Origin of the sequence: Limosilactobacillus reuteri (assembly GCF_034259105.1) — a bacterium.
In the GTDB taxonomy this organism is placed as follows: Bacteria; Bacillota; Bacilli; order Lactobacillales; family Lactobacillaceae; genus Limosilactobacillus; species Limosilactobacillus reuteri_G.
In genome coordinates this window covers 1,472,672-1,530,342 of record NZ_CP139478.1, presented here as the reverse complement: position 1 = coordinate 1,530,342, position 57,671 = coordinate 1,472,672, and the positions used below count along the sequence as shown (strand labels likewise).

General features: G+C 37.8%; 56 protein-coding genes, 1 tRNA gene and 4 pseudogenes (2 of these 61 running past the window's edge). 42 read left to right on the top strand and 19 right to left on the bottom strand.

The features are described 5' to 3' along the window. On the top strand, nucleotides 1–295 hold the final stretch of the coding sequence (locus SH603_RS08590; protein ID WP_321533833.1) for a plasmid pRiA4b ORF-3 family protein. 1,322 nt of this gene lie to the left of the window's left edge; only the last 295 of its 1,617 coding nucleotides appear in the window; its start codon lies beyond the left edge, outside the window; its stop codon occupies nucleotides 293–295. Nucleotides 296–372: 77 nt separating this feature from the next. Continuing rightward, on the top strand, nucleotides 373–1,347 hold the full coding sequence (locus tag SH603_RS11380; RefSeq protein ID WP_419182119.1) for a GNAT family N-acetyltransferase: 975 nt from the start codon (nucleotides 373–375) through the stop codon (nucleotides 1,345–1,347). A 142-nt stretch (nucleotides 1,348–1,489) separates the two neighbouring features. On the opposite strand, the gene SH603_RS08575 is transcribed toward SH603_RS11380, so the two are convergent. Together SH603_RS08575 and SH603_RS08570 are read right to left on the bottom strand one after the other, a co-directional pair. Next, a complete protein-coding gene (locus SH603_RS08575; RefSeq protein WP_321533832.1) occupies nucleotides 1,490–2,608 on the bottom strand; it encodes an ATP-binding protein in 1,119 nt (372 codons plus the stop codon). 116 nt (nucleotides 2,609–2,724) lie between these two features. Further along, nucleotides 2,725–3,855, bottom strand: a complete 1,131-nt coding sequence (locus SH603_RS08570) for an IS30 family transposase (protein ID WP_321533831.1) — start codon at nucleotides 3,853–3,855, stop codon at nucleotides 2,725–2,727. Between the two features lie 148 nt (nucleotides 3,856–4,003). Between SH603_RS08570 and SH603_RS08565 the strand changes: the two genes are divergently transcribed. After that, a complete protein-coding gene (locus SH603_RS08565) occupies nucleotides 4,004–4,327 on the top strand; it encodes a multidrug transporter (RefSeq protein ID WP_169473817.1) in 324 nt (107 codons plus the stop codon). A gap of 326 nt (nucleotides 4,328–4,653) precedes the next feature. Beyond that, nucleotides 4,654–4,890 carry a hypothetical protein gene (locus tag SH603_RS08560; RefSeq protein WP_225437793.1) on the top strand — a complete coding sequence of 79 codons (237 nt, stop codon included), beginning with the start codon at nucleotides 4,654–4,656 and terminating at the stop codon, nucleotides 4,888–4,890. Between the two features lie 338 nt (nucleotides 4,891–5,228). On the opposite strand, the gene SH603_RS08555 is transcribed toward SH603_RS08560, so the two are convergent. Together SH603_RS08555 and SH603_RS08550 are read right to left on the bottom strand one after the other, a co-directional pair. Next, nucleotides 5,229–6,071, bottom strand: a complete 843-nt coding sequence (locus SH603_RS08555; protein ID WP_321533830.1) for an Rpn family recombination-promoting nuclease/putative transposase — start codon at nucleotides 6,069–6,071, stop codon at nucleotides 5,229–5,231. 77 nt (nucleotides 6,072–6,148) lie between these two features. Further along, a complete protein-coding gene (locus tag SH603_RS08550; protein WP_169471291.1) occupies nucleotides 6,149–7,330 on the bottom strand; it encodes an ammonium transporter in 1,182 nt (393 codons plus the stop codon). Between the two features lie 225 nt (nucleotides 7,331–7,555). Between SH603_RS08550 and SH603_RS08545 the strand changes: the two genes are divergently transcribed. The 5 genes from SH603_RS08545 to SH603_RS08525 all read left to right on the top strand — a co-directional run bounded on the left by SH603_RS08545 (nucleotide 7,556) and on the right by SH603_RS08525 (nucleotide 11,121). Beyond that, nucleotides 7,556–8,887: a dihydrolipoyl dehydrogenase family protein gene (locus SH603_RS08545; RefSeq protein ID WP_169473600.1), complete on the top strand. Its 1,332-nt coding sequence runs from the start codon at nucleotides 7,556–7,558 to the stop codon at nucleotides 8,885–8,887. Nucleotides 8,888–9,040: 153 nt separating this feature from the next. Continuing rightward, on the top strand, nucleotides 9,041–9,250 hold the full coding sequence (locus tag SH603_RS08540; protein WP_225436850.1) for a hypothetical protein: 210 nt from the start codon (nucleotides 9,041–9,043) through the stop codon (nucleotides 9,248–9,250). Between the two features lie 6 nt (nucleotides 9,251–9,256). Then, nucleotides 9,257–9,442, top strand: coding sequence for a phenylalanine--tRNA ligase beta subunit-related protein (locus tag SH603_RS08535; protein WP_321534229.1), 186 nt, complete (start codon nucleotides 9,257–9,259; stop codon nucleotides 9,440–9,442). A 402-nt stretch (nucleotides 9,443–9,844) separates the two neighbouring features. After that, the gene (locus tag SH603_RS08530) at nucleotides 9,845–10,393 is read left to right on the top strand and encodes a hydrophobic protein (protein WP_321533829.1); all 549 of its coding nucleotides are present in this window, start codon (nucleotides 9,845–9,847) and stop codon (nucleotides 10,391–10,393) included. Between the two features lie 74 nt (nucleotides 10,394–10,467). After that, nucleotides 10,468–11,121, top strand: coding sequence for a nitroreductase (locus tag SH603_RS08525; RefSeq protein ID WP_169471361.1), 654 nt, complete (start codon nucleotides 10,468–10,470; stop codon nucleotides 11,119–11,121). 124 nt (nucleotides 11,122–11,245) lie between these two features. Here the strand turns inward: SH603_RS08525 and SH603_RS08520 are convergent. Then, a pseudogene (locus tag SH603_RS08520) lies at nucleotides 11,246–11,749 on the bottom strand (LLM class flavin-dependent oxidoreductase); the annotation flags it as partial. A gap of 172 nt (nucleotides 11,750–11,921) precedes the next feature. Here SH603_RS08520 and SH603_RS08515 point away from each other — a divergent pair. Both SH603_RS08515 and SH603_RS08510 read left to right on the top strand, forming a co-directional pair. Next, nucleotides 11,922–12,521, top strand: coding sequence for a helix-turn-helix domain-containing protein (locus SH603_RS08515; RefSeq protein WP_010011392.1), 600 nt, complete (start codon nucleotides 11,922–11,924; stop codon nucleotides 12,519–12,521). Next, entirely contained in the window at nucleotides 12,458–13,366 is a 909-nt protein-coding gene (locus SH603_RS08510) for an IS3 family transposase (RefSeq protein ID WP_321534221.1), read from the top strand. The genes SH603_RS08515 and SH603_RS08510 overlap by 64 nt, the downstream gene beginning before the upstream one ends. 39 nt (nucleotides 13,367–13,405) lie before the next feature. Here SH603_RS08510 and SH603_RS08505 read toward each other — a convergent pair. Beyond that, a pseudogene (locus SH603_RS08505) lies at nucleotides 13,406–13,990 on the bottom strand (LLM class flavin-dependent oxidoreductase); the annotation flags it as partial. Between the two features lie 249 nt (nucleotides 13,991–14,239). Between SH603_RS08505 and SH603_RS08500 the strand changes: the two are divergent. Continuing rightward, a complete protein-coding gene (locus tag SH603_RS08500) occupies nucleotides 14,240–15,163 on the top strand; it encodes a peptidoglycan recognition family protein (protein WP_169471359.1) in 924 nt (307 codons plus the stop codon). A gap of 7 nt (nucleotides 15,164–15,170) precedes the next feature. Here the strand turns inward: SH603_RS08500 and SH603_RS08495 are convergent, their stop codons facing one another. Both SH603_RS08495 and SH603_RS08490 read right to left on the bottom strand, forming a co-directional pair. Continuing rightward, nucleotides 15,171–15,617 carry a DUF3021 domain-containing protein gene (locus tag SH603_RS08495; RefSeq protein ID WP_065533214.1) on the bottom strand — a complete coding sequence of 149 codons (447 nt, stop codon included), beginning with the start codon at nucleotides 15,615–15,617 and terminating at the stop codon, nucleotides 15,171–15,173. Beyond that, nucleotides 15,614–16,048, bottom strand: coding sequence for a LytTR family DNA-binding domain-containing protein (locus SH603_RS08490; RefSeq protein ID WP_042746131.1), 435 nt, complete (start codon nucleotides 16,046–16,048; stop codon nucleotides 15,614–15,616). Before SH603_RS08490 ends, SH603_RS08495 begins: the two co-directional genes overlap by 4 nt. A gap of 217 nt (nucleotides 16,049–16,265) precedes the next feature. On the opposite strand from SH603_RS08490, the gene SH603_RS08485 reads away from it, so the two are divergent. Further along, nucleotides 16,266–17,231, top strand: a complete 966-nt coding sequence (locus SH603_RS08485; protein WP_321533828.1) for an IS30 family transposase — start codon at nucleotides 16,266–16,268, stop codon at nucleotides 17,229–17,231. A 104-nt stretch (nucleotides 17,232–17,335) separates the two neighbouring features. Beyond that, nucleotides 17,336–17,896: a hydrophobic protein gene (locus SH603_RS08480; RefSeq protein WP_169470985.1), complete on the top strand. Its 561-nt coding sequence runs from the start codon at nucleotides 17,336–17,338 to the stop codon at nucleotides 17,894–17,896. A gap of 175 nt (nucleotides 17,897–18,071) precedes the next feature. Here the strand turns inward: SH603_RS08480 and SH603_RS08475 are convergent, their stop codons facing one another. After that, a complete protein-coding gene (locus tag SH603_RS08475; RefSeq protein ID WP_321533827.1) occupies nucleotides 18,072–18,671 on the bottom strand; it encodes a hypothetical protein in 600 nt (199 codons plus the stop codon). Between the two features lie 12 nt (nucleotides 18,672–18,683). Beyond that, nucleotides 18,684–19,391 (bottom strand): Bax inhibitor-1 family protein, encoded by a 708-nt coding sequence (locus SH603_RS08470; protein WP_169477941.1) that lies wholly within the window; start codon nucleotides 19,389–19,391, stop codon nucleotides 18,684–18,686. 136 nt (nucleotides 19,392–19,527) lie between these two features. On the opposite strand from SH603_RS08470, the gene SH603_RS08465 reads away from it, so the two are divergent. The 5 genes from SH603_RS08465 (at nucleotide 19,528) to SH603_RS08445 (ending at nucleotide 24,281) form a co-directional block, all read left to right on the top strand. Continuing rightward, complete coding sequence (locus SH603_RS08465; protein ID WP_321533826.1) at nucleotides 19,528–19,983, top strand: GNAT family N-acetyltransferase; 456 nt, start codon at nucleotides 19,528–19,530, stop codon at nucleotides 19,981–19,983. Continuing rightward, a complete protein-coding gene (locus tag SH603_RS08460; protein WP_035159832.1) occupies nucleotides 19,973–21,004 on the top strand; it encodes a DUF3114 domain-containing protein in 1,032 nt (343 codons plus the stop codon). Before SH603_RS08465 ends, SH603_RS08460 begins: the two co-directional genes overlap by 11 nt. Before the next feature lie 136 nt (nucleotides 21,005–21,140). Next, entirely contained in the window at nucleotides 21,141–22,670 is a 1,530-nt protein-coding gene (locus SH603_RS08455) for a glutamate--cysteine ligase (protein ID WP_169473406.1), read from the top strand. Between the two features lie 107 nt (nucleotides 22,671–22,777). Beyond that, complete coding sequence (locus SH603_RS08450) at nucleotides 22,778–23,701, top strand: lactate/malate family dehydrogenase (RefSeq protein ID WP_169477940.1); 924 nt, start codon at nucleotides 22,778–22,780, stop codon at nucleotides 23,699–23,701. A 4-nt stretch (nucleotides 23,702–23,705) separates the two neighbouring features. Next, complete coding sequence (locus SH603_RS08445) at nucleotides 23,706–24,281, top strand: TIGR00730 family Rossman fold protein (protein WP_113897382.1); 576 nt, start codon at nucleotides 23,706–23,708, stop codon at nucleotides 24,279–24,281. A 36-nt stretch (nucleotides 24,282–24,317) separates the two neighbouring features. Here SH603_RS08445 and SH603_RS08440 read toward each other — a convergent pair whose 3' ends face one another. After that, nucleotides 24,318–24,680 carry a DUF4828 domain-containing protein gene (locus tag SH603_RS08440; protein WP_003670659.1) on the bottom strand — a complete coding sequence of 121 codons (363 nt, stop codon included), beginning with the start codon at nucleotides 24,678–24,680 and terminating at the stop codon, nucleotides 24,318–24,320. Between the two features lie 160 nt (nucleotides 24,681–24,840). On the opposite strand from SH603_RS08440, the gene SH603_RS08435 reads away from it, so the two are divergent. From SH603_RS08435 to wecB, 4 genes are all read left to right on the top strand, one after another. Then, nucleotides 24,841–25,860 (top strand): Gfo/Idh/MocA family protein, encoded by a 1,020-nt coding sequence (locus SH603_RS08435; protein WP_153701078.1) that lies wholly within the window; start codon nucleotides 24,841–24,843, stop codon nucleotides 25,858–25,860. Between the two features lie 11 nt (nucleotides 25,861–25,871). Beyond that, nucleotides 25,872–27,173: a DEAD/DEAH box helicase gene (locus SH603_RS08430; RefSeq protein WP_169470991.1), complete on the top strand. Its 1,302-nt coding sequence runs from the start codon at nucleotides 25,872–25,874 to the stop codon at nucleotides 27,171–27,173. Nucleotides 27,174–27,232: 59 nt separating this feature from the next. Further along, a tRNA-Arg gene (locus SH603_RS08425) sits at nucleotides 27,233–27,305 on the top strand. A gap of 79 nt (nucleotides 27,306–27,384) precedes the next feature. Further along, nucleotides 27,385–28,506: a non-hydrolyzing UDP-N-acetylglucosamine 2-epimerase gene (gene wecB / locus SH603_RS08420; RefSeq protein WP_321533825.1), complete on the top strand. Its 1,122-nt coding sequence runs from the start codon at nucleotides 27,385–27,387 to the stop codon at nucleotides 28,504–28,506. 39 nt (nucleotides 28,507–28,545) lie between these two features. Here the strand turns inward: wecB and SH603_RS08415 are convergent, their stop codons facing one another. Both SH603_RS08415 and SH603_RS08410 read right to left on the bottom strand, forming a co-directional pair. Beyond that, nucleotides 28,546–28,983 (bottom strand): GtrA family protein, encoded by a 438-nt coding sequence (locus SH603_RS08415; protein ID WP_169473564.1) that lies wholly within the window; start codon nucleotides 28,981–28,983, stop codon nucleotides 28,546–28,548. Next, nucleotides 28,976–29,434 carry a flavodoxin gene (locus SH603_RS08410; protein WP_169470861.1) on the bottom strand — a complete coding sequence of 153 codons (459 nt, stop codon included), beginning with the start codon at nucleotides 29,432–29,434 and terminating at the stop codon, nucleotides 28,976–28,978. Before SH603_RS08410 ends, SH603_RS08415 begins: the two co-directional genes overlap by 8 nt. Before the next feature lie 113 nt (nucleotides 29,435–29,547). Here SH603_RS08410 and map point away from each other — a divergent pair, with 113 nt between their 5' ends. Further along, on the top strand, nucleotides 29,548–30,405 hold the full coding sequence (gene map / locus SH603_RS08405) for a type I methionyl aminopeptidase (RefSeq protein WP_169473562.1): 858 nt from the start codon (nucleotides 29,548–29,550) through the stop codon (nucleotides 30,403–30,405). 70 nt (nucleotides 30,406–30,475) lie between these two features. Here the strand turns inward: map and SH603_RS08400 are convergent. The 3 genes and pseudogenes from SH603_RS08400 to SH603_RS08390 all read right to left on the bottom strand — a co-directional run bounded on the left by SH603_RS08400 (nucleotide 30,476) and on the right by SH603_RS08390 (nucleotide 34,294). After that, nucleotides 30,476–31,596 (bottom strand): annotated as a pseudogene (locus SH603_RS08400) (aminotransferase). Between the two features lie 14 nt (nucleotides 31,597–31,610). After that, entirely contained in the window at nucleotides 31,611–33,032 is a 1,422-nt protein-coding gene (locus SH603_RS08395; RefSeq protein ID WP_086879073.1) for a basic amino acid/polyamine antiporter, read from the bottom strand. Nucleotides 33,033–33,328: 296 nt separating this feature from the next. Further along, nucleotides 33,329–34,294 carry an IS30 family transposase gene (locus SH603_RS08390; protein WP_321533824.1) on the bottom strand — a complete coding sequence of 322 codons (966 nt, stop codon included), beginning with the start codon at nucleotides 34,292–34,294 and terminating at the stop codon, nucleotides 33,329–33,331. Between the two features lie 144 nt (nucleotides 34,295–34,438). Here SH603_RS08390 and yjeM point away from each other — a divergent pair, with 144 nt between their 5' ends. Then, a complete protein-coding gene (yjeM, locus tag SH603_RS08385; RefSeq protein ID WP_321533823.1) occupies nucleotides 34,439–35,944 on the top strand; it encodes a glutamate/gamma-aminobutyrate family transporter YjeM in 1,506 nt (501 codons plus the stop codon). Nucleotides 35,945–36,061: 117 nt separating this feature from the next. Next, nucleotides 36,062–36,952: a YihY/virulence factor BrkB family protein gene (locus SH603_RS08380; RefSeq protein ID WP_122481473.1), complete on the top strand. Its 891-nt coding sequence runs from the start codon at nucleotides 36,062–36,064 to the stop codon at nucleotides 36,950–36,952. A gap of 51 nt (nucleotides 36,953–37,003) precedes the next feature. Here SH603_RS08380 and SH603_RS08375 read toward each other — a convergent pair whose 3' ends face one another. Then, on the bottom strand, nucleotides 37,004–37,231 hold the full coding sequence (locus SH603_RS08375) for a DUF2922 domain-containing protein (RefSeq protein WP_003670642.1): 228 nt from the start codon (nucleotides 37,229–37,231) through the stop codon (nucleotides 37,004–37,006). A 21-nt stretch (nucleotides 37,232–37,252) separates the two neighbouring features. Further along, complete coding sequence (locus tag SH603_RS08370) at nucleotides 37,253–37,468, bottom strand: hypothetical protein (protein WP_003668673.1); 216 nt, start codon at nucleotides 37,466–37,468, stop codon at nucleotides 37,253–37,255. 101 nt (nucleotides 37,469–37,569) lie between these two features. Here SH603_RS08370 and recX point away from each other — a divergent pair, with 101 nt between their 5' ends. From recX to SH603_RS08335, 7 genes are all read left to right on the top strand, one after another. Continuing rightward, entirely contained in the window at nucleotides 37,570–38,361 is a 792-nt protein-coding gene (gene recX, locus SH603_RS08365; RefSeq protein WP_321533822.1) for a recombination regulator RecX, read from the top strand. A 77-nt stretch (nucleotides 38,362–38,438) separates the two neighbouring features. Beyond that, nucleotides 38,439–39,206: a DUF4422 domain-containing protein gene (locus SH603_RS08360; protein ID WP_169473110.1), complete on the top strand. Its 768-nt coding sequence runs from the start codon at nucleotides 38,439–38,441 to the stop codon at nucleotides 39,204–39,206. Nucleotides 39,207–39,223: 17 nt separating this feature from the next. Beyond that, entirely contained in the window at nucleotides 39,224–40,153 is a 930-nt protein-coding gene (locus SH603_RS08355) for a glycosyltransferase family 2 protein (protein WP_065533199.1), read from the top strand. Between the two features lie 11 nt (nucleotides 40,154–40,164). Next, entirely contained in the window at nucleotides 40,165–40,812 is a 648-nt protein-coding gene (locus SH603_RS08350) for a sugar transferase (RefSeq protein ID WP_169473109.1), read from the top strand. A gap of 222 nt (nucleotides 40,813–41,034) precedes the next feature. Next, nucleotides 41,035–43,776 carry a M23 family metallopeptidase gene (locus SH603_RS08345; RefSeq protein ID WP_169473108.1) on the top strand — a complete coding sequence of 914 codons (2,742 nt, stop codon included), beginning with the start codon at nucleotides 41,035–41,037 and terminating at the stop codon, nucleotides 43,774–43,776. Nucleotides 43,777–43,842: 66 nt separating this feature from the next. Continuing rightward, the gene (locus SH603_RS08340) at nucleotides 43,843–46,398 is read left to right on the top strand and encodes a C39 family peptidase (RefSeq protein ID WP_321533821.1); all 2,556 of its coding nucleotides are present in this window, start codon (nucleotides 43,843–43,845) and stop codon (nucleotides 46,396–46,398) included. An 87-nt stretch (nucleotides 46,399–46,485) separates the two neighbouring features. Further along, complete coding sequence (locus SH603_RS08335; RefSeq protein ID WP_078009363.1) at nucleotides 46,486–47,040, top strand: CDP-diacylglycerol diphosphatase; 555 nt, start codon at nucleotides 46,486–46,488, stop codon at nucleotides 47,038–47,040. Nucleotides 47,041–47,159: 119 nt separating this feature from the next. On the opposite strand, the gene SH603_RS08330 is transcribed toward SH603_RS08335, so the two are convergent. Next, complete coding sequence (locus SH603_RS08330) at nucleotides 47,160–48,290, bottom strand: IS30 family transposase (protein ID WP_013923736.1); 1,131 nt, start codon at nucleotides 48,288–48,290, stop codon at nucleotides 47,160–47,162. A gap of 137 nt (nucleotides 48,291–48,427) precedes the next feature. Here SH603_RS08330 and SH603_RS08325 point away from each other — a divergent pair, with 137 nt between their 5' ends. The 9 genes and pseudogenes from SH603_RS08325 to SH603_RS08280 form a co-directional block, all read left to right on the top strand. Further along, on the top strand, nucleotides 48,428–50,095 hold the full coding sequence (locus SH603_RS08325) for a KxYKxGKxW signal peptide domain-containing protein (RefSeq protein WP_169473011.1): 1,668 nt from the start codon (nucleotides 48,428–48,430) through the stop codon (nucleotides 50,093–50,095). Next, nucleotides 50,064–50,789, top strand: a complete 726-nt coding sequence (locus tag SH603_RS08320) for a hypothetical protein (RefSeq protein WP_169473010.1) — start codon at nucleotides 50,064–50,066, stop codon at nucleotides 50,787–50,789. Before SH603_RS08325 ends, SH603_RS08320 begins: the two co-directional genes overlap by 32 nt. A gap of 66 nt (nucleotides 50,790–50,855) precedes the next feature. Further along, complete coding sequence (locus SH603_RS08315) at nucleotides 50,856–51,347, top strand: hypothetical protein (RefSeq protein WP_169473009.1); 492 nt, start codon at nucleotides 50,856–50,858, stop codon at nucleotides 51,345–51,347. 132 nt (nucleotides 51,348–51,479) lie between these two features. After that, nucleotides 51,480–53,157: pseudogene (locus SH603_RS11375) on the top strand (glycoside hydrolase family 53 protein). 96 nt (nucleotides 53,158–53,253) lie between these two features. Continuing rightward, nucleotides 53,254–53,559 carry a hypothetical protein gene (locus SH603_RS08300; RefSeq protein ID WP_169471431.1) on the top strand — a complete coding sequence of 102 codons (306 nt, stop codon included), beginning with the start codon at nucleotides 53,254–53,256 and terminating at the stop codon, nucleotides 53,557–53,559. A 189-nt stretch (nucleotides 53,560–53,748) separates the two neighbouring features. Then, on the top strand, nucleotides 53,749–54,864 hold the full coding sequence (gene glf, locus SH603_RS08295) for a UDP-galactopyranose mutase (RefSeq protein WP_321533818.1): 1,116 nt from the start codon (nucleotides 53,749–53,751) through the stop codon (nucleotides 54,862–54,864). A gap of 9 nt (nucleotides 54,865–54,873) precedes the next feature. Further along, complete coding sequence (locus SH603_RS08290) at nucleotides 54,874–56,310, top strand: flippase (RefSeq protein ID WP_063164425.1); 1,437 nt, start codon at nucleotides 54,874–54,876, stop codon at nucleotides 56,308–56,310. Between the two features lie 14 nt (nucleotides 56,311–56,324). Then, nucleotides 56,325–57,284 carry a glycosyltransferase family 2 protein gene (locus SH603_RS08285; RefSeq protein WP_169473005.1) on the top strand — a complete coding sequence of 320 codons (960 nt, stop codon included), beginning with the start codon at nucleotides 56,325–56,327 and terminating at the stop codon, nucleotides 57,282–57,284. A 17-nt stretch (nucleotides 57,285–57,301) separates the two neighbouring features. Continuing rightward, on the top strand, nucleotides 57,302–57,671 hold the 5' portion of the coding sequence (locus SH603_RS08280) for a glycosyltransferase family 2 protein (protein WP_169473004.1). It continues 620 nt past the right edge of the window; only the first 370 of its 990 coding nucleotides appear in the window; its start codon is at nucleotides 57,302–57,304; its stop codon lies off the right edge, out of view.

Below are 57,671 nucleotides of genomic sequence, written 5' to 3'. Positions count from 1 at the left end.
CTCATTATTAAATGAAAAAGATAAGTTAACTATTCATTATGACTATGGGGACGGCTGGGAGTTTAAACTTCATGTCCAAAAAATTCAACCAGTTACTAATGAGGAGCTACCACATGTTCAAAAAGCCCGTGGTTACGGTATTATTGAAGATATTGGTGGTGTCGGTGGTTTAGAGCAGTATTATGATGATTACCAAAAAGGGCAAGTCGAGCCTGACCTTTTTGCCTGGCTAGGTGGAGAAGCAATTGACCTTGATACTGTGGATATTACCGAATTAAACCAGTTAATTAAATAATTTGCCTCACCATCTTTGAACTTCATGTAACGTTCAAAGATGGTGATTTACTAACGGAAAAGGGTAGGTGATTAGGGATGCGGAAAGTAATACTATTTATCGCACTGAGTCTTGACGGGTATATTGCTGATAACAACGGTGGAGTTGATTGGATTCAAGGTCATAGTGACGATAGCAATAACCCAGATACATATTCAGAATTTATCAAGGATATTGATACAGTTTTGATGGGGTGGAACACATATCATCAGGTGAAAACAGAATTGTCCCCTGATGAATGGGTATATGAAGATTTGCAATCATACGTTTTTACTCATCGCCAAGAAACTTCAACCGATAATATTCATTTCACAGCAGAGCAACCTGCTAAATTAGTTAAGCAACTGAAGCAGCAATCAGGTAAAGATATTTGGATTTGTGGTGGAGCTAGTTTAGTTCAACAACTTGCACAACAAAATTTGATTGATGAATATTACCTGACCATCGTCCCTACATTGCTTGGCCAGGGCATACGCTTATTTAACACTTTGCCCAATCCAATTAATCTGCAATTGATTGGGACAAAAAGTTATAATGGATTTATTGAGCTAAGATATCAGCAAAAGGCAGAAATAACTACCAGAAAATTTAAGGCGAGTGATCTTGATCAAGTCATGGAAATTTGGCTGAATTGTAATATTGAAGCACATCCATTTGTTAAGCAACAATATTGGCGTGAGCATTTTCAAGAAGTTCGAAAGGCGTTATTGCAATCTAATGTATTGGTTGCAGAAAGTGGTGATCAGTTAGTTGGATTTGTTGGCTTGCAAGAAAACTACTTAGCAGGAATCTTTATCAAAAAAGAATTTCGAAATCAAGGAATTGGTAGTCAATTATTAACGGTAATTCAGCAGAATTACGCTTCGTTTACACTCCATGTGTATGTAAAAAATGAGTCAGCTTACCATTTTTATCAACAACATGGACTGAAAGTTATTAAGAAACAAATAGATGAAACGGGAAATGAAGAATACCTAATGCGATGGAATAAAAGTAACACCCAGCTAAAATAGCTGAGTGCCTTACAATTCTATATTTATATTTTAATCACCCCACACCATCTTTGAACGGGAATTGTAGGTAATAATTTTTCGAAGTATTTAAAAAGTCATCATCTTGGACTCTATGTTGAGTTCCAAGATAGTGGCTTTTTCCTTAAATCGATGGATTATAGCGAATCGAATCTGGATTTTGTGTATCGGCTAGGTACTCTTTGAATAGTGGTAACTTGAACTTTACTCTTCCATTATCTGCGGGGATAATCAAGTCTTGTTGAATCATTCGTCGGCGGTACTGGTTAACGTAATTTTGCTGCTGCTTGGCTGACTTTTGATAATTCATCAAGTCAGCAATCTGGGTTGTTGTCATATTATTGGCTGTTCCAACGAGATATTCCCGGTCGTGGTTGGAAAGATTATCAAAAATGATGTCATAGCTTTGCGTAAATAAGTCTTGAATATATAGGGATTTAATTGCATTAAATGTTTGTTGATTAGCAGGCTGTTGGCTAATCATAGTGGCATTCCAAAGTTTATAGCCAAGTAATTGAAAGCCAAAGGAATAGCCATCGGTTAGTTGAGCAATTTGATGGGTGACAACGGAGTCAAACTTGAGATGCTTTTGATATTCCATTTCAATCTCATTGATATTTAACATGGTTGTTTGAATATGTCGAGCTCGTTTTAAAAAGGTTAATGTTTGATCGTGCTCAATATCATAAATCATTTTAGGCAAACCATCAGCAACTAAATAAAAATTAAGATTATGTCGCTTTAAATTCTGGAGAAGTTGGATAAATTCACGGGTATTTTCTTTATGATTAAATTTATCAATAAAAATAACGACGCGTTTATTAAGCTTTGTCAACATTGTCATGAAATTCTCAATATCTTGAGTAGTGTAATCCTCGTTAGTTTTGTTAAAACTAAGTCCAAAGCCCCTTACTGAAATTGAAGCAATCTTATCAGTAAGGGTGTGCATTTTGAAAATATTTTTAAGATTGTGTCCAAAGTTTTGAACCATTCGTTGATTATTATCAATCTTCACTACATAGGTGTTAGGCAATTTCACTACTTGTTGCTCAATTTGAGTCAGGAGAGCAGTTTTGCCAGACCCGCGTAACCCCGTAATGAAAATTACTCGATTAGGATCATCGTAGGCAATCGCTTGGGCAACTGATGTGGGACTTTCAAAATCACTTTGATAGTTGGGAAGGATAATTTGAGGTAGGGTCCCAAAGCTTGGGTCAAATGGATTTTTTAGCTTATTAATCATTTTAGTTCACCTCATTTTTACATTCTTTTACATTTCGAAGCAATTTTTTGCTCCTAAGTTGATCTTTCTGGATATAATTAAAGTCCTAAATTTCAAGAATAAGTTAGCCACTGGACTCAAATAAATAATACTGACCAATTGATTATTGGTTGATGGAGCTGTGATATCTCTTGGTAGAAGGCCTTACGATAGATATTCATTGACGAATGTCCATTAAACATAGCTCGTGGATAGTGATTCATCCAATCATTAGTCGCTATGATCTGAGCACTACTATAGTTATTTATAGCTTCACCTTTGGTAATCTCCTTGCGGAGAAACCGGTTATTGATCTCATTGGATCCACGTTCCCAAGGGGAATACGGATCAGCATAGAAAACATGATCGTGAACTTGTGTTAACTCACTAAATTCTGAACCGTTGTCAGAGGTTATTGTCTTAAAGATGCGATAGTAAGCATCTGTGCCCATTTTCTGGCGTAAATTTATAAAGAACTGATTTACTGCATGCGCAGTTTTACCAGCAATTTTACTCGTGATATTAACTCGTGAAAGGCGATCAGTCATTACTAGTACAACACTGTCATTACCGTTTTTCTGTCCCTGAACTGTATCTAGTTCCCAATGGCCAATTTCGGACCGTTGGTCCGCAGTTTGAGGTCGTTGAGCAATATTAGGCCCTAAGCACCTTTTAGCTTGCGGATGAGTTCGATGATGCTTACGTTTAGGTTTTTCAAAGAGGTCTAAATTGGACGTACGAAGCACACCCTCATTAATCCATTGATATAAAGTTACAACCGACTTTGGGATCAGGGTGCCATCATTCATTAAATCTCGAGCCTTATAAATAACCGCTTGTGGGGAGTAATGGTGGTCGTCAAACTCACCAAGCATTAGCTGATCAGCTAATCGTAAAAATTGCTTTGAAGAATAATATAAGCGACGACGACCAGAATGGCGGTGATGTTCAAGATATGTGGCCTGACCAGCTTCATAACTATAGATGTAGTAAGAATATTCGTAAATCTTACCATTAGATTTTTGACGACGAAGTTGGCGGACCGTACCACGGTTGAGCTCGTTATTAATTGTTTGATGATTAACTCCTAATTGGCGACCAATTGCGCGATTGGAAAGTCCTTGCGACTTTAAAGTCGCAATCATCACACGTTCTTCTTTAGTAAGATGAGCATTCTTTTTATGAGTAGTCAATAAACTAGTAGACATGGTATCATTTAAGTGCGTCATTTGACGGACATCCTTTCATATAGGTTTGGTTCACTTAATATGATACCTGATGTCACGCCGAATGGCGTTTTTTATTTACCACCAACTGGGTGGCTAACTTCATTCTATAATCCACCATATAATTAAAGTAAAAACGAGGTAAGGGAAAATGAATAATATCTCTAAAAGTGACTGGCAATTATTCAACAAGTTGCTTCCAGAATGGCAAAAAAGATATATGAATCGACTTAACCAAGAATACAAAAGAATATTAAATGGTGATGGTTCGCCATCAAATAAATTTTGGAAGTTGGAAAAACGAATAAAAGCAGATCGAAAATCGCCGGGGGTTATTGTTGAAGTATCGAAGAGAGCCATGTTTCAAACTTTACTGCAGTTAATATCAGAGAAAGTAATTACAGATGAAGATTTAAATGGTTTTAGCGAAGAATTAAGAGATGATATTAATACTGTTATTAAACGATTTGGTTAATCTAAAATTTCGAGAATCTTGATGGGTAATAACAGTAAATAGCTAAAATGGAGCTTACTTACATAGAAATAGGTAAAGAATAGAGACTAATCTCCCCGCAATGGAATAAATTTTGATAAAAAGCCAAGTAATTACTAAATTCTTTAGAGAAGGTGGCTGTTGCTCGGCTTTTTAAATTATGAATATCCTATAACTAATCTTTTAAAAATTAATTAACCGCATTAATCTTTTGTAAATGCAGTATCTTGTCCGTATGTAGATTTTATATAATAAAAGCAGAAAATAATTGATACAAATAGAAAGTCCAGATATAAGGGAGGTTAGTTATGAACAGGAAGCAACATCAGAAACCATTTTACCGCCGTCCATGGCTATGGATAGTAGTTGCCCTATTACTAGTTGGTGGGGGATGGTTTATTAGTAACCATAATCAGGCACAGAAAACTCAAAGAGATTCAGTCGTTAAAACAACCAAAGAATTGGATAAGAAGAAAAAGTCGACAAAAGAATCTAAGGACAAAGGGAAAGATAGTTCTGCTGCTAAATCTTCCAATAATAATTAGTCGGCAGCCTCAATAAGCGAGTAACAGTCTCAGTAACCGAATAATGAGAAGGGTTATTCAAATAATAGTCAGACAGTATCTTCAATAATTCAGCAGCCTAATAATAAAATGATAACCCCACCAAGGGAATCAGAGCCATGGGATGATTCCGATAACTATGAACCAAATTCAATTATTGGTGGTAAGTCAACAATGTGCCGTTACTTGCCAGGACAATATCCAGATCCTGGAATTGCCCCTGAAAGGATTCATTAGCTGATGCCTGGGCAGCTGGATATCAGATACATCAATAAAATAAGAGTGCTATACAAAAGGTTCATTTGTATACACTCTTTTTATTATTCGAGAAATTTATCATATTCATCATCAGTTAAATTATATTTTTCCATAACTTTTTGTTTAACGATCTCTGGTTTAATATTGAGTTCGTAGAGAGAGTCAATTAACTTTTTTATGTCCTCTTTGCGAACTTCCATTTTAGCTTCCCTTTTAGCGTCCATTAAATTTAATTCGTACTTCATAAAGCCATTTCTCCTTTCTGGATCTTGTTTGACTTTATTAATTTCGTCTTGAATCTGTGCAATAAATCTATTCTTATTGTCGCCTTGATTGCACATTAAAGCAAGGAAGTTCTTAATCGGTTCATCATTTTTATCAAATTTTTTAGCAAGAGCATTGAAGATAACGACTGTCCGATTATCACCAAATTTTAGATTATGGTCTCTAGTACAAGTAAGATTAAATTCATATCGTGCCCATCCCTGCTTAAAATAATCAAAATTACAAAACATAATAATATAAGTAGGGTAATTATTGAGTACTGAGTAATTATCTCCAGGTCTTAATAGCTCATGATCAACCTGTTCTTGGTAATAACGTAACCGTGCTGGTATGTTATTTTGATTATTAACTTGCATTTCAATGACAATGATATTATTTTTATCATCACGAACATAAACGTCAAAGCGAACACGATGGGCACTAACAATATTAATATCTTTTTGGGTGTCTAACTGGATAATCTGTTTTGCTTTAATGTTTGGCAGGGCTCTATTAATTAACTCTAAACAAATTTCTTTATTTTGCATTACTAGTCCAAACATTGGATCACTAGTAATTGTCATCTTTTGCCATTTGTCATAGATTAAGGCAATTTGTTCTTCTCGTGATAGATTATTCATAAATTTACTCCTTATGTATTTTTACTTCTAAAGGAATATATACGTAAATAATCTAATTTTGCAGCAAAAATTTAAGTTCACTTACTTTGAATCGCCGCCAGTTTTTCATTATCAATCGAAACCGGTAAAACAATTGAGAGCAGTTTTATTAAGACAATATCCATCACACCGATAAAGATAATTGTCAATAAGGTAACGAAGATTTGAACAAGCAAAAGGTGCAAACCACCACCAAATAAAAGCCCATTAGGTACTAGATGACTGATTTGATGGCTAGCAAAAATACCAGTTGCAATACTTCCCCAGATACCACTAACCCCATGACAACCGAATGCATCAACAACATCATCAATTGGCAGGTGTGGTTTGATCTTAGTAATAAAGTATTGGCTAACGATTGCACCGACTATTCCAATAATCATTGAACCACCTAGTGTAACGTAGCCTGCTCCAGGAGTGATTGCTACTAAACCAGTAATTGCACCATTACAGACTCCAGCTAGGGTAACATGATTAAACTGATAACGATCTAATAACATCCATGTTACCATTGCACTTGAACATGAGATGGTCGTTGTTAACATGGCTTGCACGGCCGTATCATTAACGGCGAGGGCCGAACCAGCGTTAAAGCCGTACCAACCAATCCATAAAAGGGCTGTTCCAATTAATACCCACGATAAATTATTGCGTTGAGAATGAACATCTTTCCGTCGACCAACCCAGGCTGAAAGGATTAAGGCCGTTATTCCCGCATTTACATGAACAACTAATCCACCAGCAAAGTCAACTGCCCCTAATTTTGCCAATAGTCCATGTGGTGCCCAAACCATATGGACAAGGGGGTAGTAAACAAAGATAGACCAGCAAATGGTAAACATTACTAAAAAATTAAAGCGTCCGTGGCCGACGACCGATCCACAAAAGATTGCCGGGGTAATAATTGCAAACATCATCATAAACATTGCATAATCGCCAATTGGAATACCGGTTTTAGTGATAGCATCGATTGGCACATGAATCATTAATATATTATTTAAATTTCCGACTATTCCCCAATGGTTGCCAGAAAATGAAAGAGAATAGCCTACTGTAATCCAGAGAATCACGGCTAAGCCACACATCATAAAAACAGTTAGCAACATGTTATTAGCATGGCGCCGATTGACTAGACCACCATAGAAAAAAGCCAGTCCTGGTGTCATCAATAAAACGAGAATACTGGCGATCATGATAAATAATGTATTAACTTTTAACATGTAAACCACCTCCTAATAATTAAAGGCTAATCTATCATTCTTGAATGGATCATACAATAGGTTAGACAAAATACTGTTAAATCATTAGTTGAATTCGCTTTCATGATAAAAAAGGATAAGTATTAATTGAGTTTTGATTAATATTTTTATACGACGAAACAAAACGTTTGTACTATTTTCACTACTTAAGTTACACTTGATTCAATAATGTAAGAATCTGGAGGGATGAACATGAAAAAGTATGATGATATTCTGATCGGATCAGGACCAGCTGCCTATAAAATGGCTAATCTTTTGGCTAAAACCGACCGTAAAGTATTGGCAATCGAGGGCTTCGAATATGGGGGCACTTGTCCTAATTATGGATGCGAGCCAAAAATTTTTCTGGAGGGAGCAGTCCGGACTGTCCTCCAATCTCAGCAACTTCTTGGCCGGGGCATTAGTCAACCAGCAAAATTAGATTGGGAAGCATTAATGCAGACTAAGCTTAAGCGATTTGATCCATGGCCAGGCGAAACTCGCGATATTATTAAGAAAAGTCACGATGTTGAAGATGGTTACGCAAGTTTCGTTGATAACCATACTATTACTGTAAACGGTCACCAATACCAGGCCGATCATATTATCATTGCGACGGGGCAAACACCAAATATTCTGGATATTTCGGGTAAAGAGTATCTTCATACCAGTTATGACCTTCTCTCGTTAAAAGAACTTCCACAACGGATTACGATAATCGGTGCTGGCTTTGTGGGATTAGAGTTAGCAACCCTTGTAGCAGCTGCTGGCGCTGAAGTAACAATCGTTGTTCATTCTGACCGCGTCCTTCGTGAATTTACCAAGGCGGAAGATGAAGCGCTAGTTAATGCGATGAAGCAACGGGGAATAAAATTTAGCTTTAATACTGATACGCAAAAAGTAAGTCAAGGTAAAGACGGCTTGCTCGTTACAACTGATCATGGTGAAGTACAGGCTGACTATGTGCTTGATGCAACCGGGCGTCATCCAAATATCGAAAAATTAGCGCTTGAAAATACTGATATTGAATATGATCGTCATGGTATTAATGTCGATGGTCACTTGATGACAACGGTTGATGGTGTGTACGCAATTGGGGATGTTGTTAATCGTCAACAGCCTAAACTAACACCGGTTGCTGAATTTGAGGGTCAATATCTTTTTGACTATTTAACAGGTCAAACGGATCAAAATATTGTTTATCCGACAATTGGTCAAACAGCTTTTACTTTTCCTGAAGTAGCTCGCGCCGGTGTTAATCCGGATGATGTCGCTGGTGACTCACAATATCAAGTTAAGACAGTTTCACTAAAATATGGTAGCCTTTACGCAGGCCAAAACGATCAAATCAGTACCCTTACCTTAGTCTTTAAGGATCAGCAATTGGTCGGGGCAAGTGAAATTGGCGATTATGCAGCTGATGATGTTAATAACTTTTTGCCAATTATTGGTTTGAAGATTAATGGGGATGAGTATCGCCGAAAAGTGATGGCGATTTATCCAACATTAGGTGATAAGGTTGCTGGATTGTTGCCTTAGGATTTTTTCTTAACGTCCTTAAAGCAACTTGATACAATATCTAAAAATTAAATAACCTAAGTTCAGAGGGTTTGTAAAAATTACAAGCTGGATAAGAGCGTTGTTACGGCAGCGGGCTTCTTATCCAGCTTTTTGTTTTTTAGGAGGAAAATTATGAAATTTATTGTTGCACCAGAAATCTTTGAGAAGTTACCAAACATGTATGTTGGCATTGTGGTTGCACATGGTATTGATAATCGTCAAAAGTATTCAGAAATTGATCGATTACTAGAAAAGTATGAACAGCTTGCTCAGCAAAATTTTGCAGGGGTTAATGTTAAAGAACGACCAGAAATTATTCCTTATAGGGAGGCATTTCGGTAACTAGGAATCAATCCTAATAAATACCTGTGCTCTGTTGAGGCACTATTTAAACGATTATCAAAAAGAAAGGAGCTTCCTCATATTAATCCTTTAGTTGATCTTAACAATGCGGTTTCTTTTAAATATACTTTGCCGATGGATACCCATAATTTGGATAATGCTTCAACTGATATTATGATGCGATTAGCTTAGCCAGAAACCGATGAATTTATTCTGCTGGGGAAGGCAAAGATGACGTTGAAATTCCTGATGAAGGTGAAGTCGTATACGCAGTTGGCAATGAAATACGGACAAGACGGTGGACTTGGCGACAAAGCGATAAGGGAAAAATTACCCCGGATACGACCAGTGTCTTTTTCAAAATTGATGGTTTTGTCGATATAAATAAAGATGCTGTTGACCGGGCAGTTGCTGACTTATCTGCTCAACTAGAAGAACTTTTTAACGTAAAGGTTCAGAGTGGAATTGTTGATCAAGCACATCAAAGTTTCACATGGGGATAGGAAACTCATTATTTCCTCCTAAATATGGTGAAAATTAAAAAGTAAGATATAGTACAATACAAATATAATCTTAAAAGTTAGGGTATTATCAATGACTATATTTGTAATTTTATTAATCTATAAATTCATTAAAGGAACATTTGAATATGAAAAGGTAACACGATTTGAGCTAATAATTATCCCGGTGTATTCCGCAATTATGATGGTCTTGAGTTTAAAAAACGTCAGATCTTTAACGGCAGCTGGACTTACAATTATTCTTCTAATCTTAGGAGCTTCAATTGGCTTTCTACAGGCAAGCAAAACACAGATTAAAGACACCAATAAACTAGATTCCCATCAGCGGCCAATTTTGAAGGTTAAAAGAAATTGGCCTTATCTTGTTGGCTGGATAGTTTCATTTGCAATTGGCATCAGTGTTGAAGTATTTTATGGCGTGCATATTAATGCTACGGAAATATCACATGAACTGTTTGAAGAGGTTCTTAAAGACTTATTCACAATCGCATTTTTCCGTAGTCACAACGCCTGGTTCATCTGGGTGTTAAATGTCGCAACTAGTTTTACTTATGGTGCTTGCTTAATGGTTCGCTATCCCAAGATTAGAGAAGCAGTACGGCGAAAGAAATCAAGTGACTAATACAAGATCTTATTAAAGTAAACCTAGATATGCTAAACTTTAGTAAGAGGATGTAATTTAGGAGGAATCATCTAATGGATTTACAAGATGCAATTAATCAACGCCATTCAATTCGTCAATTTACAGACAAACCAGTTGAAAAGAAGATGATTACTAAAATTGTTGAATTAGCTCAACGTGCTCCATCATGGGTAAACTCTCAACCTTGGCAAGTATATTGTGCGATGGGTGATACATTACAAGAAATTAAGAATGCTTATCGTGATCAAGATATTGCAGGTAATCAAGGAAATTCAGATTTGCCAGTGATGAGCCGTGAAGATTGGGCACCGCAAACCCAAGATAATATGAAGCAATGGCGACATGGGATTGTTCATCATTTTGCTAATTTTGATGAGGCACATGAAAAGATGACAAATGCCAGCAATACTTTATATGATTCGCCAGTAATTCTTTATATTACTATTCCTAAAGCTTCACCAGATTGGTCGATTTTTGATGCGGGCTTATTTGCTGAAAACATTATGTTAGCCGCAACTGCTTATGGTTTAGGAACAATTCCAACCTATAACAGCGTTCGTTTCCCAGCTATTCTTCACCAAACTTTGAATGTGCCAGACGATGAACGGTTTATCGTTGGTATCTCGCTTGGGTATTCGGCTGATACGACAATTAATAGCTACCATTCAGAGCGTCGTCCTGTAAATGAAATTTTACATTTTAACTAAAGATACGGTTAGGTAATTATTTTCTGGGAAATATTATTGATAAATTAACAGGTTATAGTGGTAACTTGGAACAAAAAAGACAGTTCAATGTACAGAATCTTTGTGCATTGAACTGTCTGTCTTTTTATTCTTTCCATTTAATTGAAAAGTCATTCAATTTGCTTTTATCCTTGAAATATTTTTTGACTTTTGGTACAACCTCTTTCCCATAAATTTCAATTGCTTTTAATACATCTTTATGGGGCATTGAGGCAATTGGCAAGTGAAGGTAGAAACGCTTCAAGCCAAGCAATTCCATCATTTTAATAATCTTGTCAGCAACCGTATCGGCATCCCCGACAAAAATAACACCATTTTCGCCAATGCTTTCAAGGTATTGTTCATATGTCATGCCAGTCCATTGAGGCCGCTCTTTACTAATCGTATCAACAAGCAATTTAGTTGGGTAGAAGTATTCTTTGATTGCCTTTTCCTTGTCATCGCTTAGCCATCCCCACGAGTGGGCAGAAACAGGCATCTCACTTAATTTGTGACCTGTTTTTTCAGCCACAACACGATAGAGCTGTACTAATGGCTTAAAGGCATCCATCTGGCCACCAATAATTGCATAAACGATTGGTAATCCCACGTACAATACCCCTTAGGGTTGACACTTTAAATAATAAAAGTGTGAATCCTAGGGGGTGTTTTGCATTGTAAGTTATTCAACTATTGAAAAGCTTAAATTACTTCATGATTATCAGAAATCGGATTATGGTTTAACGGTGTACTCCGATTACCATGGTGTCCGACCAGCAAACATGAGTAAGTGGATTAAGCAATTCCTACTCGCTGGATTGGCGGGATTAATTAGACCTAAGCATAATCAGAAGTACTCATTAGAGACTAAGTTAACTGCTGTAAAAGCTTATCTTTCTGGCAAGTATACTAATCAAGCAATTCTCCAGCAGTATCAAATTAGAAATATTTCTCAACTACATCAATGGGTTATCAGTTACAATAATGACAAACTCCGAGTTAATCAGACAACGAGAAAGCGAGTCAGAAAAATGGGACGAAAAGTAACCTTTGATGAAAAGAGGCAGATTGTCCGATGGACAATTGAACATAACAATAACTATAAAGCGGCTGCAGAGAAGTATGATATTAGTTACCAACGAGTTTATTCTTGGGTACGGAAGTACCGAGTAAATAGCGACTGGGAAGTACTAAAAGATAACCGTGGGCGTAATAAAGGAAAAGAGCCCACTAATGAACTAGAAAGACTAAGGAAACGAGTTCGTGAGCTAGAAGCTCGTGACCGTGAACGGGAGCTGCAAATCGCTTTTGCAAAAAAATTAGTCGAAATACGCAATCGGGAGGTGAAACGACCGGACGATATCAAGCGATTCAAGAAATGAACAATGAAGGTTATTCTATTAGTGAATTGACCAAGGTCGCTGGAATTACTAGACAGGCTTACTACAAATGGCTGAAACATGAACCGACTAAATATGAGATTGAAGAATCGGAGATTCTCCAATTGATTAAACAGTTAGAAAATGAACACAAGCAAAGCGTTGGCTATGACAAAATGACTAGGTTAATCAAGTTAAGTCATCAGATTCCTTATACCGTCAATAAGAAACGAGTCATTCGCATTATGAAAGACCATAGTATCAAAGCTGACTATCGTCAGCCAACCCATAAACGTATTCAAGCCCAGCAAACTTATGAAGCTGAAAATATTCTTAACCGACAATTTGACCAAACCGCAGCTAACCAAGTTTGGGTTACGGATACGACGGAACTAAATTACGGAATCCGGCTTAATAAAGTTCGTCTACATGTAGTATTAGATTTATATGGTCAATATCCAGTAAGCTGGTTAATTACACCTACAGAAACCGCTGAAGGAGTAGTTCAAGTGTTCGAGCAAGCACGGATGAAGGAAGGAACACTAGCTCCGTTAATTCATACTGATCGTGGTGCGGCGTATACTTCCAAAGCATTTAATCAGTATTTAGTAGTTAATGATGCCCAACACAGTTATTCAGCACCAGGGACACCGGCTGACAATGCCGTAATAGAAAATTGGTGGGCAGATTTTAAGGCTATTTGGATCGCACACCTGCCTAAAGCACAAACATTATTAGAACTAGAAGGACAAGTTAGAGAAGGAATTACCTATTTCACTGAAAAATTTATCTCAGCGAAGAGAAATGACCTTACCGCAGCGGAATACCGTTTTGGCAAGGCCAACTAATTTTTATTATTTAATGTGTAAACTTGACAGGGCACAGTACCCCATTTCAGCCGCTCTAATGGTCGAGTTAGGATTGCCACCAGTAGCTAGCGATATTTTCAATGGCTTCTTTGGCCGAGGATAGATTCCAATATGATCAACTTTTGGCGTAAACTTTCCTTTTGGCCAATCAAGAATTTCGTTCCGGTTAATTTCAACTAGCATCTCCAATTTTTCTTTAAATAGTTCATCATAATTATCAAGATCATAACCAAATAAGTCAAAAGCTTCAGTAAATGATCCGCGGCCAGCCATAATTTCAATTCTTCCAGGAGCCATTGCATCAATTGTGGCATATTGTTCAAAAACTCGAATTGGATCAATCGTTGGTAAATTAGTAGTGGCACTTGAAAGATGAATTTGTTTTGTTTTTGCGGCCGCCATCGCTATAATGATTTCAGGTGCCGAAACTGCAAAGTCTTTACGGTGGTGTTCACCGATAGCATATGCATCAATTCCTACTTTGTCGGCCAATTCTACTTCTTCAATAAGATTTCTAATCCGTTCATCATGGCTAATTGCCTTACCTGTTTTTTCGAGTGGGGTCGTTTCACCAAATGTTGAGATTCCTAATTCGACATTCATAATTAGTTGCTCCTTCCTTTTGGTTATTTTTTATAAGTATATAACATCATAAATATTTTTATTTAACAATACCACGTGTATAGGTGTTGATCACGTAAGTGGCATATTAAATCTGGGATTGATTAATGGTTGGTAAATAAAAATGATCCCTTGCTTTCAGTATTGATGACGGCAAGGGATTTTTAACTTCACTTATAAATAATTAGTTTTTTCCTACAAAATTCAAATTTATTCGTTACAATAACTGGTATGGCAAAGAGAAAGAAAAAACAAAATTTAATATATCTATCACTTATTATAATCGTCGCGGCAATAATTGGTGGGAGTTGGTTTTATTCTCATCATACGCGGGAGGTTAGTAATTCATATGCTGTTAGTGAAACGGCTACGTTAAGCAGTGGTGCAAGAGTATATAATTCACTTTCAGCAATTCAACGTGCCAACCTGCCTAATCAAGCCTTAGTTAAGGTCAATCGCTACTATCTGACTTCTAATGATAACGATGATACTTACGCACGGATTAACTATAATGGAAAAAATTATTTTGTTCGGGTCGCCGATATTGAGTTGAAAATGAACAACGAAATCAATAGTTATCTTACTCAATCTGGCCTTCCACACGCTAAAATTACTAAACAAATTTCAAGTATATTTGAACAACGCGGGTATAGTACTTCATCTGGAAATCCTCGTGGGGTCGTAATTCACGATACTGGGAATGAAAATTCAACGATTAGTAGTGAAGTATCTTACATGAAGCAAAATTATAGTTCAACTAGAGTGTTTGTTCATACATTTATTGATAATCAACAAATTATTAATATTGCCGATACAAAATATATGGCAGAAGGAGCGGGGCCATATGCTAATCCATACTTTGTCCAGTTTGAAATGCCTCATGAATATACCGCAGCATCTTTTGCAAACCAGCTTGGCAACGCTGCTTATTATACAGCCTATATCTTAAAACAGAATAATTTGCCCGTGACGAAGGGAACCAAAGATGGTGGGGGAACTGTTTGGACCCATGCAATGATTTCAAGCTATCTTGGTGGGACTGATCACGAAGACCCGATTTCTTATTGGTCGACAGCGGCTCGTAAGCTATTTGGAACAACTTATAACATTAATAACTTTGTTGAATTGGTCCAGGCTTATTACAATCAAATGTGAGGGAAAACTACTTTTTGATTTGCTGATTAATTGAGCGAATCTCCTTTTTTATCGAATACCAATTAAGGCTCCAAATTATGGCATAAATTACAATAAAGATAAGCGTGAAGATAGCAAAATTAAGCCAAGTCAGCGGGAACCAACCGCATAGGATTGCTAATGGCGCAAAGCCAGCATAATAAGCGCAAAAATTAATGATCGTTTTCTTTAGCAGTGACCAATTTTTAAGTTCAAAAATTAAACTACCAAACCCAAAAACACAGCCAATTAACATCCATAAAACAACAGAAACAGTTACGCTGTTAAGGGGATGAGCGAATTGGTTAACAAAATTAGGGGATGATGGGTAGTAGATGGTACTGCCATTAAGATAATTGAAAACTAAAGAGATTGCTAGACCAATTAGAACACCAATCGCTGAGAAACCAATCGTATATTTGACATATTTTTTCATAGTCCTAACCTCGCTTTCAAATTTTTGATTTTTCGTCGCGAAATCTGAATATGGCTACCATTCGTTAAAATTGCATCTATCAAGCCATTATCTAATAACTCAAGGTGATCAAGGTAATGATAATTAAAAATAGTGCTGCCAGATGCTTCAATAAAGTCATTCGGAAGATTGCTTTTGAAGTGGGATAACCGTTCACGATAAAAATAGGTGTGATCTTTTGTTGAAATTTTAGTACCGGTCTTAGCGACAGTTAGTTCAAAGATATCCGAGAATTTAATGGGGATAATTTGATCTGCGTCATAACACCATAATACTGGTTCGGTACTTGTGAAACTTTTTAAGAGGTTGCTAATTTGGGGATTCATTTCACGGACAAATAAATCGAGATGTTCCTCTTCAATATTAGGGTCAATATGACAGTTTACTTTCATAGTTCCCACTTCCTTTCTAATCTAAGTATATTATATTTGTTACCGCTTATATTGTATATGTAATAAGTGGTCAGAAATTTGCAGCAAATGGTAAAATTCCTTAAATTATTGGTCGTTAGTTTTTATAAACGCCGTTTGTAAAATTAAGTTAGAAAAATAGAAAAGCCATTTGTGGTAGACTTTTGAATACCCCTAAACAAAAGAAAGGAAACCACAAATGACTTACACCCATCTTACCACAAACGAGCTGACAATCATCGCCCATTCTTTCGTGCAAAAGCTTAAAGCGTACCGAGTGGCCCAAATGATCAAACGTTGCGCCGAAACCGTTTATCGCGTTTATCGTTACCTGGAAACCGGTGCCTCAATTGCTGATTATCAAGATCACTATATGCGCAATAAGCAACGTTGTGGCCGAAAACGTACTCAGTTGTCACTGGCTGAACTCACTTATATCAACGACAAAATTGCCCAGGGGTGGACGCCTGATACCATTATTGGGCGCGCTGAGCGCCCAATTAGTTGTAACCGGCGAACTCTTTACCGGATGTTTGAACGTGGCCAGTTCGGCTTCGATGTCCGTTCCTTGCCGATGCGAGGTAAGCGGCACCCGAATGGCTATGTCGAGCGCCGTGGGAAGGCTGGCCAATTGGGGCGAAGTATTCACGAGCGTGCCAAGGACTTTCCGCACTATGCCACTGAATTTGGGCACCTTGAAGCTGATACCGTCCAAGGCAAAAAGCACCAAGGGGCGGTAATGACCCTGACCGAACGCCAATCGAAGGTCGAAATTGTACTCAATGTGCACGAAAAGACGGCTGATGCGATTAACCAACACTTAAGTCAGTGGCTTCGGAAATTCCCGCGGCACTTCTTCAAATCGATTACCTTTGACAACGGAAAAGAATTCGCCGGCTGGCGCGAGATTGCCAATCAATTTGACCTTCACACTTACTTTGCCGAGGTTGGTGCTCCCAATCAACGAGGGCTGAACGAAAACAACAACGGTCTTTTACGCCGGGATGGCTTAACGAAACAGTTAGATTTCCGCAATCTTCCTGATGAATTGGTAACCCAACTGATGAGTAAGCAAAATAACCTGCCCCGTAAATCACTAGGCTATCGAACTCCATATGAAGTATTCATGTCTTACGTCACTGATGAGCAACTATTTTCTTTCTAACTTAAATTGACATTTCGGGAAAGAAAATTCCTTTGTCTTATTAAAGGTGTAATAGTGGAGAGTTATTAAAATCTATCTTATATTTATATTAGGAGGGATGTTTAATGACTCTCTTAATACTTTTTTGTCTATTGATTTTATATAATTTCATTAAAGGAACATTTCAATTTGAATCTGTGACTAAGACTAGTTTTATTATTATTCCGCTTTATGCATTAGTCATGACCATTATTTCGATCTTTACGGAGCAACAAGAATGGCATTTGTTAGTTACAATTGTTCTAATTTTAATTGGCATTATGCTTGGCTGGTTTCAAACCTTTAGCGTTCGCATTGTAAAGACAGTGAAAAAAGATAAATATGGTAATCATATATTTAAATATCGGCGTGGTTGGGCCTATTTATACGGATTTGCCCTTGTATTTATGGTTGAAGTTACAACAGATCACCTCTTAGGGTTAAGAATGACGTTTAAAGGACTATTGTTTGAATTATTAGATGAAGTTTTACGAGAACGTTTTAAGTTTTTGCCAGATAATGGGTGGGTAATTTGGCTATTGCTCACAGTTACAACTAGTACATATACATTAATTCTGATTCGTCACTATCCGTGTATTAAAGAGGCATTAGTGTGGAAAAAATATGCTAAGAAAAAACGAGGCTGAGAAAAAAACTTTTGTTTTTTCATCAGCCTCGTTTTTTATATGAATATTGTTACGATATCGTGGAAATTAACTACAAGGCTAAGTCCGAACAATAATCAGCCCGTGCCGTGCTAATCACCGTTCTATCCTTAGCCCACCGCCTTGTCGAGGAAGTTAATTCCCACTCACATTTTTGTTATCTAATAAAGGTATGTTTTAGGCTTTTAAGTAATCCATAAATTGTTAATAATGTGAAGAAAATAGCAGACGAGAATAACGCTCCTCTTGCCGTATGATCGATAAGGGCAATTACCAGTGGTGAAATGGTACAGCCAATATCCATCATGATTAAGACAATGGTCGTCGAGAAGTTAACGGCATTTTTAGCGCTAACGTTATCAATCCATTTAAAAATAAAGGGCATCACAAGACCAAAACCACTTCCGAGAATAATACACCCGGTTACTAATATCCAGAAATGGTGAGCGGTACTAATCAAGAAGAAGCCGCCAGCATTAAATGCTAAACAAAGTGGAAATACAAATTGATGAAGCCGTTGTTCAAGCCAATTTGGTGACCATTTCCTGTTGAGAAAAGGACTAATTAATAATCCAAAAATCATACCAAGGTTTGGAATAGTAGCGAGCAATTCAATATTTACATGACTAATTGTAGGAAATGCGTGCATCATTAAAGGAAGTGCTGGCGAAATTACTGCCGACATCATTATAAATAATGAAATTGCTAAGAGTGATAGTTTATAGGGTAAGTGGTGAATATTTGTATTTGATTTCATGATTTAATGTTTTTATCTTTCATTACTTGATCCAAAAATGTCTAAGAAACTAATAAAGAGATTAATAAAATCAAGGTAAAGCTGTAATGCACCAAGGACAGCTAGCCCATTGGATGATACTTGACCATTACACTCGGTATAGATATTTTTCATTCGTTGTGCATCCCAAGCTGTTAATGCCGTAAAAATGATTACCGCAACAATTGAAAGCAGATAATTAATTATTGGACTTTGCACAAAAAAGTTAACCAGCATGGCGATAATCAAGCCAATTAAGGCTGCACTGGCATAAGAACCAAGTCGCGTAAAATCACGGTGAGAAAAAGTACCAATAATCGCCATTGTTAAGAATACACCCGCTGAGGAAACGAAGGCTGTTGCAATATCAGTACCAGCATAAGCGCCTACGATAAAAGCAAAGGTAATTCCGTAGACGATCGCTGTTAAAATTAATAGGAACAGACAAAGACCAGGACTACGAGTAGCATTAAAATTAATCCCAAACGTTAGGATAATTGGCAAGAGGATAATTAACCACATTCCCCAGCGGTTATTGACCATAAAAGCAGTAAATTGCTGAGCGAAAACAGTCATTACGAGCCAAGCGGTTAAGGCAGAAAGCAATACTACCAGGGTCATTAAACCATACATTTTTGTTAAAAACTTATTTAAGTCGGTAATATCAACAACGTTTCGACGATTAGGTGAAAAATTATCCATTATTGAACGCTCCCTTCACAAATAAATCCTTACCTTTATTATATTCCATAAATTTAATAATAAAATTGTTTTGCGGGGAAATTATGCTAACTTACTAGTTTTTGTATAATATATAAAATTATAGGAGGGATAAATTATGCAATGGTTTGATAAACAATTTACTGAACTAACAGTTAATGAACTTTTTGCCATTCTTAAGTTACGAGCACAAGTTTTTAATGGAGAACAACAGAGTTCCTATCCTGATCCGGATGATAGTGACCCACTTGCGCACCATGTTTTTGCGACTACTAATGGTGAAGTAGTTGCTTATGCACGTTATTTTATTCAGAATGATGTTGTAACTTTTGGTCGCGTAGTTGTGGCTCCACAAGCACGCGGGATTGGTTTAGGTGGAAAGATTATTGAACATTTATTAAGTGGAATCAAAGTGAATTTACCCAACTTTAAGATAACTATTCATGCCCAAGCCTATGTTGAGGACTTTTACAAAAAATATGGTTTTGAATCTGTGGGTGACTATTTTATGGAGGCCGAGCGCGAGCATGTTACGATGGTTCATGAACCGTTAAATGATATTTATGACAAATAACATGATAAAAGCAAATCAAATTGGTTCCGTTAATTATATAAGAACCTTGAAACAAAGCGGTCTTAACGCTCATGAACAGCTTGATTTAATTATTAATCACCATTTACAAGCTTATATTGATAACTATGGATTTCTTCAATTTTCACCAACTGTATATCAATTTTCACCTCAGTTAGCCCCTACCAGTTTTTTCTATCCTTATTTTCGTGATCTAGTTGTGACGGCTTATTCAGGGAAGAAAGGGCTAAAAGCAGATTTGTTAGGACGCAAAATTCATTTATTTCGCAGTTATCTTGATCGGCAAAACATCACTTTTATTCGCCAATATCAGCGTCCCTCTCTTTCACCAGAAGCGACAGATTTTCAACGATTGCTTTCCTATGCCCACGATAATCACTTTAAATTAGACTTTAAAACTGGTGCTAATTACCATAATCGTTATCATCATAAATTTGCTTACCCCTCTAATATGAAGGTTCAATTAGTTCGTAATTCGTATCGTCGGTATGCTAATCCAGCCCGAATGATTGAATTTATTGTTGATATCGAAACAGGAAAGTTTGTTAGTCAATGGAATATTTATCGCTTTGATAACCAAGGAAGAGTTGATTCAGACCCCACGCATTATTCGACCAATCAATTACGGCAAATCGCTGATACAGAATCTTTTAACTATGGAATTCCCTATGGAGAGTATTATGTAACTGGTAAATATCGTCACACTCATCAACGTCTTGATATTACTCAACCGACCGATAGTCAGCTTCGAAGGGTCGCTAAAAAATATTGGCAGGCACCTATTGATTATGATGATGGCGGTAATTATGCTGACTTAGTAAGAAATATGCAGGATGTTATAGCATGGCGGGGTGTTCCGGATTCGCAAAGAATAAAGGTTTATGCTGATTATGTCAATTCATTAAAGGAACATCAGTGTAAAAATAGCGGAATTAATCATTTCTTTGCTAAGAATAAAGCATATCAGCAATTTTGTGTTCCTTGGTGGCGGAGATTGATATAATTAAGGACAGAAAGCGTTAATCTATTTTGAAGTGATTATCCAGTAAAATAATTAAGTTATTATTGTCTATTATGTTTCAAAAGTGTTATGGTTGAATTTGAATAAAATTAAAATGATTGATTGGAGGGATTCTTGGATGGGAACCGATTATGATCAACTTAAAGCAGCTTTAAAAGAACCGTCATTAAATGCCAAACTTTTTTCTTCACAGTTTGGTTTAGAGGCAAAGAAGCACCGAATTTTGACCAATGGGCGGGCAAGTCGTTATCCATATCCTGAAAATCTGCGTTCACGGCAATATAATATTTATTTGAACTCAGGCTATACGGATGACATGATGGACTTTGAAACGGGTCCAGTTGTTGGGGCTAAGAATGCAGTCCGGCAACTAAAAATGTTAGAGCAGATTGTTATCTCACATTTACGGAGTGATGAACGATTATGGCCGTTAAGTATGGCGCCAGGACCGACTTATCAACATGACCTTGAATATTTACAAACTGCATTTACTAAGAAATGGGACCAAGAGACTCATGATTATCTAGGGAAGAAATATGGTATTGTTCAAGAAATTTTAGGGGATGTCCATGTTAATTTTAGTTTGGATGGTGAATTAATCAACGAGATTTATCATCGCTTTTATGCGGACCGGTATCCAAACCGCATTGATTTTCAAAATCATCTTTACTTTAAATTAGCGCAAAAATTCTACCTTTATCAATGGTTATTTACGTACTTATATGGAGCAAGTCCGGTTTCTGAAGATATGCCACATAGTATTCCAGAGGATTTGGAGTTGCCAGTTCGGAGTTTGCGTTGTAGTGATTATGGGGATGATAACTTTACCAATGAGCAAGTTACCTATACTTCATACGACCAGCATTTTGCAGAACTAAAGCATTTCATAGACAATGGCACTTATTATAGTATGAAGGAATTCTTTGGCCCAGTACGACTACGGCGGCATAACCATGATATGCATGATATTGATGGGGCCTTACATAAGGGAATTGATTATCTTGAATTTCGTAATTTTGACCTTGACCCGTTGTCGCAAACAGGAATTAGTGACGATACGATTAACTTCCTTGAATTAATGCTTTTAAATAGTATTCTTTCACCATTACCTGATAATTTGGAGGAACGATTAGCGGAAGCAAAAAAGCGGAATAATGAAGTGGCCTTACAAAAACCAAAGGAACAATTACCGTGGATGCATGAAGAAGCAATGCAATTAATCGCAGAGTTGCAAAACTTTATTGTTGAGTTTAATGCTCCGCGAGAATACCAGCTTGCTTTGAAGTTCGTACAACGACGAGTGGATGATCCTTCGCTAACCCTTAGTGGTCAGTTAGCAGATCAACTTGAAAATGGTGATTTATTATCATTTGGGTTAAAAATTGCCAATGATCGTTACACGAAAAATATTAATTTCCAACATCCGCTGCAAGCAATCAGCGATGTTTACTCAGATGATGTTCAGCAATTGGTTAAAGCTGCCATTGAGTTAGGTGTCCAAATAGACTTGCAACCAACGCAAGTAGTATTACATGTAGGAGATCATCAAGAAAGTTATAATGCTCAAGCAACTTTTGATTTCTCAAAGGGTGCCCGTGATGTAATTCTTAGTGATTTTCCAGAAGTTCAGGATTTTCAGGAAAAGTAAAAAAAGAGACTGAGGAGATTATTTTCTAGTCTCTATCTTTTTAAAGTAGGGTAATAACCTTGTTTTCACTTTCGTTATTTCCCGGGAAATAGAAAGAAGCGCTATAAATGAGAAAGATTGGAATTATTGGTCTCGGTCATGTGGGTGAAATGTTAGCCAACCAATTAGTAATGAATGGAAAAGTTGATGAATTAGTTTTGATTGATGAAAAAGATCAACTAGCTATTGCGATTCAGGCCGATTTAAATGATGCGCAAACGGTTTTAGCGACTCACACAAAAATAAATATTCAAGATTACACTGCCTTAGCCGATGCGGATGTTCTTATTACCGCCTTTGGAAAGAGTGCTTTGATGAAGCAACAACCAATGGCTGAGCTTGAGACTAGCTATCAGCAGGCCTTACAAGTTGGTAATAAGATTTTTAAGAGTGATTTTAGTGGGATCTTAATTAACCTTACTAATCCTAATGAGGCAATTACTGCGGTTCTCCAGCAAAAAGTTGGCTTGCCGCAAAAGCAAGTAATTGGGATTGGCACGGTTGTTGAAACTGCGCGCCTTTATCAGGCAATTGCAGAAGCCGCAAAGGTAGCTGCTGCCAATGTAACCGGCTTTGTCTATGGTCAGCACGATGGGCACCAGGTATTTGCTTGGTCAACTGTTCGTGTGAATGGCCAACCCTTAACTGCGGCAATCAATGGTCATCACTTAGATCAAAGTCAGCTTAAAATTAAGGCAAACCTTAGTAATTGGTACACTCTCGATGGATTAGGGTATAATGTTAGTGCTGTTACTGCTTGGACTCTCCGAATTATTACGGCAATTTTTGCGGATGAACAATTAGCATTGCCGGTTGCAATTTATCAGCCGCAGTATTCAACCTACATCAGTTTTCCAGCGCTAATTGGCCGACAAGGAATTGGCAACCTCCTCCTCTTAAAACTTTACCCATTGGAAGAAGAGGAGATTAAGAGTGCAGCAGCAACAATTAAGCATCAATTAGATTCTCTAAAAAATATTAAAGGGGAGTAGTTGTATGATTAAACGAATTGCAGTTTATTGTGGTGCGCGTGACGGGAATGATCCAGCATTTAATTATGAAGCACAACGGTTTGGTGAATGGCTGGTCCAACACGATATTGAATTAGTTTATGGTGCTGGTGCGTTTGGCTTGATGGGAACTCTTGCTCGGACAGTCTTAAAAAATGGCGGCGTTGTTCACGGGGTAATAACTACTGAACTGGCTGATCGTGGAGCCATTTATAACGAATTAAAAGATGTAAGAATTGTCCCTAATATGGATATTCGCAAGCAAACGATGATGGATCTTGCGGATGGGTTATTAGCTTTCCCCGGCGGCTTTGGGACATTAGAGGAAATTACCGAAGCCGCCTCATGGACAACAGTTGGGGATAATCATAAGCCAGTTGCTTTTTACAACTTTAATGGCTTTTATGATTCATTAAATGATCTATTTAAGCAAATGAATAAGGCGGGCTTTGTGGAAGATCCTTATTTGAATAGTATCTGTTTTAGTGACCAGTTTGATCAGATTTTGGCATTTATGCAAAACTATAGGGCACCAGCACATCGTCAGTACACTCAAAAATAATTTAAAAATAAAAAACGCTGTCTTGCAGCGCCAACATTATTTTAATGGTTGAATAGTATAAACTTGGTCATCAGCTTCATCAGTTAATGAAACTGGCCGTTGTTCATTTGCCCGGATAGTAATGTGATAACCAAACCGATCAAGGAAAACTAACTTATCAGGTTTGATTTGTTGAACCGTTGCCGGAATGATTTGGTTATCGATACCGAGCTTTAATTCAGGAGAGATGGTTATTTTATGAGAGCGATCTCGTTCTTTATCATAATATTGCCATGTACCCGCATAAAAGATGGGTAACGAGATCGTATTATTGCTTTTCTTCGCACGACTGAACCCTAAAGTACTGGTGAGTCCAGCCATTAGTCCCGCGCCGAAAAGTAACATTCCTTTTTTTCTCATATTTTATCAGTCTCCTCAATTAAGTGATAAGTCATTCTATAACATAACTAATTATACACACATTTCTATTATCAGAAGATTTCATTTCTGTTAAAAACGCGCAATAATTGTTAAAATTAAATGTAAGCAAAGAAATATTTGAAAAGGAAGAGTTGATTTTATGCTAAAACTTGGTGTTATTGGAACAAATATTATTACTGATCAGATGCTAGATGCGGCCAAGACAACAGGGAAATATGAATTGACAGCTGTCTATTCTCGGACATTAGAACATGCTGAGAAGTTTGGCAAGCCATATGGGGCAACTGAATTTTACGATGACATTGATAAGTTCTTTGAAGAGGGCGACTTTGATGTTGTTTATATTGCTTCACCAAATAGTTTGCACTACCAACAAGCACGGAAAGCAATTGAAAATGATAAATTTATCATTGTTGAAAAGCCAGCCTTCGTAAATCCAAGTGAATACAGTGCAATTGAATCATTATTAGCAGCCCACCCTAAGGCTCGTTTGGTTGAAGCAGCTCGTCATATCCATACCAAGATTTATCAAGCGGCCTTGAAGAAAGTTGATGAGATGAAAGAACATTACGTTCAAGGAGCAACCATCACTGTAATGAAGTACTCATCGCGTTTTGATAAAGTTCTTAATGGCAGTGAACCATATCCAAATATTTTTACCCTTAAGTATGCTGGGGGAGCTTTAATGGACCTCGGTGTATATGCTGTATATGGGGCCGTTACTATTTACGGTGAACCAGAATCTGTAGTTTATTTCCCAACTCTCACTAAAACCGGGGTTGATGGTAAAGGGGTTGCAATTCTTAACTATGACAAATTTACTGTCACTCTCAACTTTGGTAAGACAGCTAACTCTCACCTTTATTCTGAAGTTTACGGTTTGAAGGATACTTTAGTCTTTGATAGTATTTTTGATACGCGAAAGGTTACTTATTATGATGCTGACCAAAATGCGCACCCAATCGAAGCGCCCGTTGAAGAAAATTCAATGACTGATGAAATGAATGATTTTGCAGACCTCTTTAACAATCCTGATGATGAAGAGGAAATGAAGAAGTACAAGCATTGGTTAGAATTATCTAAGACGGTCAACTCAATTATGTACTCCCTTCGTCAATCTGCTCAACTAGTTTTCCCATCGGATAACGATCAAGAATAGGATGATTTAATTTGATCGAACAATTTCAAAAACACTTTGATGAAAAATACAAGCAGCTTACAGCAATCCAAAAAGCAGTCGCGCCAGTATTAAAGACTGACCAATCTGTCCTTGGAATAGCACCGACTGGCTCTGGAAAGACTCTAGCTTTTACGTTGCCACTCTTGCCTAAGATTATGCCAGGCGAGGGAACTCAATTATTGGTTCTCGCACCTTCCCAGGAATTGGCAATTCAAACAACAAAGGTAATCCGTGAATGGGCAACCTTAATTGGTGTTAGCGTTCAATCACTGACAGGAGGGGCAAATTTACGACGACAAGTTATGAATTTGCACCAACATCCTGATGTCGTAGTGGGAACACCTGGACGGGTACTCCATATGCTTGATAACCATCACTTAAAGCTCGGCCATCTAATGACAATGGTTATTGATGAAGCCGATGATATGCTTCAAGACGATACTTTAGCTGTCGTAGAAGATATTGAGCGTGCAACCCCGTTATCTACTCAATTAGCATTCTTTTCCGCTACAAAATCTCCTGTTCTGGATGAATTGAACGTGATGTTTGGCCGCGATATTGAAACTATTGATGTTCGTGATGAGGATACTTCTCAGGGACCAGTAGAACACGGTTACCTAAGTGCACGAACCAATGCACAAAAAACAGCAACTTTACGCCGGTTGACGAGTATTAAAGATTTTCGGGCGCTTGTCTTCTTCAACAGTACCCGTACTCTTAACTATGCTGCCAGTCGGTTGCGACACGAACATGTTCCGGTCGATACCTTGGGTGGTAGGCAGAAACAAGTACAACGTGAAAAAGCAATGCGGATGTTTCGAAAGCGGCAAATCAAGTTGTTGTTGACGACGGATTTGGCAGCCCGGGGCATTGATATTCCTAAATTGCCTGCCGTTATTAACTTTGACTTGCCAACATCGCTCAATACTTATATTCATCGGGTTGGCCGTACTGGGCGACAAGGAGAACCAGGATTAGCACTTAGTTTAGGTGATGATCATGATATTCGTGACCTTAAGAAGCTACTTGCTGATAGTGACTATGAACTAACTAAGCTCTACATTAGTGATAATAAATTAACTAACCAGAAACCAGAAGAGGGTCAACGGGTGGTTTCAATCAAAAAGCAGGCTAGTCGTCACTTGCAAAAAGAACAATTAAGTGGGGAAACCCATAAAAAGATGAATCAAACCCTCAGTGGATTCTCTAAGCCAAAGAAACGGCGGAAGAAAAAGAATCGCAAAAATAAAGGAATTCGTTTGAAGCATCGTCGTAAAAATAACGAAAACTAAAAAAGAATAATTACCGTCTTTACGAAATCCTTCGTAAATGCGATAATATTCTTTAGTTTGGTCCTATAGTATAACTGGATAGTACATCCGCCTCCTAAGCGGTCGATTCCGGTTCAAATCCGGATGGGACCATTTGATAATGCACTGTCGACGTGATTGCTTTGTTTAGTGATTACGTCTTTTTTATTAAAAGCTGAAGGGAGAGTCATTAATGCAGCCACCATATAAGATTATGTTTTTGTTTGGTACACGGGCTGAGGTTTTGAAGTTGGCGCCGATCATTAGATTGATGCATCAAAATCCTGCGACCTGGCAACCGGTTCTTGTTGCAACGGGAAATTCACAATTATTAAACGATACGTTGGCATATTTGAATTTCCAAATTGATTTCAGTGTTGATTCATCGAACGTAACAAGCACAAATGAAGTTGAACTATTGAGCCAACTGTTGCATAACTTAAATAATGTGATTAATGCTGGACAACCAGATATGATCCTTGTCGCTGGTGATGCTACCACAAGTTTGGCTGCCAGTTTGATTAGTTTTTATCATCATATTTCACTTGGCCATGTCGAAGCTGGGTTGCGGACTTATGAACGGTATTCGCCATTCCCTGATGAAATGCATCGTCGTCTTACAGACAATTTAGCAGACCTTTATTTTGCGCCAACGACAAGTGCCCGCGATAATTTATTGCAAGAGCACCATCCGGCAAAACGAATCTATGTTACTGGAAACACTTCAATTGATAGAGTAAAGCATAATTTACAAGAAGATTTTACGAATCCTTTACTGCAGTCCATCCCAGCAGACAATCGGATTTTATTAATGACAATGCGGCGCAAAGATAACCTTGGTGCCCCCATGAAGCGTGTTTTCCATACAATGCGTGATATTGTGGAAACTAATAGCAATCTTGACCTGATATTTCCTGTTTATCCTCATCCAGAAGAAGAATCACTGGCTAATGATGTTTTAGGAGACCATGACCGAATTCATCTTATTGCACCATTAAATCACCATGATTTCTTAAATATTGCCGCCCGGAGTTCGATTCTGTTAACTGATTCAGGCGGTTTGCAAGAAGAAGCTCCGGCATTGCATCGGCCCCTCTTGCTTTTACGGGATGAAACAGAACGGCAAGAAGCGGTCAGCCTGGGGGGCGTAAAAATTGTTGGGACTGATCCGACAACGATTCAACAAGCAGTTTTTGAATTGTTAAATGATGAAAAGAAGTATCGGCAGATGGAACAGGCGGAAGTACCATTTGGGGATGGACAGGCGAGCAAAAAAATTCTTGAAATTGTTGAAAAATACTTATCACAACAATAAACAGGCCGGCAAAACGAGATTTTTACCGACCTGTTTATTTTATTTATCTGCAATATCACGGTTATCTTTGAAAATTAACCACTTTGAGAAAATGTAATTAGCAATTACCACAATGACATTATCAATAAATTTAACGATAAATTGTTGGAGAGGATCATTGAATCCTAATAAAGAAACCCCAACATACATAATAATTATATCTAATACAAGTGTGAGGCCTCGGTAGAAATAGAACCGAAGAAACTCAACAATAAAGTCACTAACGGTAGTGTAATGTGATCCGAATACCCAGACTTTATTAGTGAAGTAAGCTACTAAAACCGATAAAAACCAGGCAATAACATTAGCTACTTGATAATTCCAATGAATCCCAGAACTCAAAATCTGGAACACTGCTAAGTTAACCACCGTTGTGACAACGCCCCAGAAAAGGTAGGCGATGATTGACTTATATTTTGCCCACAGATCCTTAATCATTCAGTTTAGCCGCCTTTTCTACTAATTGCTTAGCGAAGGAATCGAGCTTTTGAATGTCTTCTTCATCTGGTGCGAGGTTGATTTTAACATTTTCAGCGCCCTTAGTTGCTCCCGTTTTGGCAAGAGCATCCCCAAATTTATCAACGGCGACACAGAAGTCATCCCCATAGAAAGTATCACCAGAGCCGGCAACCCCGTAAACTTTGCCTGCTAGTTGTTCTTCTTGCAAGTCTTCATAAAAGTCAATTCCTTCTTCTGGAAGAGCTCCCTCATCATAAGTATAAGGACAGATCACACAAATATCAGCTTCTTCAAAGTCAGCTGGATCAGCCATTGTCATTTCAACTTCATCGACTTCTACTCCTAAATCTTCAAGAGCGTCAGTAATGATATCCGCAACGTCTTCATTATTACCTGTAATGGTTGCGTATACTACAAGTGCTTTTGCCATTTTATAACCTCCATTAAATCTATAACGTTCATATAGTATAGCACGGTTTGCGATATCAGGGCAGACAAGTGGTATACTATTTATGTTAGATTGTAAATAAGGAGATCGCGAAAATGATTAGTTTAAAATCACCTCGAGAAATCGATGCAATGGAAAAGGCCGGGGCAGCCTTAGCGGCAATGCACCTTGGCCTTCGTAAAATTATTAAGCCGGGTATCTCAAGTTGGAAGATTGAAGAATTCGCTCGGAAGTACTTCAAAGCTGCTGGGGCTAAAGCTGAACAAATTGGTTTTGAAGGGTACAAGTACGCTACCTGTGTTAGTGTAAATAATGAAATTTGTCACGGGTTCCCTCGTAAGAAGTTAATTTTAAAGAAGGGCGACTTAGTAAAAGTTGATACGGTTGTCAGTGTTGATGGTGCTTTCAGTGATTCTTGCTGGAGCTATGCGGTAGGAGAAGTTGCTCCTGAAATCCAAAAGTTAATGGATGTTACTAAGAAGTCGCTGTTTATGGGAATTGACCAATGTGTTCCTGGTAACCGGATTGGTGATATTGGTGCAGTTATTCAACACTACACAGAAGATGAGAATGGCTATGGGGATGTCCGTGAATTTGTTGGTCACGGTATTCAACCAACAATGCATGAAGATCCAATGGTGCCTCACTACGGCGAACACGGTCAAGGAATTCGTCTTCGTAACGGGATGACCATTACTGTTGAACCAATGATTAACACCGGTACTTGGGAAGCTGATACTAGTGATCCAAGTGGTTGGCTTGCCAAGACTGCTGATGGCGGTTGGAGTTGCCAATATGAGCATACCTTAGTTATTACGAATGATGGTCCGAAGATTTTGACATCTCAAGATCCAGAAGCAGATGCTGATTACATGTACGATGATAATTATGCTAAGTACTTAGACCATTACCGTGAGATCGCAGAAAAGGTTGCTAAGCAGTTTGAAAATTAATAGCATGGTAACAGAAAAAGGATGTTAGAAAACTTTTGCATTTTTCTAACATCCTTTTTTATAACGCTCGCTAATCATATTGATGCATATACTTTGAAAGCCGATTTAAGCCTTCTTTTAAAGTTGCCTCTGGTGCGCAGTAGCCGAGGCGAACGTGACCTGGAGTATCAAAAGCATCGCCGGGCACGAGGAGAACCCCTTCGTCATGAAGCAAGTTTTCACAGAAGGTATGAATATCAACCGGCACGTCAAGCTTTGGAAAGGAAGTAGAGACTGCTTGTGGCATGATGACACTTGCTCGGTCTTCATGATCAATCCAATCCTTATAAATGGCGAGGTTGCCAAGAACTAACTTCCGGTTGCGGGCGAGAACTTGATCACGGTGACGTAAAACGTAGGTAGCTAGCTGGTCGTTAAAGACTCCTGCACAGATCATGGTGTAATCACGGAACTTACGGAAAACATCGGCAACTTCAGCGTTAGTCGCGGCCCAACCGATCCGAACCCCGGGACTGAATAAGTCTTTGAAAGAGAATTAGTAGAGATTCCCTTATCATAAAGGTCAATAATTTGGGCAAATTTTTCGGGGTGATCGAGGGGCAGGTAGACTTCATCAACAAGAACATAAGCATCGACTGACTTAGCAATTTCAACAACTTGTTCGAGAAACTCTTTATCAAGAACTGTTCCCGTTGGATTATTCGCGTTGTTTAGACAAATCATTTTAGTATTAGGTTTAACCATCGCTTTTAGGTCATCGATTCGTGGGTACCAATTGTCTTCTTCATGAATGTGCCAGTAATCAACATCGGCACCTAATGATTTAGGAATATCGTAGAGTTGCTGATAAGAAGGGTATTCTGCAATTACATGATCCCCGGGATTGATCAAGGCATAGAGAGCTAAAATATTTGCTCCTGTGGCACCATTTGTTTGCAAGATATTTTCCGGATCAACATGGTGATATAGTTTAGCAACTTCTTCTTTGAACTCGGGTGATCCTTCAATCCACCCGTAGTTCATTTGCTGCTTATCAAGCATCTCATAAAACTCTTCGCCATTGTTACCATCTAAATTTAAGAGATCGTGCATACTCAAAGAGGCGATTGTACTTTGTGAAATATCATAAGTCGCGCTTTTTTCCCACTTATTTAGCCATGCTTCGACACCAAAATGTGCTATTTCTACCATGATCTTTTCCTCCTTTAATTAATTGAAATTGTTCCGTTGATTACTAATACTAAGGAAATAACCGCAAAGACAGCGATAATCCCCATTGCCCATTTTTCTTTTACTGTGATTGAGTGATGGAATTCCTTGCATGCTTGGACGTAAAAGAAGAATCCAGGAATAAAACCGACTGAAACGACCATTATTTCTTTCCAGCCAGAGAGAACCATCGCCATCAGCTCAAAGAGGGTGGCAATTAGTCCAATAACAAATTGTCCCCATTCTTGGTGTTGCCAACTGTACATCATCTGGTAAATGCCAACAAGGAGGTAACAGATCAAAATGGCAGCCGTACAAAGCGTATATGCAAAGTTGTAGGCATAGGTAGTGAAAAGCAAAGAGAAGAGGAAGATCGATTGAAGAACCCCGGTGATTACTAATGCCCGTGTTGGTGCTTTTTTATCATTTACTTCACCCCATGATGTTGGAAGGGTTTCATCATCAGCCATTAGCATTAATGATTCAGCTGGGAGCATTGTCCACGAGAGCCACGAAACTAATACTGAGATGATCAATCCAATACTGATCAGGGCGGCACCCCATGTTCCAACCAGGTGTTGCATGATAGCACCAAGCGCCGGTTGCCCACCAGCTGCTAACTGGGCCCGGGTCATGACCCCGTATGGCAGAATAGAAACCACAATGTAGATAACAAGCAAGCTTACCAGGCCGAAGATGGAAGCCCGTTCAGCATCAGTCCGTGTTTTGGCACGACTGGAAAGAACCGAGGCCCCTTCAACGCCGACAAATAGCCACATCATTACCATAATTGAGGCCTTTACTTGGTCATAGATTGAACCGGTTTCGATTTTTGAACTGAGATTCTGTGTTACATTGCCCCAGAAATCAGCAGTAAAGATTTTAGCCTTAAAACCAAGAATCACACAGATAACAAAGACGACTAATGGAATAATCTTGCAGATTGTCCCAATTGAATTGATGAAGGCCGCTGATTCGATCCCTCGATTTACCAAGAATGTCAAAACCCAGGTTAAAATAATTGCAACAATAATTGAGAATAAGTTTTGACCATTGGCAAATAGGCTGGGGAAAAACGTTCCAAGGGCGCTCATCATAATCGTCGCAAAAGCAATATTGCCGAGCCACGCGGAAAGCCAGTATGCCCAACCAGAAATAAATTCGCCCAGCGGACCAAAAGCAGCTGCGGCATAGCTGAAAATCCCTGAATCAAGGTCTGGCCGCTTTTGCGAAAGATTAGTTAGGGAGAGGACTAAAGTCAAGACGCCGATCCCTACTATTATCCAGGCAATGATTGCTGGTCCAGGAGCCGCCGCGGTAGCTAAATCACTGGTAATTCCAAATACTCCTGAACCAATTGTTGATCCCACAATTAAAAGGGTTAGTTCCGTTGTATTAATACCTTTTTTCTCACTCATTTACTCCACCTCACGATCTTATATATTAGAGTGAAAATCACATAAATTTTCTTAATCCAATTATAGCAACGCCAGAAAACGCTATCAATATCATTAAGATTAAATGTGAAAATGATTATTAAGCGATGAAAATAGTATACATCACTTATAGTAAAATATACAAATACACGAATAAAGATTTCTAAATTAGCATAAAAATACAAAAAGTAGTATAAAAGTAATGTGAAATTATGTAAAAGACTTTTATTTTTTTAAAAGACGACTATACTAATAATTACCCGAAATGTCAATTTAAGTTAGAAAGAAAATAGTTGCTCATCAGTGACGTAAGACATGAATACTTCATATGGAGTTCGATAGCCTAGTGATTTACGGGGCAGGTTATTTCGCTTACTCATCAGTTGGGTTACCAATTCATCAGGAAGATTGCGGAAATCTAGCTGTTTCGTTAAGCCATCCCGGCGTAAAAGACCGTTGTTGTTTTCGTTCAGCCCTCGTTGATTGGGAGCACCAACCTCGGCAAAGTAAGTGTGAAGGTCAAATTGATTGGCAATCTCGCGCCAGCCGGCGAATTCTTTTCCGTTGTCAAAGGTAATCGATTTGAAGAAGTGCCGCGGGAATTTCCGAAGCCACTGACTTAAGTGTTGGTTAATCGCATCAGCCGTCTTTTCGTGCACATTGAGTACAATTTCGACCTTCAATTGGCGTTCGGTCAGGGTCATTACCGCCCCTTGGTGCTTTTTGCCTTGGACGGTATCAGCTTCAAGGTGCCCAAATTCAGTGGCATAGTGCGGAAAGTCCTTGGCACGCTCGTGAATACTTCGCCCCAATTGGCCAGCCTTCCCACGGCGCTCGACATAGCCATTCGGGTGCCGCTTACCTCGCATCGGCAAGGAACGGACATCGAAGCCGAACTGGCCACGTTCAAACATCCGGTAAAGAGTTCGCCGGTTACAACTAATTGGGCGCTCAGTGCGCTCAATAATGGTATCAGGCGTCCACCCCTGGGCAATTTTGTCGTTGATATAAGTGAGTTCAGCCAGTGACAACTGAGTACGTTTTCGGCCACAACGTTGCTTATTGCGCATATAGTGATCTTGATAATCAGCAATTGAGGCACCGGTTTCCAGGTAACGATAAACGCGATAAACGGTTTCGGCGCAACGGTTGATCATTTGGGCCACTCGGTACGCTTTAAGCTTTTGCACGAAAGAATGGGCGATGATTGTCAGCTCGTTTGTGGTAAGATGGGTGTAAGTCATTTGTGGTTTCCTTTCTTTTGTTTAGGGGTATTCAAAAGTCTACCACAAATGGCTTTTCTATTTTTCTAACTTAATTTTACAAACGGCGTTATTAAATAATTTCTTATTTTTATTTAAGAATTTTAAAGCTTTGGAGGCATTATTTTGGACGAACAGAGTAGTAATAAAAAGATGATTACTACCTTTGGACTAGTGACGATGATCATTACCGCCATTTTTGGTTTTGGGAATGTTTCAAACGCCTACTTACAAATGGGTTACGGTAGTATTATTTGGTACGCATTAGCAGGGATTTGTTTCTTTTTTCCCTGTGGCTTGATGATGGCAGAGTACGGTTCCACATTTAAGGATGCTAAAGGGGGCATTTATTCCTGGCTTGCCGGGTCAGTTGGTGAACGAATCGCCTTTGTTGGTACTTTCGTATGGTTAGCATCTTGGATTGTATGGATGGTATCAACAGCATCACGGATTTGGATTACTTTTTCTGCCTTGCTTTTTGGTAAGGATACCACTCAACAATGGCACGCATTTGGTCTGACCTCGACTCAATTGATTGGGGTCCTGGGGATTCTGTTGATTCTCGGGACAACTTGGTGTAGTTCACGGGGAATGACCGCCATTGCTAAAGTTGGTTCACTTGGTGGTATTTTTACAATTGTTGTTAACATTATCTTTGTTATTGTCAGCGTTATTGTTTTAGTCGCCGATAAGGGAATCTTAAAGCAACCAATTCATGGTGCTTCAACTTTTATTACATCACCTAATCCACAATTCCAGACACCAATTGCTATTATTTCATTTGTTGTTTATGCTATTTTTGCTTACGGTGGAATGGAATCATTAGGATCTGTTACTGATAGTATGAAAAATCCTGAAAAGACATTCCCTCGTGGATTGATCATTGCAAGTATCTTTACGATTGGTACTTATGTTTTAATGATTTTTATGCTCGGTTGGTCAGTGAATTATCAACAAACTTTGACTAAGAGCAGTGTTAACCTTGGTAATGTTACCTATGTTGTTTTTAATCAATTAGGGGTTACCATGGGAGATGCACTTGGATGGTCGCACGGTGCTGCCCTTACTTTTGGACTTATCATGACGCGGATCGTTGCCTTTGCACAGACTCTTGGTTTCTTGGGTGCATTGTTTATTCTGCTTTACTCCCCAATCAAGGCCTTCATTCTTGGTTCTAATCCAGACTTATGGCCAAAGAAGCTTACGAAACTTAACAAGGCGGGAATGCCTGCAAATGCAATGTGGCTTCAAGCAATTATTGTTTCAATTATTGTTTTCTTGGTTGCCTTTGGTGGAAATGCTGCTCAACAGTTCTACTTGATTTTGACTGATATGGCGAACGTTTCAACTTGTTTCCCATATATTTTCTTGATTGGGGCTTTTCCATTCTTTAAGGCAAAGAAGAATCTTGACCGGCCATTCGTCGTCTTTAAGAACCGTTTCTGGACAGATGTATTAGTATGTTTCGTTGAATTGATTTTAATTGTCGGAATTGTCTTTACATTTGTTCAACCACTATTACAAAAAGATTATCAAACAGCTTTCTGGACACTTGCTGGACCAATCTTCTTTGCAATCGTTGCGTTGGTCTTCTATCAAATCTCCGCAAAGCGTTACCATGTTGAAGGGTAATTGATAAAAACCTCAGCACCATTAGTTTGGTGATGAGGCTTTTTTATCTATTCTGTAATATTTGTCAGGTGTTCAGTTTGTTATAATTGTCTTTATAAATTAATTTTGGAGGTTATTATGGACAAGGAACCGGGCAAAGGTAAGACATTTATTGCGTTATTAATCCAACATATTACAATGGCCCAGATTTCAAGTTCTGCTGCTGTTCTAGCTTACTATACCTTGCTATCTATTTTTCCTGCCGTGATGGTAGTAGGAAATTTATTACCGATGATTGGAATTGACGCTAAGACGATTTTAGCCTACCTCTCAACTGCAATTCCTGAATCGGTCTATGATTTTATCCAGCCGTTGATCTATGATTTCTTACGACGGGGGAGTGGTGGTGTTCTGACAACCGGGGCCTTGATTGCTCTCTGGTCGACCAGTCAGGGAATTGCCGCTTTTCAAAGAAGCGTTAATCATGCGTATGGAATCGCTGAGAATCAAAATCCAGTGATGAACCGAATCGTCTCTTTTGTTTGGATGATTGTCGTCTTAGTAATTATTTTTATCATTATTATTTTGTATGGTTTTGGGGAGCAGGTTCTTAAGAGTATCCAGCCAATTTTTAATTTCCGGCGCGATTACATTGCTATCTTTAGCTCATTAAGGTGGCCAGTAACATTTGGCGTCTTGTTTATTGCTCTTACTCTTTTGTATTACTTTGTTCCTAATGCGAAGGTTCGGTTGCGCTATGCACTTGCTGGGTCATTCTTGGCTTCTTTGTTATGGATGGGGTTATCACGTTTATTCTCGTTCTATACCTTATTATTTAGTCATGGGGTAATTTCCTATAAGACAATTGGAGCTTTTATTGCAATGATGGTATGGCTTGACTTTTCTGGCTATATTATCATGCTGGGGGCGGCTCTCAATGCTGCTTTGCAAGAATGCCATGAAGGTGAATTGCACGCCAAGAAACACTTTTGGCAACTGGTAGAAAGAAAAAACAAAAATGGAGGCTAGGAAATTTTCCTAGCCTCCAAATGTTGAAGATCTTTAGAACTCGATATTTAATTACTTTTGTTCGTCGTTAAAGATAACGGTAGAAACAGTATCAATGTATTTCGCGGAAAGAGGTTGCTGATAAATATCTTCGCCTTCCTTAGTGAAGAGGTGGGTTTGTGCAATTTCTTGCATTGCCTTCCGAACGGTTTCGGCATCAAGATCACCACTGGCATAGTTCAACTTTAATGAATGCTTTTTACCAAGACTACCCTTGAAAGTTAAGCTTAATGTACGCATAAGTTAATTTCCTCCTTGAGATTAGTTGTTCATTGCAACTTGACTAGTAACGATAATGTCTGTATCAAGGCATTTTTCAGCAGTAAGCATTTCAATTGCCGCACTAAATTGTGCTACCTGCTCATTAGTGACATCCTCAATAATGTTGTTAAAGGGATGTTTAACACCCTTGGGATGTTCACTGTTAGTGAGGGTAAGTTGAATTTTAGCGGACTTGAAATTACGAACCATTTGCATGATAAAAACTTCCTTTGTTTAATTTGATTTGTTAAGTAGCGGCCACTGCTTACACCTTTATAAACGATTAAAAATTGAGAATGTTAAGGAGAAATTTAAAAATGGCAAAAATTTCGAAAATTGAGGCACAAAAACGGAAGGGTCGATATAACATATACCTTGATGGTAAGTATGCTTTTCCGGTTGCAGAAAGTGTTTTGATTCAGTTCCGTTTGATGAAGGGAACCGAGCTAGATGAAAAGCAAATTGCGGCCATTGCGACTGCTGACCAGCAAGCAAAGGCCTATTCACGGATGCTTGATTACCTTTCTTATCAGATGCGGACGGAAAGCGACATCGTTAAGAAGCTAAAAGAAATTGATACGCCAGAAGAGTTTGTTGAGCCAATCTTGAAAAAGCTGCGCGGTCAACAGTTAATCGATGATCATGCCTATGCAGCTTCTTATGTCCGCACGATGATTAATACGGACTTGAAGGGACCTGGGGTAATTCGTCAACACTTACGACAAAAAGGAATTGGCGAAAACGATATTGATGATGCTTTAACGCAATTTACCCCCAAAGTTCAAGCAGAATTGGCAAAAAAGTTAGCTGGCAAGTTATTTCGCCGTTATCGAAACCAGCCAGAGCGGCGACGAGAGCAAAAAGTACAACAGGGACTCATGACAAAAGGCTTTTCCAGTAGTGTGTATGAAATGATTAAGGATGACGTTGTTCCGCAACCTGATCTGGAGCAAGAGAACGACCTTTTAGCAAAAGAAGCAGCAAAGCAATGGCATCGTGTTCGTCGTTATCAAGGATACGAGCGTGAGCAGCATTTTAAGCAGACAATGTATCGGAAAGGCTTTGATCTGGATGACGTGCAGAGCTGGCTAGATGCGCAAGATTTATAATAATAACTTTCCAAGATTGGGAATTACTGGTATTATTTTAATGATTATGTTTAAAAACAATAATTAGGAGTAAAATAGTGAATATTAAAATCTTAGTGGCTGTCCATAAGAATTATCGGATGCCAGATGATCCAATGTATTTACCAGTTTTTGTTGGTAAAGAGATTCATCCGACTGTTAATCATACATTTCAGGGTGATAATACCGGAGATAATATTTCAAAAAAGAATCCGCACTACAATGAGTTAACAGCCTTGTACTGGGGATGGAAAAATCTTGATGTGGATGCATTAGGATTAGTCCACTACCGTCGTTACTTGACGATGGGACACTCAAAGGATCTTTCGACCATCCTCAATCATGAACAGGTTGAAGAGTTATTGACCGATGCTGATGTAATCTTGCCAAAGAAGCGGCATTACTACATTGAAACAAATGAATCACATTACCTCCATGTTCATGAGCACGAGCCGCTTGAAATTACGCGGCAGGTATTAAAAGAGAAATATCCTCAGTACTTACCCGCTTTTGAAAAAGTAATGAAACAGACATCAGCTCACTATTTCAATATGATGATTATGAAGAAAAAGCCATTGGACGAATATTGTACCTGGCTGTTTGATATTTTAGGCGAAGTTGAGCAAAAAGTTGATTATTCTGACTATACACCATATGAGCAACGGGTCTTTGGCTTTTTGAGTGAGCTCTTACTAGATACTTGGTTGTTGACTAATCCGCAATACAAGACAGTGGAAGTTAACCGGGTATTTCTTGAAAAGCAAAACTGGCCATTAAAGATTGCGAAGTTCTTAAAACGTAAAGTCACCGGTCATGGTGAACATTAACGATTGGAGAGACAAGAATGCCAAAATTGTCAATAGTTGTTCCTTGTTATAACGAGGAAGAGGCTATCCCACTTTTTTACCCAGCAGTTGAAAAAGTGGTTAAACAGATGCCGGTAGAAACAGAATATTGGTTTGTCAATGATGGATCGAGTGATGGGACTTTAGCAGAACTACGGAAGCTGCATGAACAGGATCCAGAACGGGTTCATTATGTTTCTTTTTCACGGAATTTTGGTAAAGAAGCAGGGCTTTACGCGGGATTACAGGCCGCAACAGGTGATTATGTTGTTGTGATGGACGCTGATTTACAAGATCCACCAGAATATTTACCAGAGATGTATAAGGCCATTTCAACTGGTGAATATGATTGTGTGGGGATGCGGCGGACAGATCGAAAGGGTGAGGCGAAGTTTAAGTCTTTCCTTTCTAACCAATTCTATAATGTTATCAATAAGATTTCTGATACTAAAATTGTCTCTGGTGCTCGTGACTACCGGATGATGACGCGTCAGATGGTGGATGCGGTGTTATCGTTAACTGAATATAACCGGTTCTCAAAGGGAATTTTTAATTGGGTCGGATTCAAGACCAAGTACCTTCCTTATAAAAACGTTGAACGGGTGGCTGGGACAACGGATTGGTCGACCTGGAAATTGTTTAAATACGCAATTGACGGGATCACTGATTTTTCTGAAGCTCCCTTGGCAATTGCGACTTGGGCTGGTGGCTTGACAGCATTCATCTCCATTATTGGAATGATTATTGTTGTTATCCGAAAGATCCTTGAACCATCTAGCAGTGCCTTTGGTTGGGCGTCAATGGTTTGCATTATTTTATTCCTCGGTGGTATTCAATTACTTTGTTTAGGAATAGTGGGTCGCTACATTGGTCGAATATATATGCAGACAAAGAAACGACCGATCTATATTATTAAAGAGAAGAAGTAGGGTTGAGGATCATGAATGAGAAGGTAAAAATTAAACAGCAATCTAAGAGCTACCTTTTCTGGAAGAGGTTCTTTGATATTGTGCTATCATCAGGAGCATTAGTTTGCTTTAGTCCAGTATTTTTAGCTGTTTTTATAATGAATCGCTTTGGTGATAATAAGGGACCACTGTTTTATAAACAAGAACGGATCGGCTGGCATGGCAAGCCCTTTAAAATCTACAAATTCCGGTCTATGGTTGAGAATGCAGACAAAATCTTGGAAGCTGATCCTGAACTTTATGCTAAATATGTGGCAAATAACTATAAGTTGGAACCAGAGGAAGATCCCCGAATTACTCGTTTGGGAGAATGGTTGCGGAAAACTTCGATTGATGAAATTCCCCAGTTCATTAATATTTTACGTGGCGAGATGAGTATTATTGGACCCCGACCAGTTGTAAAAAAAGAATTAGCTGAATATGGTAACCGGGTTGATAAATTTTTATCGGTAAAACCGGGAGCAATGGGACTATGGCAATCAAGTGGTCGCAGTAATATTCCTTATCCCGAACGTTGCGATGTCGAACTAAAGTATGTTGATGAGGCGTCACTTGCTTTTGATACGAAAATAATGTTTAAGAATATTATCAGTATCTTTAAACGTGATGGTGCGTATTAAGAAAGTAAACGATTTCTTTTTGCAACAATGATTAGTCAAGTATGATTAACGATTGTTACAATTAAGTTAAAAATATATATCTTAATAGTTACGATTACTTACAAAAGCTGTTATTTAAGGCTTTTGTAGGTTTTTTTATTGATTTGCAAGGAGAAAGCACAACCAGTATGATATTAATCGTGAGAAAATTAAGTATTTAAGTTACAATTCGGTTTTAATTTTATGGAGGACAAGCTTATTTTTAAACCTAGTCATTTAAAATCAAAAGTTTTATCTACTCTTACTGTATGTGGAGGAGCTTTATTCCTGTTAAGTGGGAATGCTGCTGCTGATGATCAAACAACTGATGTTCAACAACCAGTTACTCCTCAACAAACAACTAATGAACAACCAAATACATCCACAATTGATGTACAAACACCAAATACATATAACGGAGTAGCAGTTAGTCCACAAGCTAGTGAAGCTACTCAAAATACAGAAAATTATAATGTTGTTCCAACGCAGGACAATAATCAAGAAGCACAACATAAAGAAGCAACTCAACCACAAAATCCCAACAATTATGGTTATTTAGATTCAGTTAGTTTATCAAACAACGAGTTGCAAGTTAGTGGTTGGCAAGCAACTAACCAAGCTGCAGACAAGCCTTACCATTACGTAATTGCGTATGATAATACGGTTAACGCAGAATTAGGTCGTCAACAAGTTAAAAATGTTAGTCGACCGGATGTTGCCCAAGCCTATCCAGATGCAACCAATGCTGATAATTCCGGCTTTAATTCGACTATTAAGTTAAATACAACTAATGAAGATTATACTAACCACTCTATTAGTGTAATCAGCCGGTATAGCGATGCTACTAACGGTGAAGGTAATCATGTTGATTATTGGTATCCAGCGTTTACTTTTGACCAAGGTAACTATGCTTGGTTAGATGATATGCATACTGAAAATGACCAATTACATGTTACTGGTTGGAATGCAACTAACCAAGCAAGTAATAAGGATTACCACTATGTAATTCTTTATAACAAGACAAAGGGCCATGAACTTAGCCGTCAATTGGTTGATGAAAAGAATAGTCAACGTCCCGATGTTCAAAAGGTTTATCAAAATGTAAATAATGCCGCTAAGTCTGGCTTCAATGTAACATTTGATTTATCAAAGTTATCATTTGACGCTAGTGATCAATTACAAGTAATTAGCCGTTACAGTGATGCTCAAAACGGTGAAGGTAACCGTGTAGATTTCTGGTTTGCACCAGCAAGCCGTGAAAACCAAGGTAATCTTGATAGTGCCAACTTTAGTAATGGGCAATTAGTTGTTAATGGATGGCATGCAAATGATGCATCAACCATCGCACCTAACCACTTCTTGATCCTTTTTGATCGGACTGCTAACAAACAAGCTGCTTCCCTTTCAGCGAGTCAGGTTAACCGTCCCGATGTTGCCAAGGCATTTGGAGCTATTCAAACTGCAGGTAAGGCAGGATTCACTGGCACATTTAATGCTAATGTCATTATTCCTGGTCACGAATATTCATTAGTTAGTCGCTATTCTACTTCTGCTAATGGTAATGGGGATCAAGGTCACTATGTGGACTATTGGTTTAATGGCCTTAAGTTCAATCAAGCACGCTACAGTGTAGATTCATTTACTCAAAATGATAAAGGATTCCATGTAACAGGATGGATGGCGAGTGACTTTGCGGTTAATCGTCCAAACGCTTATGTTATTTTACTTAATAATGGTAAAGAAGTTACTCGTAGCAAGGTTACTTTAACTGACCGTTCAGATGTAGCTGCTGTTTACCCAAGCCTTTACAACAGTCGTAAGAGTGGATTTAGTACTGATTTAATAGTAAATCCAGCAAGTTTAACTGGCGAACTTTCAATGATTCTACGTTTTACTGGTTCAAATGATGGTAACAGTAATTACACCGATCAAAATACTAATAAGTATGCTACTAATGCGGGTAGTTTTGATACGGTAAATGTTTCTGGTAACCAAATTAAGGTTGCTGGTTGGCACGCAAGTACACAAACTGCCGGAAAGAACTACCAATTTATTATCGTATTGGATCAGAATGGTCATGAATTAACTCGTCAAGCGGTAAATACAAAGGATATCACTCGTAATGATGTTCAAAAGGTATATCCATGGTTAGCTAATAGTTTTAAGTCTGGTTTTGATACTACTGTAAGCATTAACGATCAAATTAATCATAAAGTTGTTCGCTTGATTCACCGTTACTCTAACCAAGCTAATGGTGAAGGTAGTTATGTAGATTACTACTCAAGTCCTATTTCTGTTTATTCAGAATTCCAAAATGAAAATGGCACTACTTTCTACTATGATTCTCGTACTGGTGCTAAAAAGACTGGTTGGGTGAATATCAATAACAATAACTACTATTTTGACCCATCTACAGGTGCTATGTTTACTGGTACCCATACCGTTGATGGTAAATCTTATGACTTCGGTAGTAATGGTGTAGCAGTTGAAAATGATAAGTGGGGTTGGCCATTCCCTAACGTTGGTGAAGGTCACTTTGGCGGTGCACAGTTATTTGGTGTAAATCCTGGTGGACAGTTCCGTAGAAATGGCTTCCATGATGGTCTTGACTTTGGTTCAATTGATCACCCAGGCTCAGAGGTTCATGCAATTCACGGTGGTAAGGTTACCCAAATTGGTTATACTGCTGGTTTAGATTGGTATGTATTAGTTGACACTGGTGAATACCTTACTGTTTATCAAGAAGCATTTTCAAATAAGAACAATATTCAAGTTCAAGTTGGTCAACAAATTAACACTGGTGATGTAATTGGTCGTCGTGATACGGCACACGTTCATATCGGGGTTACCCGTCAACATAACTTTAATATTGCTTTAGCTAACTCATTTAACAATAATGGTACTTGGTTAAATCCATTAGACTTAATTCGGAATGGTTCTAAGTAATAAAGAAAAGCTACTTATTGTTAATAAATAAGTAGCTTTTTTATAGGGGAATTTTGGGAGATAACAATGGAAATTAAAAAACACTATAAATTATACAAAAATGGTAAACAATGGTGTTGTATGGCATTAGCTGCTGCTGCCGTATCTGTCGGTTTGATGCTTGGCAACACTAACGTCAAAGCAGCTACCACAACGACTGCTGATTTACAAGCAGAACAAGTTGTAACGCCAGCTGCTGATAGCACAAGTCAGTCAACAGACTTAGCTGCTCAAGAAAAGGCAGCCCAAGCAAAGGATAATGGTAATTATGGCTGGCTTGATTCAGCTAACGTGGTTAATAACGGTAACTTACAAGTTAGTGGCTGGCAGGCTACTAATCAAGCTGCTGGTAAAGATAGCCGGTATGTAATTGTTTATGACAGCACTACCAATACAGAATTAGGCCGGACCAAGATAAATGGAAATCTTGCTCGTCCCGATGTAGCGAAGGCTTATCCTAATGTAGTTAATGCTAAGGATGCCGGCTACCAGGCAACGATGAACAATCTTGATTGGAGCAAGGTTAAGAATGTTGATGATCATCTTCAAATTGTTAGCCGTTACAGTGATGCTGCTAACGGTGAGGGAGATCACGTTGATTCCTGGTCGCAACCAATCAATTTAGATAAGAGCAACAATGCCTATCTTGATAATTTCAGTATTGTTAATAACCAATTACAAGTAACCGGTTGGAATGCCACTAATAAAGCATTGGGCAAGAATAACCATTACATCATTTTATTTGACCGGACTGCCGGTTATGAGTTAGCACGGCAGAAGGCAACAGCAGTTGCCCGTCCCGATGTCGCCAAGGTTTACCCGCAGGTAATCAATGCGCAAAACTCTGGTTTTAATGTTAGCTTCTCATTGGCTAATGTGGACTTAAATCATGAATTGCAAGTTATTAGTCGCTACAGTGATGTCCAAAATGGTGAAGGCAATAACGTTAATTATTGGTATGCTCCAAAGAAATTCACTCCAAGCAATACCAGCAATCAAGGTAACCTTGATAACTTTAACCTTAGTAATGGGGAATTAACAGTTGCTGGTTGGCACGCTACTGATTATTCTCAAGTAGAAAGAAACCACTACTTAATTCTTTTTGATAAGAGTAATAATACTCAAGCTGCTTCAATAAAGGTTACTAATGTTGTGCGTCCTGATGTAGCGAAAGCTTATCCCGACGTTCAAAGTGCTAGTCAGTCTGGCTTTAATGCTAATTTTGGTAAAGTTAACCTAACTCCAGGTCATGCTTACCAAATCGTTAGCCGTTATTCAACTTTAGCTGAAGGCAATGGTGATAATGGACAAAGCAGGTTCACTGATTTCTGGTCAGCACCAGTAACATTAAACCAGCAGGCTTATAACATTGATAATTTCAGTGCGACTAAAGATGGCTTTAATGTAACCGGTTGGGTAGCTAGTGACCAGGCCATTAATAAGCGAAATCCATACTTGATTTTATTAAACAATGGCAAAGAAATTGCGCGAACAAAGTTAAGCTTAACCGATCGTCCCGATGTAGCCAAAGTTTACCCAAGTCTGTACAACTCGCAAAAGAGTGGCTTTAATGTTAATTTAAAGGTTGACCCGGCAGTAGCCAATGGTACCTTAAAGATTTTGCTTCGTTTTGCTGATTCAACAGATGGTAATAGTAATTACAGTGATCAAGCTAGTCAAGATTACCCAACAAATATCGGGAATTTTGATAATGTTCAAGTGACCGCTAGTAATATTACAGTGAGTGGTTGGCGAGCAAGTAACTTAACAACGAGCAAGCCATATGAATATTTGATTGTTCTTGATAATGGCGGTAAGGAACTTTACCGTCAGCAAATTACTGATAAAGATATTACTCGTAACGATGTTCAAAATGTTTATTCATATGTTTTAGGAACTAATAAGTCTGGTTTTCAGGTTACGTTACCAACTCAGGTAAGTATGATGCATAAAGTGGTTAAATTAATTAACCGTTTAACAGATGACCCAAATGGGAACGGAAATTATATTGATGTTTACTCTGGTCCAGTGTCAGTATTTTCTGGTGCTCAAACGGAAGGAAAGAAGACAACTACTTATAATGCTGACGGTCAAATCATTGCAGTATATAATGATGCTGAGATAATCAGTCAATTACCAGAATTGCCAACAGGATGTGAGATTACAGCAGTTACGATGATGTTGCGCTATGCAGGATATAATGTAAATAAGATTCAATTAGCAAACGAAATGCCTCGTAGTAATAATGGTGATTATGGATTTGTTGGAAATCCATTTAGTCCAAGTGGTTGGTGGATTTTCCCTACTGGTATTGCGCCGGTTGTTAATAAGTATGTTGGTCACAGTGATATTATGACTGGGGCTTCAATGGAACGAATTAAGGATAAGTTAAATCAAGGTCACTTAGTTGTTGCGTGGGTTGCTAATGTTAATGGTTTTGTCAATCATGCGTTAGCGTTAACAGGCTATGATGTAAGTCGATTATTCTACAATAATCCATGGACTGGAAGAAAAGAAAGCATGGCTTATGGTGAATTCTATCAGCATTGGAACGCGGATAGACAACGAGCAATTAGTTATTAAGATTAACTTTAATTAGTGGCGCAAATAATCAAGATGGTTTACAATAAGTGCATAAGATACATGATCCTAAACGGAGGAATTAATTAAATGAAAATTAAACGACTTTTACTAAGCAGTTCTGTATTATTAATGACCACTTTAGGCTTAGCTGGTTGTGCAAGCAGTACAAATAAATCTGCTTCTAGTGACAGTTCGTCTAAAGAGACGACCTCAAAAGTTACTGAGAGTCGCAAAAGTTCTGCAAAAGCTAAAGATTCAACTAAATCAAGTAGTAAAAAGAATGCCGCTTCATCTAAAGTTAGTGATGATGATGTAGCCAAGATTGATTCTAATAGTAGTTCAAATACTACTTCTCAAAATGCAAACTCATCTAAGGCAACGAGTTCATCACAATCTTCTGCTACAAGTACGACAAAGTCATCTACTTCTAGTCAACAATCTTCAAGTAATAAGGCTAATCAAAGCAGCGAAATTCAACTTGGCTTAAGTGACGTTGCCGTTTGGACAGACGAAAATGGCGTTACTCATCATGTAGATAGTGATGGGATGGATCGACAAACAACGAGCGGTAGTGATCAAATTACTTATAATGATTGGTCAGGTAGTTTACCAAGCAATGCAAAGGTTGTTCAAGCTCACTAATCTATCAAAAAAGAATGTAATGAAAAAGTTATTAAATTCATTGCATTCTTTTTTTATTGTCTAGAATTTTAATTTATATAATTGCATCCTAAATTTCAAGAATAAGTTAGCCACTGGACTCAAATAAATAATACTGACCAATTGATTATTGGTTGATGGAGCTGTGATATCTCTTGGTAGAAGGCCTTACGATAGATATCCATTGACGAATGTCCATTAAACATAGCTCGTGGATAGTGATTCATCCAATCATTAGTCGCTATGATCTGAGCACTACTATAGTTATTTATAGCTTCACCTTTGGTAATCTCCTTGCGGAGAAACCGGTTATTGATCTCATTGGATCCACGTTCCCAAGGGGAATACGGATCAGCATAGAAAACATGATCGTGAACTTGTGTTAACTCACTAAATTCTGAACCGTTGTCAGAGGTTATTGTCTTAAAGATGCGATAGTAAGCATCTGTGCCCATTTTCTGGCGTAAATTTATAAAGAACTGATTTACTGCATGCGCAGTTTTACCAGCAATTTTACTCGTGATATTAACTCGTGAAAGGCGATCAGTCATTACTAGTACAACACTGTCATTACCGTTTTTCTGTCCCTGAACTGTATCTAGTTCCCAATGGCCAATTTCGGACCGTTGGTCCGCAGTTTGAGGTCGTTGAGCAATATTAGGCCCTAAGCACCTTTTAGCTTGCGGATGAGTTCGATGATGCTTACGTTTAGGTTTTTCAAAGAGGTCTAAATTGGACGTACGAAGCACACCCTCATTAATCCATTGATATAAAGTTACAACCGACTTTGGGATCAGGGTGCCATCATTCATTAAATCTCGAGCCTTATAAATAACCGCTTGTGGGGAGTAATGGTGGTCGTCAAACTCACCAAGCATTAGCTGATCAGCTAATCGTAAAAATTGCTTTGAAGAATAATATAAGCGACGACGACCAGAATGGCGGTGATGTTCAAGATATGTGGCCTGACCAGCTTCATAACTATAGATGTAGTAAGAATATTCGTAAATCTTACCATTAGATTTTTGACGACGAAGTTGGCGGACCGTACCACGGTTGAGCTCGTTATTAATTGTTTGATGATTAACTCCTAATTGGCGACCAATTGCGCGATTGGAAAGTCCTTGCGACTTTAAAGTCGCAATCATCACACGTTCTTCTTTAGTAAGATGAGCATTCTTTTTATGAGTAGTCAATAAACTAGTAGACATGGTATCATTTAAGTGCGTCATTTGACGGACATCCTTTCATATAGGTTTGGTTCACTTAATATGATACCTGATGTCACGCCGAATGGCGTTTTTTATTTACCACCAACTGGGTGGCTAACTTCATTCTATAATCCACCAAAATTATAGGAGATTAACAAATGGAACAGAAAAAACATTTTAAATTATATAAAAGTGGAAAGCAATGGATAACAGCTGCAATTGCAACGGTTGCAGTATCCACTGGAATAATTTTAGGAGGGGTGGCACAAGCTGATACTACAGACTCTGCTGATAATCAGTCAGTTGCTACTCAACCTATTTCTGACCAACAAGAAAACAATAATAATAGTAATAACAATAAACAAACACAAACCTTAAAAACTTTTACTACTGAGTCTGTTGCGGAAATAAATCATCCCCAAGAATCTGTTAGTAATAACGATACCCCTTCTAAAGAACCAGCAACTTTAGAAGCTACCCTCAGTCAAACTCAAAGTTATGATCAAAATGATAATGGTAGTTATGGAAATTTTGATTCTATCGAAGTGAATAATAATCAATTACATGTTACTGGATGGCAAGCTACGAATCAGGCGGCTGCATATGGTAATCAAAACCGATTTTTAATTGTAATTGGTCATAATGATAAAGGTGAGCAAGCCGAACTAGGCCGGACAAAATTGAACAATCAAACTATTGTTCAACGTCCAGATGTTAAAAATGTTCATAATGTCTATAATGCTGAAAATTCTGGCTTTGGTGCAAAAATACAATTAGATACTAATAAACTAAATACCTATCGAAATGCAATTCAAATTGTTAGTCGTTATAGCGGGTCTGCTGATGGTAACAGTCAGTTTGTAGATTATGTCTCCGCCCCAGTCATTTTTGATCGCCAAAATTATGCTTGGCTAGATGAAATGGGAGTTGTTAATAATCAACTTCATGTAACAGGATGGAATGCTACTAATAAAGCATTAGGTAAAGATAATCATTATATTATTTTGTTTGATCGGACTCTTGGCCATGAAATTACTCGTAAAAAAGTAAATAATATTTCTCGGATTGATGTTGCGGAAGCATATCCTCAAGTTATTAATGCTGCGCAATCTGGGTTTACGGCTGATTTTTCTTTAGATAATCTTGACTTAACTCATGAATTGCAAATTATTAGCCGTTACAGTGACGCAGATAACGGAGAAGGAAATTATGTTAGCTATTGGCTTGCACCTCAACGTTTGTTACCACAGGAAGCAGCTAATCAAGGATATATTGATCAATTTAATATAAGCAAAAATGGGAAAGTAACTGTTACAGGGTGGCATGTTAGTGATGTTGCTACTGTTGAAAATAATCGTTTCTTAATTCTTTTTGATCAAACGGCAGGTCATCAAATTGCTTCAACTAAAATAAGTAATGTTACTCGGCCAGACGTTGCCCAAGCATATCCTAATATTAAAGGTGCGTTAGCTTCAGGCTTTAATGTAACGTTTGATGTTAATCCAGCAGATATTGTTTTTGGACACCAATATTCTATCGTTAGCCGTTATTCTACAGATCCAAATGGTAATGGAAATGATGGAAAAAGAACAGATTTTTGGTCTCCATCAATTGTTCTTAATCAATCTGCTAATGCTATTGATCAACTTTATTTAACTAATAATGGTAATGGTATTCATGTTACTGGATGGATGGCTAGTGATGCCTCAGCCACCCAAAATCATCCATATATCTTAGTAATGAATAATGGAAAAGAAATTACGCGTAAAGCCGTTCAACTAAGTACTCGTTCAGATGTTGCTAAAGTTTATCCTTCAATCTTTTAATAGTGAGAACAGTGGATTTAACACAACAATTAATTTACCTAAAGAAATTGATCTATCTCAACTTAAAGACGTTCAAATTCTTTTAAGATTTAGTGCGGCCGATGATGGTAATCCTACTGCTACATTACCGGTAACAGATCAATGGAGTAATAAATATGATCTGACTGCTAATCAAGGAAGCTTTGATTATGTTAAGGTTAATGGTAATACAGTTGAAGTCCAGGGGTGGCATGCCAGCAACTTATCATATGGGAAACCGTATCAATATATTATAGTTCTTCAAAATGGAAGAGAAATTGGTCGTTCCATTGTAATGGGTTCAGAAGGTAATTTAGTTCGTCTAGATGTAGAACGTGTATTTCCAGGTATTTTGAATAGTGGACAATCTGGATTCCAAAGTTCAGTAGTGCTAAATACAAACTTAAGAAATACTGCTATTCAATTGATTCATCGTTTTACTGATGATCCGGTAGGAAATGGTAATTACATTGATATTAATTCGCCAGTATATGTTGTAAAGGATAGCTATCAAACAAGTGGAAGCTTTAATAGTGATTCTATGCGTGCTAAGCGTGATTTAACCGCTCAGCGAATTGCTCAAAAATTGATGCAACAACAAGGGATTAGTGTTCTCTACGATTGGACTAATCAAAATAATAATTATCAAGAATTAACCATCCATGACATTGCCTAAGAACTTGCTCAAGGTGATGTAAATAATGATAGTAAAGTAATTAATGAAAAGCTTCATAATAATGCTTTGCTTGATGGTAATGTTATTTCAACAGCAATCTATGATTTACCACAAACGATGGATTATAATCAACTTGCTGATAATTTTATCAATAATTTACCAACTAACATGACACTAAACAATAGTGTAGTAGGAGTGGGGGTAACAAATAATAAATTAGCGATTGTTTTATTTAAACCAGGCGAACAAGCGCTAACTGAGAAGGCTACTTCTAATTTAATTGGACAAGTCGCTGAAACATACAAAAATGCTGGTGTAACAGTTGATGTAGAGAACGGACTTCAAACAGGAGCAGAAATCAGCACAACTGATTTAGGTGAAGCATTTAAACAAGTAAGCCCAATGTTATTAACTGGTGAAAAGGGAACAGTGATCAGTTACGATACCCTTAAGACGATTTTTGCGGCACTCCCTGGAAATTCAACTGCTCTTGAAGGAAGCAAGAATTACTATAATAATAACAATGCTTACCATTACCAATTCTGGCTTGCTGGTTAAACTACTGATGATAAACTCAACAATTTCTTAGCACTCAATAAGAATGCCAAATATGGTGATCAATTAAAAATTGCGTATACTGCTACGCTTGTCTATGGTTCTGAAACTGGTTTGCAGACAGAAAATGTTAATATGACACCAACGAGTAAAAAAACTGCTGAAGAGGTTGCATTGGCTTATCAAAATGGAACAGAGACTGGTGCACGTTATGAAACAATTAAAGTGGATCCAATCCCAAACATGAAACAAGATACGATTCGTGGAGTAGACGTTTCAAGCTACCTAGCTTTAGTTAAAAATGGGGTTCAATTCTATGATTTTGATGGACAACCAGCTGACTTAATGAAGGTTCTTGCTGATGCAGGCGTTAACTATATTCGAATTCGGATGTGGGTGGACCCATATAATGCTGCTGGGGAATCGTATGGTGGTGGAATTGATGACGAAGCAACTGTTTTACAGATTGCAGAAAATGCTAAAAAGTATGGAATGAAAGTACTTTTAGGATTACATTATTCTGATTTCTGGGCCGATCCCGCTACACAATTAGTTCCAAAGCAATGGAAAAACCTTGATGATAAAGATCTTAATGATGAAATATACCTCTATACTAAAAAATTAGTAAATGATTTTACAAAGGCTGGGGTTAATATTGACATGGCCCAACTTGGTAATGAAATTACAAAGGGAATTCTCGGTGTTCGCAATGAAGCCGAAGATGTCAAGGTTTGGCAAACAGAACCACAAGTTAGTCGGATGACAAGTTACATTAGTTCTGCTTCTCGGGCATTCCGAGAAAGCAGTCCAGATACTCAATTAGCAATTCATATTGAGACACCGGACATGCACAATTATGATATGATCATGAATGCCTTGCAAACACATAATGTTGATTATGATGTCCTTGGGTCTTCTTACTATCCATTTTGGGGATGGGGTGGCAATAATCCTGATAATATTGCTAATGTAGAGAAAATGGTTAAAGACAAGTATGGCAAAAAGTTTATGATTGCGGAAAGCGGTTGGCCATTTACCTTGGAAAATGCTGATGGAACTCCTAATAATGTTAGCTGGGATCCTGGTCATTATGCTGTAAGTCCTCAAGGTCAAGTTGATGAAATTGGCGCAATGTATAAAGCATTTAAGCAACGATAATGGTCTAGGAGCATTTTACTGGGAACCAGCCTGGATTCCAGTAAAAGCTGGTTGGAATAACTGGGAATATAATAAGTTAATGGGGGATGTCCAAGGCACTGGCTGGGCATCAATTAATGCGCGTGGCTATTACCCTGATTCAAAGATCATGTATGAAGGAAAACCAGCTTCAGGTGGAACTTCTTGGGATAATAATACTCTCTTTGATGATCATGGTTACCCACTTCAATCATTAATGATGTATAAAGGATTTTTAAATGGTTATGTTTCTCCTGCAAATGTTACAAGTTCCCTCAACGCTAAGATTAATGCCGTATATAAAGCAGATGGGGTTAATTTAACAAATCCATTAAAGATTGGTGATACTTTAGATTTAAATAATGTATTAAATCAAGAAGGCCAACAGTTATTAAATGGGACTCAGAATACTAGTGTTAGTGAATCATCCTTAAAGGCTATTTTCAATGATCTTCAAGATGGCTTTAAGAGTGAGAATTATGTTGGTGAAGCTGGTAATAAGTATCATTATGAATTTTGGCTAGATGGTAACAATACTGCGGAAAAACTTAGTAATTTTCTTAAAGCTAATCAAAATGCTAAATATGGTGTTCCATTAACAGTTAATTATAATGCGACTCTTGTTGCTGACAGATAGGTTGAAACAGCTACATCCCCAGTAAATGCAACTGTTTCTGAAGTATGGGGAATTGATGGAGTATCAATTGATCATCCCCTTAAAACAGGCGATTCATTGCCGGCAGAGGATTTATCGGCTCTTCAGAAAACCGTTGCTGCTGCTCTAACTGGTGAGAAAGGCACAGTAATAAACGCACAGTCATTTAACAATCTTGCAAAAGTACTGCCAAGAATATATGGGACAACTGGGGCGCTTTCTGGACAAAAAATTTACAGATTAAAAGATGGTAATCAATATCATTATGAATATTGGTTAACGACTGCCAGTTTACAAGCTGCTAACCAAGGCGCTAAATATGGGGATCCAATTAATCTTACGTATTCAGCCTCATTAAAATGGATTGATCCATCAAATAAATAATTGATTAGAGAAAAAGTGGTTCAAAGAAAAAATCTTAGAACTGCTTTTTTTATTACAGAAATTTTACTAAAAGATTACAGAATTACTTAAATAGTCTTAAATTATGATAAATATTTCAAACCTTCACAAACACTGTAGTAATGTAGTATTATACAAAAGTATGTTAAAAGTTATGATATGGAGAGAACAATGAAAAAATATGACTATCTAGTAGTAGGTGCGGGCCTTTTTGGTGCGACCTTTGCCTATGAAGCTGCTAAACGTGGTAAGCGTGTAAAAGTAATTGAAAAACGAGACCACATTGCTGGTAACATCTACACTAAAGAAGTAGATGGTATTCAGGTTCATCAATATGGTGCCCATATTTTCCATACGTCTAATAAGGAAGTGTGGGATTATGTAAACCAGTTTGCAGAATTCAATCGGTATACGAATAGCCCAGTAGCTAACTACAAGGGCGAAATGTACAACCTCCCATTTAATATGAATACTTTCAGTCAAATGTGGGGCGTGCGGACACCAGCAGAAGCAATGGCAAAGATCGATGAACAACGCCAAGAGATGGCAGGTAAAGAACCACAGAATTTGGAAGAGCAAGCTATTTCCTTAATTGGTCGGGATATCTATGAAAAGCTCATCAAAGGTTATACTGAAAAGCAGTGGGGACAAAAGGCAACTGAATTGCCAGCCTTTATCATTCGGCGTTTGCCAGTGCGATTAGTTTACGATAACAACTACTTTAATGACACCTATCAAGGAATTCCGGTTGGTGGTTACACCCAGATTGTTGAAAAAATGTTAGACAGTGATTTGATTGATGTTGAAACTGGAGTAGACTTCTTTGATAAGAAGGATGAATACTTTAAAGATTATCCAAAGATTGTCTTTACCGGAATGATTGATCAATTCTTTGATTACCAGTTAGGTGAACTACAATACCGTAGTCTTCGTTTTGAAACTGAAGAAAAGAATATTGGCAACTACCAAGGTAACGCGGTAATTAACTATACTGATGCAGAAACACCATATACCCGGATTATTGAACATAAGCACTTTGAATTCGGTAAGGGTGATAAGGATAAGACGGTGATTACCCGTGAATATCCGGCTGATTGGCATCGTGGTGATGAACCATATTATCCAATTAATAATCAACGGAATAACGAACTTTATAAGCAATATGCAAAGTTAGCGAACGAAGAGGCTAATAATGTGATCTTCGGTGGTCGTTTAGGTCAATATCGTTACTACAATATGGATCAAGTATTACACGCAGCATTGACAGCTGTTAACCAAGGAGTTTGATTAGTAGCCATGAAGGTTATTAAGAATTATTTGTATAATGTTGTCTATCAAATATTATTACTGTTAGTACCATTAATCACTGTTCCTTATATTTCACGTGTACTAGGACCAGAACTTGTAGGTATCAATTCTTATACAAACAGTTGGATGACCTTCTTTATGCTTGTTGGGCAAATGGGAATTGCGCTTTATGGTAATCGTGAAGTTGCCTATCATCGTGAAAATCCTATTGAACGTTCAAAAATCTTTTGGGGAATCGAATTGTTGCAAGTGATAACTATCACTTGTGCCTTAATAGCTTATCTAGGAGCTGTATTACTCTTCAGTACAACTTTTAAAGAATATTTTTTACTTCAATCTTTTTGGATTATTGCCGCTGGTGTAGATGTATCATGGTATTTTATGGGCGTTGAAAATTTTCAGCGGATTGTTTTCCGTAATATGCTTGTTAAGTTGGCTTCAGTTGCTTTAATCTTTTTAGTAGTTAAAGGTAATAATGATTTAGGTAAATATATCGCATTGCTTGGTTTATCAAATTTAGTAGGTAATCTGACCTTATGGCCATATTTAAAAGATGAAATTAAATGGGTTCCAATTAGTACATGGCATCCTTTTCGTCATTTTTATCCAGCTTTATTATTATTTGTTCCAACAATTACTACTCAAGTATATCTGGTTGTTAACCGATTAATGTTGGGGCGAATGTCAACGCAAAGTCAATTAGGTCAATTTCAATATACAGATCAAATTATTAAAGTTATTTTAGCTGTTGTAACTGCTTCAGGCCAAGTAATGTTGCCGCATATTGCTAATAAATTTTCTAAGGGTGATGTTAAAGGAATTCGTGATAGCCTTTATAATTCTTTTGATTTTATTACGGCGATAGCGATTCCAATGATGTTTGGAATCATGGCAATCGCCAAGCAATTTGCACCATGGTTCTTAGGAAAGCAGTTTAATGATGCTGGGATCCTAATGATGATTGAAGCACCGGTGATTTTGTTTATTGGTTGGAGTAATGTTACAGGAACACAGTATTTAATGCCAATTAATCGGACTAAAGAGTATACAGTTTCTGTCACGGTCGGTGCAGTTATTAATGTTATTGCAAACTTATTTTTGATTGCATTATGGGGAGCACGTGGGGCAACTCTAGCTACTGATATTTCTGAATTTGCAGTGGCAGCAGTACAGTTAGTTTATATTCGACAAACAATCAGTAGAAGAAAACTTTTTGGTCAAATGTGGAAGTATTTATTAAGTGGGGGAATTATGTTCATTATTACTTATCGGTTGGCAATGATTATGAATATGACAATTCCTAATTTAGCAATTGAAGTTATAATAGGAGCTGTCATTTATATAATAGGAATATTTATATTACGAGCTCCAGTTATTAATCAAGCAATAGCATTAATCAATTCACGAAAAGCAAAAAGAGAGTGATGGTAGCATAAACGATGACACAGGAAAAAGTTGCAATTTTAATGTCAACCTATAATGGTGAGAAATATCTGACAGAGCAAATAGAATCAATACAAAGGCAGACTAATAATAATTGGCATTTGTATATTCGAGATGATGGCTCTACTGACAAAACTCCAATCATTCTTAGTGACTTCGCTAAATATGATAAACGAATTACTTTTTTTAATAGAGAACATATTTGTAATTTAGGTGTAGTAAAATCTTTTATGAATCTTTTAGCAAATATTGACGCTGATTTCTATATGTTTTCTGACCAAGATGATGTTTGGAAAAAAGACAAAATTCAACGTGCACTAACTTTAATAAAAAAAGAAAAATACCTTGAAATACCGATCTGTTTACATACGGAACTGCAAATTGTCAATAATAATTTAGAGATAATTGAATTAATGAAACGAGGACGTGTCTGGTCTGATTTTCAACATTTTTTATTTGGAAATTGTGTTACCGGGTGTACGGTAATGATTAACCAGAAGCTTAAAGAAAAATTACGGATCAATTCCGTGAATTGGGATAAAGTAGCAATGCACGATTGGTGGTTTGCTGAAATTGCGGCTGCTTTTGGTAAAGTAATTTATGATTCAACTCCAACAATACTGTATCGTCAACATATTGACAATGTTGTGGGAGGAAGTGATAGTCAAGCTCCTCAGCAATTGATTCGCAGGTTTTTCAACCTCTCAGGAGAACTTGATGGTTTTTTATTAATGACTAAAATGGCGAGTGAATTTCAGCGACTGTACAATGGTGAAATAACTGGAAAGAATGCTGAGTATCTCAAAGCATATGCAAACTTAAGTAAGGATAGTAGCTTTACCAATAATTTGAAGCTGGCGCTAAAGTTGCCACCAGTGCGTTCTCATCTGCGAGGACAGTTATTGTTAGACTATTTAATGATACGTTATCCTAGTAAATTCCTTTATACTAAATAAAAAGATAGGTGAACAAAATGGCAGTGGCAAGTACGCCGTTAATTACAGTTATCGTTCCAATTTATAATGTGGAAAATTATCTAAAAAAATGCTTAAATTCGATAATTAATCAGCAATACAAAAAACTTGAAATTCTTTTAATTGATGATGGATCAACAGACTTATCTGGTAAAATTGCGGATGAATATGCTGCTAAAGATAATCGTATTAAGGTAGTTCATAAAGAAAATGGCGGTCTTTCGGATGCCCGTAATTACGGGCTAAAAATTATGACCGGAGAATATGTAACTTTTATCGATTCGGATGATTATGTAACTGAAGATTATGTTTCTTTTATGTTCAATTTACTAAAACAAACAAATTTTACTGCTCCATTAGCCATCTGTT

Coding starts and splice junctions, on each gene's coding strand:
- SH603_RS08570 (WP_321533831.1), bottom strand. CDS start 3,855: ATGACGCACTTAAATGATACCATGTCTACTAGTTTATTGACTACTCAT.
- SH603_RS08560 (WP_225437793.1), top strand. CDS start 4,654: ATGAACAGGAAGCAACATCAGAAACCATTTTACCGCCGTCCATGGCTA.
- SH603_RS08445 (WP_113897382.1), top strand. CDS start 23,706: ATGATTAAACGAATTGCAGTTTATTGTGGTGCGCGTGACGGGAATGAT.
- SH603_RS08495 (WP_065533214.1), bottom strand. CDS start 15,617: ATGAAAAAATATGTCAAATATACGATTGGTTTCTCAGCGATTGGTGTT.
- SH603_RS08460 (WP_035159832.1), top strand. CDS start 19,973: ATGACAAATAACATGATAAAAGCAAATCAAATTGGTTCCGTTAATTAT.
- SH603_RS08515 (WP_010011392.1), top strand. CDS start 11,922: ATGAGTAAGTGGATTAAGCAATTCCTACTCGCTGGATTGGCGGGATTA.
- SH603_RS08545 (WP_169473600.1), top strand. CDS start 7,556: ATGAACATGAAAAAGTATGATGATATTCTGATCGGATCAGGACCAGCT.
- SH603_RS08575 (WP_321533832.1), bottom strand. CDS start 2,608: ATGATTAATAAGCTAAAAAATCCATTTGACCCAAGCTTTGGGACCCTA.
- SH603_RS08530 (WP_321533829.1), top strand. CDS start 9,845: ATGACTATATTTGTAATTTTATTAATCTATAAATTCATTAAAGGAACA.
- SH603_RS08565 (WP_169473817.1), top strand. CDS start 4,004: ATGAATAATATCTCTAAAAGTGACTGGCAATTATTCAACAAGTTGCTT.
- SH603_RS08465 (WP_321533826.1), top strand. CDS start 19,528: ATGCAATGGTTTGATAAACAATTTACTGAACTAACAGTTAATGAACTT.
- SH603_RS11380 (WP_419182119.1), top strand. CDS start 373: ATGCGGAAAGTAATACTATTTATCGCACTGAGTCTTGACGGGTATATT.
- SH603_RS08350 (WP_169473109.1), top strand. CDS start 40,165: ATGAATGAGAAGGTAAAAATTAAACAGCAATCTAAGAGCTACCTTTTC.
- SH603_RS08500 (WP_169471359.1), top strand. CDS start 14,240: ATGGCAAAGAGAAAGAAAAAACAAAATTTAATATATCTATCACTTATT.
- SH603_RS08395 (WP_086879073.1), bottom strand. CDS start 33,032: ATGAGTGAGAAAAAAGGTATTAATACAACGGAACTAACCCTTTTAATT.
- SH603_RS08345 (WP_169473108.1), top strand. CDS start 41,035: ATGGAGGACAAGCTTATTTTTAAACCTAGTCATTTAAAATCAAAAGTT.
- SH603_RS08450 (WP_169477940.1), top strand. CDS start 22,778: ATGAGAAAGATTGGAATTATTGGTCTCGGTCATGTGGGTGAAATGTTA.
- SH603_RS08390 (WP_321533824.1), bottom strand. CDS start 34,294: ATGACTTACACCCATCTTACCACAAACGAGCTGACAATCATCGCCCAT.
- SH603_RS08340 (WP_321533821.1), top strand. CDS start 43,843: ATGGAAATTAAAAAACACTATAAATTATACAAAAATGGTAAACAATGG.
- SH603_RS08410 (WP_169470861.1), bottom strand. CDS start 29,434: ATGGCAAAAGCACTTGTAGTATACGCAACCATTACAGGTAATAATGAA.
- SH603_RS08415 (WP_169473564.1), bottom strand. CDS start 28,983: ATGATTAAGGATCTGTGGGCAAAATATAAGTCAATCATCGCCTACCTT.
- SH603_RS08525 (WP_169471361.1), top strand. CDS start 10,468: ATGGATTTACAAGATGCAATTAATCAACGCCATTCAATTCGTCAATTT.
- SH603_RS08490 (WP_042746131.1), bottom strand. CDS start 16,048: ATGAAAGTAAACTGTCATATTGACCCTAATATTGAAGAGGAACATCTC.
- SH603_RS08285 (WP_169473005.1), top strand. CDS start 56,325: ATGACACAGGAAAAAGTTGCAATTTTAATGTCAACCTATAATGGTGAG.
- SH603_RS08485 (WP_321533828.1), top strand. CDS start 16,266: ATGACTTACACCCATCTTACCACAAACGAGCTGACAATCATCGCCCAT.
- SH603_RS08380 (WP_122481473.1), top strand. CDS start 36,062: ATGGACAAGGAACCGGGCAAAGGTAAGACATTTATTGCGTTATTAATC.
- SH603_RS08290 (WP_063164425.1), top strand. CDS start 54,874: ATGAAGGTTATTAAGAATTATTTGTATAATGTTGTCTATCAAATATTA.
- SH603_RS08555 (WP_321533830.1), bottom strand. CDS start 6,071: ATGAATAATCTATCACGAGAAGAACAAATTGCCTTAATCTATGACAAA.
- recX (WP_321533822.1), top strand. CDS start 37,570: ATGGCAAAAATTTCGAAAATTGAGGCACAAAAACGGAAGGGTCGATAT.
- SH603_RS08440 (WP_003670659.1), bottom strand. CDS start 24,680: ATGAGAAAAAAAGGAATGTTACTTTTCGGCGCGGGACTAATGGCTGGA.
- glf (WP_321533818.1), top strand. CDS start 53,749: ATGAAAAAATATGACTATCTAGTAGTAGGTGCGGGCCTTTTTGGTGCG.
- SH603_RS08550 (WP_169471291.1), bottom strand. CDS start 7,330: ATGTTAAAAGTTAATACATTATTTATCATGATCGCCAGTATTCTCGTT.
- map (WP_169473562.1), top strand. CDS start 29,548: ATGATTAGTTTAAAATCACCTCGAGAAATCGATGCAATGGAAAAGGCC.
- SH603_RS08470 (WP_169477941.1), bottom strand. CDS start 19,391: ATGGATAATTTTTCACCTAATCGTCGAAACGTTGTTGATATTACCGAC.
- SH603_RS08540 (WP_225436850.1), top strand. CDS start 9,041: ATGAAATTTATTGTTGCACCAGAAATCTTTGAGAAGTTACCAAACATG.
- SH603_RS08370 (WP_003668673.1), bottom strand. CDS start 37,468: ATGCAAATGGTTCGTAATTTCAAGTCCGCTAAAATTCAACTTACCCTC.
- SH603_RS08375 (WP_003670642.1), bottom strand. CDS start 37,231: ATGCGTACATTAAGCTTAACTTTCAAGGGTAGTCTTGGTAAAAAGCAT.
- wecB (WP_321533825.1), top strand. CDS start 27,385: ATGCAGCCACCATATAAGATTATGTTTTTGTTTGGTACACGGGCTGAG.
- SH603_RS08335 (WP_078009363.1), top strand. CDS start 46,486: ATGAAAATTAAACGACTTTTACTAAGCAGTTCTGTATTATTAATGACC.
- SH603_RS08475 (WP_321533827.1), bottom strand. CDS start 18,671: ATGAAATCAAATACAAATATTCACCACTTACCCTATAAACTATCACTC.
- SH603_RS08320 (WP_169473010.1), top strand. CDS start 50,064: ATGTTGCTAAAGTTTATCCTTCAATCTTTTAATAGTGAGAACAGTGGA.
- SH603_RS08455 (WP_169473406.1), top strand. CDS start 21,141: ATGGGAACCGATTATGATCAACTTAAAGCAGCTTTAAAAGAACCGTCA.
- SH603_RS08325 (WP_169473011.1), top strand. CDS start 48,428: ATGGAACAGAAAAAACATTTTAAATTATATAAAAGTGGAAAGCAATGG.
- SH603_RS08330 (WP_013923736.1), bottom strand. CDS start 48,290: ATGACGCACTTAAATGATACCATGTCTACTAGTTTATTGACTACTCAT.
- SH603_RS08480 (WP_169470985.1), top strand. CDS start 17,336: ATGACTCTCTTAATACTTTTTTGTCTATTGATTTTATATAATTTCATT.
- SH603_RS08435 (WP_153701078.1), top strand. CDS start 24,841: ATGCTAAAACTTGGTGTTATTGGAACAAATATTATTACTGATCAGATG.
- SH603_RS08355 (WP_065533199.1), top strand. CDS start 39,224: ATGCCAAAATTGTCAATAGTTGTTCCTTGTTATAACGAGGAAGAGGCT.